Origin of the sequence: Kitasatospora sp. NPDC089509, from assembly GCF_044749365.1 — a bacterium.
Lineage (GTDB): Bacteria > Actinomycetota > Actinomycetes > Streptomycetales > Streptomycetaceae > Kitasatospora.
Genome location: NZ_JBIVHS010000037.1, coordinates 1 through 57,671 on the forward strand (window position 1 = coordinate 1; position 57,671 = coordinate 57,671).

Sequence of the window (57,671 nt, forward strand, 5' to 3'; positions counted from 1 at the left end):
GTCGGCGAACTCCCCAAGACCCGCTCCGGCAAGATCATGCGCCGCCTCCTGCGCGACATCGCCGAAGGCCGCGAAGTCGGCGACACCACCACCCTGACGGATGCCGCCGTGATGGCCTCCATCCAGGCGCAGTTGACCGACGGTCCGACCGCGGGCTGATTCCGTCCCGTCCGCGCCACGGGCCGCCCACCGGTTCCTTCCGGTCGGCGGCCCGTGCGCGTACGCCCTCCACCACCAGCGAACTCCCCTGAGGACCGACCGAGTTGTCGTACCGGCCCGCCCGCGTCGCCGCCAAGGCCACCGCCGCGCTCGCCCTGCTCCCCTGCCTGCTGACCGCCGCCTGCCAGGACGACCGGGTCGGGACGGACCGCTCCCACCCGCAGCCCGTCCCCGCGACGCTCAGCGGGCTCGGAACCCTGACGGCCGGGCCGTCCGGGCTACGGATGACGGCGTTCGGCACGGACGCCTCGCACGCCCCCGACGGGGCAGCGGTGACGGCCATGCCGGCGACCGCCGAGGAGGGTCAGGAATGGCTCGTCCGGCCCACCGCCGGCCCCGAACTCGTGCTCCAGTCCCCGCTGTTGAGCAGCGGTGAGGACCGGACCGGCCCGCTGGTGCTCACCGCGGACCCGGACGGCTCGGTCTACCTCGCCGCCGAACGGCCCGGCAGCGCGCCGGAGGCCGCCGCCCCGGACCAGTCCTGGACCTTCGAGGACCTCGCCGTCGCCCCGACCCGGTGGACCGCCCCGGACGGGCGGTCCGCCACCCGGCTGAGGATCCACGCCCACGGCGGCGGCTGCCTGGTCGACCGCGGCTACGGCGAGCGCCTCGCCCTCGGCGGCTGCGAGGACCCCGCGGCCTGGTGGACCGCCGAGGGCCTGTCAGGACCGGGAGGAGACGACAGGCCGACGCTGTGACGAAACGGTCATCTTCCGGGAGAGGCGAGCTGATACCGGCTTCCTAACGTGGCGGCTCCTTGATGTCGTTCTGAGGAGTTGTGGTGGTCACCGAACCGGTGGTGGAGCGGGAGTCGCGGCGTCGACGCACGGAGCGCGAGCGGGCCCGGACAGGGTCCGGGGGGCGACTGACAGCGATCGACGTGCTGCGGGCGCTGGCGATCCTCGGGATGGTGTGGATGCACTTCGTGCCGACGGGCTGGCTGGAGCCGACGCCGCGGGGCCATGCCTGGCCCGGGGTGCTGGAGTGGCTGAACGGGTTCCTGGACACCCGGGCCCGCAGTGTGTTCTTCCTGTTGGCGGGGGTTTCGGTCGCGCTGATGACCGGCGGCTGCCGGCCGTACGCCGGGCCCTCGATGCGCGGGGCCCGGGGTCGGATCGCCGTCCGGGCCGGGGTGCTCCTGCTGCTGGGACTCTGTCTTGAGCAGGTGTCGGGCGTGGGGAACATCATCACCGCCTACACCGGGTGGCTGCTGTTCCTGCTGCCGTGGACGCGGGTGCGGGCGAGGTGGCTGTTCGCGGCGGCCGGAGTGTTCGCGGTGGCGGCACCGGTGTTCCAGATCCTCCGCGCGAACCGGGGCCAGGACTGGTCCTTCCTGCCACCGGTCGGGCCGGGTGCGCCCGAACTGCCGCAGGGCCTGGCGGTATTGGTGCAGCCCGGGGACTGGCTCGCGGTGTTCCAGTCGTACGTGTTCAACGTGGACACGTTCTACGCGCTGCCGCTGCTGCTGGCGGGTCTGGCGATCGGCCGTCTGGACCTGGGCGACCGACTGGTGCGGGTGCGCATGACGATCACGGGCGCGGGCGTCGCGGTCGGCGGCTGGCTGGCGTCCTGGCTGCTGCTCGGCCCGCTCGGGACCGGCGCGGCGATCGACCGCTTCCAGGCGGCGCTGATGGCCCCGCCTCCGCCCCCGCCGGTGCCGGCCGCGGCGGACGGCGTGCTGCCGGACGCACCCCCGGTGATGCCCGAGCTGCCGCCGATGCCGAAGGTGCCGTGGGCCGAGCTGTGGGCGATGTCCAAGCCGGGTCCGGCCATCGCGGAGTACAGCACGCTGCAGGTCCTCTGGATGGTCGGCGTGTCGCTGGCCCTGCTCGGCGGCCTCCTCCTGCTGACCGAACGGGCCCACTGGGAGCGGGCACTGCGGCCGCTAGCGGCGATGGGCTCGATGGCGATGACCTGGTACTTCGTCCAGGACGTGATCACCAACCACTTCCTCGGCCAGGACCCGGGCGGCTTCGGCCGCGCACCGCAGTCCCTGGTCCCGTACGCGCTGTTCGCCGCGGCCGCCCTGACCGGCTCGGCACTGTGGCGGCGGTTCTTCCGCCGCGGGCCGCTGGAGGCCCTGGTCCACCGCACGACGACGGCCGTGGCACCCCGCCGCCGGGGGTGACCCGCCCACCGGGCGGGCCCGGCACGCCGATCACGGCGCGCCGGGCCCGCCCGTGCCGCTACGGCGAGCCTCGGTGCACCACGGGCCGGGCGGCCGTCAGGCGTCCGGCTTGTGGTGGCGCTGGTAGTGGCGCGCGGAGCGGGCGCGACTGCCGCAGCTCACCGAGCACCACTCGCGGCGCGGGTGCTGCTTGATGAAGTACAGGACGCAGCCCGGCGCCAGGCAGCCGCGGAGCAGGTGCCTGGTCTCCTGACTGAACAGCGCGATGGACTCCTCGGCGATGGCGGAGACGACGGCGGAGGCCGCCTGCCCGCCGGTGCGGGCGTGGCGCGCGGGGTCCTCGCCGGGCGTCCAGGACAGCGCGGACCAGCAGGGCGTGTCACCGGCCGCCCGGTTGAGCACGGCCACGGCCTCCTGCAGTTCACGGATGTCGGACGCGGCCGCCGGGCGCGGCTCCCCGGTGGCCTCGGCGGCGAGGCGGCGCAGGGCGTCGCGCAGGCCGATCAGCCGGTCGCCGAGCCCGGTCAGTTCCGGGACGGCGAGCGCGTCGAGGTCCGCGGGAGTCAGCAGGTCCGTCCGGGCGGAGACGGCCCGCAGCCAGGCCCGGGTTCCGTCGGGGTCCCGCAGGGCGTCGTGGGCGCCGTCCCGGTCCGCCCAGATGGTGTTCATCAGCTCCACGGGCAGGGGCTCGCCGAGAAGGGGCGCTTGGGTGTCCATGCCGCCGAGGCTATCGCACTTCTGACGCTTACAGGAGCCTCTTTCCGTTGACACGGGACACCCGCGGTGCCATGGTGGTTCTAACGGTTACTGGCGCATCGAAGCGTCAGAACCGGCGATCGAAGGAGTGCAGCTCCCATGACCGGTTTCGCCCCCGTCGAGCCCGCCACCGCCACCGGACCGGCCGCCGAGCTGCTGGCGCAGGTCCAGCGGACGCTCGGCGCCACGCCGAACATGACCAAGGCGATGGCCAACAGCCCCGCACTGCTCCACGGCTACCTGGCGCTGTCGGGAGCCCTGGCCGGCGGCGAACTGCCCGTGGCGGTCCGCGAACGCCTCGCGCTGGCCACGGCCGAGTACAACGGCTGCGAGTACTGCCTCTCGGCCCACACGTACCTCGGCGCGAACGTCGCCAAGATCGACGCCGCGGAGCTGGACGCCGCCCGCGACGCCAAGTCCACCGACGCGCACCCCCAGGCACTGCTCACGCTGTCGGACGCCATCGCCCGCGGCCGCGGCCGGGTCGACTCCGGCGCATTGCAGGCCGCGCGCGACGCCGGTGCCACCGACGCCGAGATCGGCGAGGTCGTCGGCCACCTGGCGCTGAACGTCCTGACCAACTACTTCAACATCCTCGCCGAGGTCGACAACGACTTCCCGCCGGTCGTCCCGCATTCCGTCGTCTGACCCGCACCCCCGCGCCCCGCCGGCCCGGCCCCCTCCCCCGACCGGGGCCGGGCCGGCGGCCCCGCCGACCACCCGGGGAAGGAAGAACGATGAACACTCCGGCACACAGCACCCCGACCGGCTTCCACGAGGGCGAGTTGGCCGTCCAGCGCCTGGCGGGCGTCGTCGACGACGCGGCCCGGCTCTCCGGCATGGTGGCCCCCGCCCGGCTGAGCGTCGGCCCGGTCCGCTTCCTGGGCGACCGGACCTTCGCCGCGCTCACCGCCCGCGACCCGGCGGGCACCCTGTGGATCTCCCCGGTCACCGGCCCGCCCGGCTTCCTGCACGCGACCTCCCCGAGCATCCTCGACGTCCGGACGCTGCCCGCCGAGGGCGACCCGCTGCACCACCTGCCGGCACCCCAGCCGATCGGGCTGATCGCCGTGGAGTTCGCCGCCCGCAGACGTCTGCGGGTCAACGGGAGGCTGAGCGGGACCGGCCGGGACGGCCTGCGGATCGAGGTCGAGCAGGTGTACGGCAACTGCCCCCAGTACATTCAGGGCCGACGGCTCCACCCGACGCGCGCGGACGCCCCCGCAGCCGAGCCGCCCCGCCGATCCGACACCCTGACCGACGGCGACCTGGCCTTCATCCGCCGGGCCGACACCCTCCTGATCGGCACCACCCACCCCACCCGCGGCAACGACGCCTCGCACCGCGGCGGCCCGCCCGGGTTCGTCCGGGTCGAGGACGGAAGGCTGTGGTGGCCCGACTACCCGGGCAACAACCTGTTCAACACCCTCGGCAACCTCCAGGCCGACCCCACCGCCGCCCTGCTCTTCTGCGACTTCGCCACCGGGCGCACCCTGCACCTGTCCGGCCACGCCGAGGTCGAGTGGATCCGGCCGGGAATCCCCGGCGACGACGGCCGCACCGGCCGCCGGGTCCACTTCACCCCCCGCCACCTGGTGGCGGGCCGGCTGCTCCCGCTCCGGGCGGACACGGTCGCGGCTGCCCCGGGCAACCCACCGCTGACCGACCGCACCACCGACCACGCCTGATCGGAGCCGTCGACAGGGCAGACCACCGCCCGCATGGCGAAAATCGCACGTTCACCATTCGTTCATATGGACGTCACTCGCTAGAGTCATATGAATGCCTGACTATCGCACTCTGCTCGGCACCGTCGCCGCCACACTGCGCGAGGCGGGCCTCCCCCTCGCCGATGACGCCGCAGGCACGGGCGGCGCGAAGGTCGCCTGTCGACCCAATGGCGTCACGGTCTCCTGGCAGCCCGGCTCCGGAGACGTCGCGGTCGAACAGCCCGACACCGGATCCGCGGGCTCCACCCGCACCCACGGCGCGGCCGCCGTGCACTCGTCGCGCTTCCAGTTCACCCTCCGCGTCGCGGCGCTGCTGGCCGACATCGGCTACCTCAGCGAGCACCTCGGGGACCGGGTCCTGATCAGCGGCCACGACGTCCGCTGAGAAACCTCAGGCCTTCGGCCAGTTGCGCAGCAGGGCGTCGAGGGCGTCCAGGATCCGCGCCCAGGTCTGTTCCGTGGTCCGCGGGGTGTGCTGGAAGCCGCCTCCCCGCTCCAGGGCCACGTAGCCGTGGAAGGTGCTGCCGAGCAGCCTGACGGCGTCGGTCTCGTCGGGTTCGGTGAGGTCGTAGCCGCGCAGGATGGCCCGGGTCATCTGCGAGTGCCGGACGGCGGCACTGCCCAGCGCCGTCTCGTAGTCCAGTTCCAGCTGCGCGGCGGCGTAACGGCCGGGGTGCTCCCGGGCGTAGTCGCGGTAGGCGTTGGCGAAGGCGGCCAGGGCGTCCTTGCCGGCCCGCCCGGCCAGGGCGGCGGCGACCCGGTCGGCGAGCTCCTCCAGGGCGAGCAGGGCGATCCTGGTCTTGAGGTCCTGGGAGTTCTTGACGTGCGAGTACAGGCTCGCGTCCTTGACGCCGAAGCGCCGGGCCAGCGCCGAAACGGTGACCTTGTCGAAGCCGACCTCGTCGGCCAGCTCCGCACCCGCCCGGGTGAGTCGTTCCGTGTTCAGTCCTACGCGCGCCATGCCCTGCCCTTCGGTCGTCTGGGGCAACTATACATTTGCCTAATGCTCCTAGGTATTTTACGTTGCTCCCTATGAAGCCACTGACCGAACCCCAGATCCGCGCCGCCTTCGTGAACTGCAGCAAGGGCGAGGCCAAGCGCCTGCACATCCCCCGCGACCTCGCCGAACAGCCCTGGGACGACCTGGACTTCCTCGGCTGGCGGGACCCTCAGGCCCCCGACCGCGGCTACCTCGCCGCCGAGCTGGACGGCCGCACGGTGGCGGTCGCCCTGCGTTCCTCCGGCGCCGCCTCCTGGCAGGCCCGGCGCAGCATCTGCTCGCTCTGCGTCACCACCCACACCGGGGGCGTCTCGCTGCTGGTCGCCCCGCTCGCCGGGAAGGCGGGCAAGCAGGGCAACTCCGTCGGCGCGTACATGTGCGCCGACCTCGCCTGCTCGCTCTACGTGCGCGGCAAGCGCGAGGTCGGCACCCGGCTGCACGAGTCGCTGACCGTCGAGGAGAAGATCCGGCGCACGGTGGCCAACCTGACCGCCTTCGTCGCCAAGGTCACCGCGTGACGCCCCCGCCGGGCCCCGAGGCCGCGCGCCGCCTGCCGAACACCTGAGGCCGGGTGTCCGGCAGGCATCGGGCCGCATCGACCGACGGTCGCGCCGGAGCAGCCGCCGGACCCTATCCCGGTCGACCTGCGGTCAGCCGACCCCCCGCAGGACGCAGAGGGTCCCCTGTGGGGCGTGAAAGGCCTGCCGCACCTCCCAGGTGCCGCTCTGCCCCGGCTTGACATCGACGGCGGTCTCGCCGACGGCGAGCACCGTGGCCGAGTGCGAGGTGAAGTGGATGGCGATCCGGTACTTCGCGTCCTGACCACCGGGGTTGAGCGCGGTGCCGGCGGCCCGCCAGCCGTCCTTGGTCGCCTCACAGGCGGTGATGGTGACCTGCTTGCGCTTCTCCGTGTCGTTGGCGACGGACGAGGGCGGCGGAAGCGTCGGCTGCTCGGCCGGGACGAACTCATCGGCGCCCGCCGTGGCCGTCGCGCCCTTGTCGGGCGCGGCCGCGGTGTGCTGCTGGTCCTGACTACCGCCCCCGGCACCACTGCAGGCGGGCAGCGGGGCGAGGGTGAGCAGAGCGATTCCGAGAGCGGCAACCGCTCGGGCCCTGTGCTTCGTTTCGCGCATCTCTTCTTCTTCCTTCAGCTGTGGGCGGCGCGGAGACCGTCACTCCGGCGACGCCGCGGCGGAACGGGCCTGTCGTACCGTGTCGACCCGGTACTCGCGGCCCGGCCGTCCCCGTGGTGGCCGAGGTTCACCCGTTCGGCCGCCGACTTCCGCACCGTCCGCCGCCGGTCGGGCCCAGCGGAGGCATCGGCGAGCGGGCGACGAAAGGCGGCGGTCCCCGGAGCTCGGGCTCCGGGGACCGCCGCCGGTCAAGCGCTCGTGCTAGCCGCGTCGACGGATCCGACGCGTCATGAGCGCCAGCCCGCCGCCCAGGAGCAGGAGGCCCCCGGCCAGGCCGGCGAGCCGGGTGTCGGCCCCGGTGCTCGGCAGATGCCCGTGCGCCTTCTTCGCCGTCACCGTGGCGCTGGACGGCGGGGAGGTCACCGGCGGACCGGACGGCGGAGTACCCGTCGCCGTCGCCGTGTTCGTGACCTTCCCGCTGTTCAGATCACCCTGGGTGACCTTGTAGTCGGCCGTGCAGGTGACCGACCCGCCCGGGGCGAGCGAAGCCGCACCCGCCGGACACATCACCACCGGTGCGGTACCGGTGCCCGAGAACGCCGTCTCGGTCACCGTCACGTTCGTCAACGTCACGTTCCCGGTGTTCGTCACCAGGAAGCTGTAGTCGACGGTCTGGCCGACAGCGGTGACCGTCGTCGGCGAGGCCGACTTCTCCACGGTGAGCGCAGGGGCCGGGGTCTTCGGGACGGTGGTCGAGGAGGGCGGGGAGGTCACCGGCGGACCGGACGGCGGAGTACCCGTCGCCGTCGCCGTGTTGGTGACCTTCCCGCTGTCGATGTCCGCCTGGGTGACCGTGTAACTCGCCGTGCACATCACCGACGCACCCGGCGCCAACGAGGCCGCACCCGCCGGGCAGGAGACGACCGGCGCGGTACCGGTACCGGAGAACGCGGTGTCGTTGATCGTGACATTGGTGAGGGTGACGTTCCCGGTGTTCGTCACCAGCAACGAATAGTGCAGCACCTGGCCCGCCGCCGTCAGCTCCGTCGCGTCCACCGACTTCACGACGGTGAGCGCCGGTGCCGGCGTGGCCGTCACGGTCGTGCTGGACGGCGGGGAGGTGACCGGCGGACCGGACGGCGGAGTACCCGTCGCCGTCGCCGTGTTGGTGATGCTCCCGGTGTTGATGTCGGCCTGGGTGACGGTGTACGTGGCCGTGCAGGTGACCGACGCCCCCGGCGCGAGTGAAGCCGCACCGGCCGGACAGGAGATCGCCGGCGGGGTCCCGGTACCCGAGAACGCCGTCTCGGTCACCGTGATGTTGGTGAGGGTGACGTTCCCGGTGTTGGTTGCCAAGTAGCTGTAGGTCACCACCTGCCCGACCGCCGAAACCGTCGTCGGGGAAGCCGACTTCACGATCGTCAGTGCCGGCTCGGGCGTGTTCGGAACACTGGTCGAGGACGGCGGGGAGGTCACCGGCGGACCGGACGGCGGAGTACCCGTCGCCGTCGCCGTATTGGTGACCTTCCCGCTGTCGATGTCCGCCTGGGTGACCGTGTAACTCGCCGTGCACATCACCGACGCACCAGGCACCATCGAGGCCGCACCCGCCGGGCAGGAGACGACCGGCGCGGTACCGGTGCCCGAGAACGCCGTCTCGGTCACCGTCACATTGGTCAACGTCACGTTCCCGGTGTTGGTCACCAGGAACGAATAGTGCAGCACCTGGCCCACTGCCGTCAGTTCCGTCGCGTCCACCGACTTCACCAGGGTGAGAGCCGGTGCCGGCGTGGCGGTCACGGTGGCGCTCGACGGCGGGGAGGTCACCGGCGGACCCGACGGCGGAGTACCCGTCGCCGTCGCCGTGTTCGTGATACTCCCCGCGTTGATATCCGCCTGCGTCACGGTGTAACTCGCCGTGCAGGTCACCGACGCCCCAGGCGCCAACGAGGCCGCACCGGCCGGACAGGAGATGACCGGCGCAGTGCCGGTGCCTGAGAACGCCGTCTCGGTCACCGTGATGTTGGTGAGGGTGACATTCCCCGTGTTGGTCACCAGGTAGCCGTAGTCGACCGTCTGCCCGACCGCCGAAACCGTCGTCGGAGAAGCCGACTTCACGATCGTCAATGCCGGATTGGCCGTCGCCGTCACGGTGGCACTCGACGGCGGAGACGTGACCGGCGGACCGGACGGCGGAGTACCCGTCGCCGTCGCCGTGTTCGTGATACTCCCCGCGTTGATATCCGCCTGCGTCACGGTGTAACTCGCCGTGCAGGTCACCGATGCACCAGGCGCGAGCGAAGCCGCACCGGCCGGACAGGAGATGACCGGCGCAGTACCGGTGCCCGAGAACGCCGTCTCCGTCACCGTGACGTCGGTGAGGGTGACATTCCCGGTGTTCGTCACCAGGAAGCCGTAGTCAACCGTCTGCCCCACAGCCGAAACCGTCGTCGGAGAAGCCGACTTCACGATCGTGATCGCCGGATTCGCCGTCGCCGTCACGGTGGCACTCGACGGCGGAGAGGTCACCGGCGGACCGGACGGCGGAGTACCTGTCGCCGTCGCCGTGTTGGTGATGCTCCCGGCGTTGATGTCCGCCTGGGTGACGGTGTAGGTGGCCGTGCAGGTGACCGACGCCCCCGGCGCGAGCGAAGCCGCACCGGCAGGGCAGGAAACGGCCGGCGGCGTGCCGGTGCCTGAGAACGCCGTCTCGGTCACCGTGACGTTGGTGAGGGTGACGTTCCCCGTGTTGGTCACCAGGTAGCCGTAGTCGACCGTCTGCCCGACCGCCGAAACCGTCGTCGGAGAAGCCGACTTCACAATCGTCAATGCCGGATTGGCCGTCGCCGTCACAGTGGCACTCGACGGCGGCGAGGTCACCGGCGGACCCGACGGCGGAGTACCCGTCGCCGTCGCCGTATTGGTGAGCGCGCCGGAGTCAATGTCCGCCTGCGTCACCGCGTACGTAGCCGTACAGGTCACCGACGCACCAGGTGCCAACGAAGCCGCACCGGCCGGACAGGAAACGGCCGGCGGGGTCCCGGTGCCCGAGAACGCCGTCTCGTTCACCGTCACGTTCGTCAACGTCACATTCCCCGTGTTCGTCACCAGGAACGAATAGTCAACCGTCTGCCCCGAAGCCGAAACCGTCGTCGGGGAAGCCGACTTCAGAATCGTCAATGCCGGATTCGCCGTCGCCGTCACGGTGGCGCTCGACGGCGGAGACGTGACCGGCGGACCGGACGGCGGAGTACCCGTCGCCGTCGCCGTGTTGGTGATGCTCCCCGCGTTGATGTCCGCCTGCGTCACGGTGTAGCTCGCCGTGCAGGTGACCGACGCCCCAGGCGCGAGCGAAGCCGCACCGGCCGGACAGGAAATGACCGGCGCAGTACCGGTACCCGAGAACGCCGTCTCCGTCACCGTGATGTTGGTGAGGGTGACATTCCCCGTGTTGGTCACCAGGTAGCCGTAGTCGACCGTCTGCCCGACCGCCGAAACCGTCGTCGGAGAAGCCGACTTCACAATCGTCAATGCCGGATTCGCCGTAGCGGTCACGGTGGCACTGGACGGCGGAGAGGTCACCGGCGGACCCGACGGCGGAGTACCCGTCGCCGTCGCCGTGTTCGTGATGCTCCCCGCGTTGATGTCCGCCTGGGTGACAGTGTAGGTGGCCGTACAGGTCACCGACGCACCAGGCGCCAACGAGGCCGCACCCGCCGGACATGTCACCACCGGCGCACTACCGGTACCCGAGAACGCCGTCTCGGCCACCGTGACGTTGGTGAGGGTGACATTCCCGGTGTTCGTCACCAGGAAGCCGTAGTCAACCGTCTGCCCGACCGCCGAAACCGTCGTCGGGGAAGCCGACTTCACAATCGTGATCGCCGGATTCGCCGTCGCCGTCACGGTGGCACTGGAGGGCGGAGACGTCACCGGCGGACCCGACGGCGGAGTACCCGTCGCCGTCGCCGTATTGGTGAGCGCGCCGGAGTCAATGTCCGCCTGCGTCACCGCGTACGTAGCCGTACAGGTCACCGACGCACCAGGTGCCAACGAAGCCGCACCGGCCGGACAGGAAACGGCCGGCGGGGTCCCGGTGCCCGAGAACGCCGTCTCGTTCACCGTCACGTTCGTCAACGTCACATTCCCCGTGTTCGTCACCAGGAACGAATAGTCAACCGTCTGCCCCGAAGCCGAAACCGTCGTCGGAGAAGCCGACTTCAGAATCGTGATCGCCGGATTCGCCGTAGCGGTCACGGTGGCACTGGAGGGCGGAGACGTGACCGGCGGACCGGACGGCGGAGTACCCGTCGCCGTCGCCGTGTTCGTGATACTCCCCGCGTTGATGTCCGCCTGCGTCACTGCGTACGTAGCCGTACAGGTCACCGACGCCCCCGGCGCCAACGAGGCCGCACCCGCCGGACACGTCACCACCGGCGCAGTACCGGTGCCCGAGAACGCCGTCTCCGTCACCGTGACGTTGGTGAGGGTGACATTCCCCGTGTTCGTCACCAGGAAGCCGTAGTCAACCGTCTGCCCAACCGCCGAAACCGTCGTCGGAGACGCCGACTTCACAATCGTGATCGCCGGATTCGCCGTCGCCGTCACGGTGGCACTGGACGGCGGAGACGTCACCGGCGGACCCGACGGCGGAGTACCCGTCGCCGTCGCCGTGTTCGTGATACTCCCCGCGTTGATATCCGCCTGCGTCACCGCGTACGTAGCCGTACAGGTCACCGACGCCCCCGGCGCCAACGAAGCCGCACCCGCCGGACACGTCACCACCGGCGCAGTACCGGTACCCGAGAACGCCGTCTCGTTCACCGCCACATTGGTCAACGTCACGTTCCCGGTATTCGTCACCAAGAACGAGTAGTCGACCGTCTGCCCGACCGCCGAAACCGTCGTCGGAGAAGCCGACTTCAGAATCGTCAACGCGGGCGTGGCGGGGATCGGGGTGTTCGTGAAGGTGCAGAGCACCATCGGGCTGTTCTTGTCCTCCACCGTCGGCGGGAAGGGAAGGTTGAAGGTGTTCACCCCGCTGCCCGAGGCGACCGGAGCGTTGCCGTTGGCCGTGTCGACGCAGTCGTAGGTGGTGGTGTAGTTGGAGAGGCTGCCGGAGGCCGCCGTCTCGGTGAGGGTGTAGGTGGTGTTGGACAGTGCGATGACCGGGCCGGCCGGGGGCGACTGGACGCCCGTGCTGGTGCCGGTGGTGGTGGCGGTGTTGCCCTGGGTGATGCCGCCGCCGGTGATCGCCAGGGTGAACTGGTCGTTGGACGAGGTGGACTGGGCGAACCGGCCGACGATGTTCTTCTGCAGGGTCAGGGTCGGGTTGGTGGAGCAGGCGCCGAGGTCCACGGAGAGGAAGGCGTTGTTGGAGTACGGCGTGGGACCGGCCGTGACCGCTCCGGTGTTCGGGTTGAGCTGCTCCAGGTAGGTGGTGCTCCCCGAGGCGAACTCGATGTAGAGGTTGCCGGCGTTGTCGAAGGCGGCGCCGTTGAAGGAGTTGCCCCCGGGGTTGGACAGGGTGCTCAGCTGCGTACTGGTCAGGGGCACGCCGGTGGCCGATCCCGTGGTGGGGATCGGCCCGGCGATGCGGCCGATGGCGGCACCGGTACCGACGGAGGAGAGGGTGTAGAGGTTGCCGGCCGCGTCGAAGGTGATGTCGCCGTTGGGGCCGCCGGCTGCGACGACCGGCAGGTTGTAGGTGGCGATCACGCCGGGGATCGCGGTGTTGGTGGTGGTGTTGAACCCGTAGAGAGTGGCCACGCCGGCCGTGGTCGCGGTACCGCCGGCGAAGCTGGCGTAGTAGAAGATGCCGTTGGCCGGGTCGACCGCGCCGGCGACGAAGGAGTCACTGGTGGAGCCGGCCGATCCGGTGTAGACGGTCCAGTTGCCGGTGGCCGCGTTGTACCCGTACACGTTGACGGAACCGTTCACCGTCGGCGTCTGGTCGACCACGTACGCAGCGGTGCCACCGTCCGTGACGCCGAGGGCGTTGGCGAAGCCGGACCCGGCGGGGAGCGTGCTCACCGTGGTGGCGGTCACGGTGGAGCCGCCGACGGTGCCGCTGGCCAGGGCGAGCAGAGTGCCGGTGCCGGCGCGCGAGGATCCGCGCTGGATGGCGTAGATGATGTTGCCGCTGCAGTCCAGCAGACCGGGCGCCCGGCGGGCCGGTGCCGTGGCTGACGGGGACGCGGGGCTGCTCGTGGCAGACGGCACGGCAGCCGGGGACGGTGCGGCAGTCGGGGACGGGGCCTGCGAGGCGTTGTTCTGCTCGGGGGCGGCCTTCGCGGGGGCGGCGTCCGGGGTCTGCCATTCCAGCACCACGAGGCCGTTGCCGCCGTCGCGTCCGTCCCGGTCGCCGGGCTTCCGGACGTCGGCGGTGCGGCCCGTGCCGCTCGCTTCGCCCGGGTTGACCGAGGGGGCGGCGTGGGCGGCGCTGCCGTCACCGGGGAGCCCGGCGGACGTCGTGGACGGCGCGAGGCCACCGAAGCCGGCCCCGGCGACGTACTGGCGCTCGGTCACATGGGACGCGAGGCCGGTCGGCGCGTCGCTGCCGGATCCGACGGCCGCGCCGGTCGCGCTCGGGGAGCTGCCGCCGTCGGCCGTCAGGAGGGTGTGGGCGGAGGCGTGCGGATCGTCGGACAGCACGCTGGAGGCTTCGCCGTTGCGGGCCGCACGCGCCGCCGGGGAGAGCGGGTCGTCGGACCGGGCCCGCCCGCCGTGGCCCGGGGCCACGGTCAGCCGCTGTCCCGGTGTGACGTCCAGCAGTGCGGTGGCGAAGGCGCCGGCGGCGCCCGGCCGGCCCCGGTGGTCGCCGCCGGCCGCGTCCGAGGGGCCGTCGGCTTCGGCGGCCGCACCCGCGCCCCAGGCCTTCGCCCGGAGGGAGGAGACGCCGGGCGGAACGGTGAAGTCCTGGTTGCCGCCGGTGTAGGTGAAGGAGAGGCAGTCGGTGAAGCCCTGGTCCGGCGGGCAGGCCTGCGCGGCGTGCGCGGCGGGGGCGGCCATCAGCGGAACGAGCGGCAGCGGTGCCAGCAGCAGCACGGCCGACAGCACTCCGGACCAGCCACGCCGCTTCGGAGCGGCGTTGTTCGACGGTCGGGCCGGGGCGGTACTGCCCCGTGGTCCGAAGGCCGGGGTCCAGCCCCGGCGACGTCGGGCTTCAGGCATCGAGGACTCTCCAGGGTGTGCACAGGACTCTGGATGACGGCGTAAATACGCCATAGGGTGATGAACTGACTATGGTGTCTCCGCCATCCGGGTCGGCCCGGCACGCTGGTGATGTCATCCCTGTGGCCCAGACGAACGGGCTGACCACCCCACAGGTCGCGCAACGCCCCCGGGCGCAGAAGGAGCGCCGCCCGGCGTGGCCCCGTCGACCCGGGGCGGGCCCGGTCAGCGCTGGGCGCGGCGGAAGTCGCCCGGGGTGCCGCCGGTCTCCCGGGCGAAGAACTTGCCGAAGTTGGTGGCCTCGGTGAAGCCGAGCGCCCGGCCTACGGCGGCGACGGGCAGGTCGGTGTGGGCGAGCAGCCGCTGCGCCTGGAGCGCGACCCGGGCGTCGACGAGCTGCTTGGCGCTGCGGCCGGTGGCGGCCTGGCAGGCCCGGGTCAGGGTACGCGCGGAGTACCCGAGCCGGGCGGCGTACTCCTCCACCGCGCGGGTGGTGGCGAAGGAGCGTTCCAGCTCCCGCCGGAAGGCCGGGTACACGCCGGTGCCCGGGGCCGCCGCGCCGGGTCGCCCGGTGGAGTCCGGCAGCCGGGCCGTGCGGATGAGCAGCGCACCCAGGAGCTGGCGCAGCAGCGTGCCGGTCAGGTCGACGTCCGGACCGACCGCGTCCCGGGGCCGCGCGTCCCGCAGCGCCCGGTACTCCACCTCCAGCTCCGTCACCGCCCGCTCGAAGGCGTCGAGTTCGGACGGTGACAACCGCCAGGCGACGGGGCCGAAGCCGTCCAGCACCTCACGCGTCGCGGGCAACGGCGGCGGGTAGTCGGCGGTGAACAGCAGCAGGACGGCGTCGAGGTCCGCCGGGCGGCCGTCCGGGCCGAACGGGAGCCGCTGCACCTGGCCGGGGCTCAGGTGCAGCAGGGTGCCGCGGGCGCAGGGGTGAAGGACGAAATCGACCATCGCGGTACCGGTGCCGCCGCGGACCAGCAGCAGCTGGTGGAAGTCGAGACGGCTCGGGCGCCGGGCGACCGAGCGCTTCAACCGCGACTTCAGCACCTCGAAGGGCAGCACCTCCAGGCCGGTGTGCCGCGCGTCGGGGTTGTCGTAGGCGATGTCGATGACGTCGGGCTGTCCAGTTTCGACCATGTCGGGTCGAGACCCTACCTCGTCTTGGGGGCGGCCCCCGGGGGATCGTGGAGCCACGGCCGAGCGGCGCTCCGGAGAACCCGGCGTCACGTCGGAAGGCCGTCAACTCCGTTACCGAAGTGAGGATCCCTGCCCATGTCCCCCGTCGTCACCGACCCCGCCGAGCTGCCGATGCTGTTCCAGGACGCCCTGAATTCCGGCGACGTCGACGCACTGCTGGCCCTGTTCGCCCCCGGCGCGGGCATGCGGACCGTGTCCGGCGCGCACCTCACCGGGCCGGACGCCCTCCGCGCCGAACTCGCCGGAACGGTGGCCGCCCACGGCAGGCTCACCAACCGTTCGCGCCACGCCCTGGTCGCCGCGGACACCGCCCTCCTGGTCACCGACTGGACCCTGGAGGTCGACGCTCCCGACGGCACCCGGATCGCCCCGACCGGCACCACCGCCAACATCGCCCGCCGGCTGCCCGACGGCGGCTGGCGGTTCCTGCTCCTCAACCCCCTCGGCACCGCCTGAATCCACGGCAAGGCGGCCGGACACCTCCGGGCGTCCGGCCGCCTTGCCGTACCGGCCGTACCAGCCGGGCCGGTCGGTCAGCGGGTCGAGCGGCGGCGGGCGATCCGGGTGAGCGCCACGCCGGTCAGCAGCGCGGCGGCTCCCGCGGCTCCGACCAGGGCGACGACCCGGTCGTGGGAGCCGGTCGCCGCGAGTTCGGCCGCCGCCGTGCCCCCACCACTACCGGCACCGGCACCGCCGAAGCCCGCGGCCTCGCGGATCAGCTGGGCGACGACATCGGGGTGGGACATCATCGCCACGTGCGAGGAGTCGATCTCGACGGTGTGCGCCTTGGCGCGCTTGGCCTCGAAGCGTTCCAGCTCGGGGGCGATGGCCTTGTCCTGCCGGGAGACCAGGAACCAGGACGGGATGTCGTGCCAGGCCGCGGCGGTGAGCTTCTCGCCGAACCCGGCCTGGGCGAGCGGGCGTTGCTCGGCGGCCATCGTCCGGGTCTGCGCCTCGGGCAGGTCGGCGGCGAAGACGTCGCGGAACTTGTCGCTCTTGAGGTACAGATCCGTGCCGCTGCCGCCGTGCTCCGTGTAGGGAACCGGGTTGAGCGCGGTGCCGAGCTCGCTGCCGGCGAACTTCGCCGACAGCTCGGCCGGTGACTCGCCCACGTCGGGCATCAGCGCCGACAGGTAGACGAGCGACTTCACGTTCGCGATGCCGGCGGCGGCCTGGGAGATGACGGCTCCGCCGTAGGAGTGCCCGGCCAGCACGATCGGGCCGGTGATGCTCTTGAGCACGCTCGCCACGTACGCCGCGTCATTGGCCACGCCGCGCAGTTCGTTGGGCGGGGCGACGACCGGGTACCCGTCGGCCGTCAGGCGTTCGGCGACGTCGTTCCAGCCGGAGGCGTCGGCGAACGCCCCGTGGATCAGCACCACCGTCGGCTTCCCTCCCCCACCCGTCGGGCCGCCGGCCACTGCGGCGAGGGCGGGCGACGCCGTGGCGGCGACCGCACAGGCCGCGAGCGCCACCGTGACGGCGGAGGAGATCGGGCGACGGGACGGCGATATGCCCATGAGTGCTGCCTTTCAGCGGGGTGGGAGGGGGCTGGAACCACCTTGCGCACACAATCCACCCGACCGACGGATCACCCTGCGCACCCGAGTGAATGCGTACCGCTGTTCGAGTTCTCCGTACGACGACGGGCCGGGGCCGGGGCTACCGCTTCGTCCGTCGGCCCTCGGCGCAGGCGCACAGCACCGCGAAGGCGATCGCGAGGGCCAGCACCCAGCAGCCGGTGAGCGCCCAGGGCACGGGCGCCGCCGAGGCCCGCAGGCCGGCGGCCAGCAGGACCAGGGACAGCAGGGCGAGCCCCAGCACCGTACGGGGTCGGACGCCGCACATCGCGCCCCAGGCCCGGCCGCGCAGTCCGAACCCGAACCGGCGCAGCCGGGCGTCGAGTGCACGGTTCCGGCCCGATTCCCGTTCGGTTGACGGCAGTTCGTCCCGTTTCCGCCCGCCCATGCTGTCCGCCTCCTCGCGCGGCCGCCCCTCGGCCCCGGGGAGCGGGTGCCCCGTCGGGGCCGACCCAATCCCACTCGTTCGGATCCCGCCGGGCGCCGGTCCGGCAGCACCCGAGGGGCGGACGCGGGAAGGGGCCGGAGCCGGTGTCGCGTCAGGCCGTCGGCGGGTCCACCAGCCGGGTGCCGTCCATCAGCATGCCCGCCCGCTTGACCGAGCGCAGCTGCGGCACCACCTCGACGTGCTGCACCCCCTCCAGCGCGCCGATCTGCTCCGTCAGGTAGGTGTAGAGCGCGTCGTTGTCCCGGCAGATGGTGATCGCCACCAGGTTGGCCGAGCCGGTGATCGCCGCCGCGAACGGGACCTGCGGGTGGGTGGCCAGGGCCGCGCCCGCGGCGGCCAGGGCGGCCGGGGTGATGGTGATCATCAGGGTCGCCTGGGTCTCGAAGCCGAGCAGCCGGGGGTCGACCTCCACGTCCAGGTAGTAGGCGCCGAGCTCGCGCAGGTGGTCCAGCCGTCGGCGGGCGGTGGACTCGGAGAGCCCGGCGGCCCGGGCCAGCTCGGGGTAGCCGGCCCGGCCGTCCCGGGCCAGCACGGCGAACATCGCCTGCTCCGCCGCGTCCAGCCGGACCCGCTCGCCGTGCCGCTCGGGCACCGGATCGGCCAGCTCGGCGAGCTGGCGCGCGGTCAGCACGTCCAGCCCGCGCCAGTGCCGCGGGCCGCCGGTGAAGGAGCGCAGCACGCTGTGCGCGGTGATCGCGACGACCCGGCGGGTCCGCGGGAGCTGGCGCAGCAGCAGTTCGTCGTGCTCCTCCCGGGAGCGCGCCCGGGTGATGCACTGCACCTCGGTGCCGCCGGAGTTGAGGTTCACCCAGGAGATGTCCGGGCGGCGGGCCAGCGCGTCGGCGACCGAGAGTGCGGTGTCCGGCGGGCACTGCAGCCGCAGCCAGGACTCCACCAGCCCGACCCGGTGGCCGACCGGCCGGCCGATCACCCGGATCAGCCCCTCGCCGCGCAGCCGTCGATAGCGCCTGACCACCGTCTGGTCGGAGACCTCCAGCACCTCGGCGAGGCGGCTGAACGGCACCCGGCCGCTGAGCATCAGCGCCTGCACCAGTGCCTGGTCCAGGTCATCCAGAAGAGTGATGGGCATGGAATCCATCATGCCAGCGCTGCCGGTGATCGGTTTCCGCCACCCCGGGCACCCTGGTGGGGGTCCTCGGCGATCCGGATGGCACCGTCTTCCCGACTCGACAACGGAATCCAGAGAGATCCAGGAGAAGACGAAATGCGCAAGTGGCTGCCGTTGACCGCGGTGAGCCTGGGGGCGTTCATGTTGCTGGTGGACGTCACCATCGTGACCGTGGCGCTGCCCGACATGGCGACCGGGTTGCACACCAGCTTCACCGACCTGCAGTGGGTGCTGGACATCTACGCGCTGGCGCTGGCGGCCCTGCTGCTGGGCGCCGGCTCGCTGGCCGACCGGTTCGGCCGGCGGCGGACGTACCTGTGCGGGCTCGGCCTGTTCGCCGCGGCCTCGCTGGCCTGCGGACTGGCCGACACCGGGGGTCAGCTGATCCTCTTCCGCGGCCTGCAGGGAATAGGCGGCGCGGCGATGTTCGCCACCACCATGGCCCTGCTGAACACCTCCTACCAGGGCCGGGACCGGGGCATCGCGTTCGGTGTCTGGGGCGCGGTGAACGGCGCGGCCGCGGCCGCCGGGCCGATCGTCGGCGGACTGCTGACCGAGCACCTGGGCTGGCGGTGGATCTTCTTCATCAACCTGCCGATCAGCGTGCTGGCGGTGGTGGTGACGCTGCGCGCGGTGCGGGAGTCCCGCGACCCGCAGGCGCGCGGGCTGGACCTGCCCGGCCTGGTCAGCTTCACCGTGGCGGCCGGCGCGCTGACCTTCGCGCTGATCCGGGGCGCGGCGGACGGCTGGGGCTCCACCAGCACGCTGGGGCTGTTCGCGCTCAGCGCGGTCGCGCTGCTGGTGTTCGTGCTGGCCGAGCTCAAGGGCCGCAACCCGATGTTCGACCTGGGGCTGCTGCGCAACCCGGGCTTCACCGGTGTGCTCGCGGGCGGCATGCTGCTCTCCGTGGCCGCCTTCTCCTACCTGGTCTACACCTCGCTCTGGCTGCAGTCGGTGCGCGGGCTCGGGCCGGTGGCGGCCGGGCTCGCGCTGGTGCCGATGAGCGCGCTGGCCTTCGTGGTGGCGGCCGTGGCCGGGCGGCGGCTGCACGGGGCCTCGCCGAGGCTCACCATCGGCGGCGGCCTGCTGCTGATCGCGGTCGGCGCGCTGCTGCAGGCCCTGATCGGGGCGGATTCCAGCTGGCCGGTGCTGGCGCCGGGCCTGGCGGTGGCCGGGGCCGGAGTCGGACTCGCCACCCCGGCGATGGCGGCCGCGGCGATGGCCGCCGTGCCGCAGCGCCGCAGCGGGATGGCCGGCGGTGCGCTGAACACCGCCCGGCAGCTGGGCAACGCGCTCGGCATCGCGGTGCTCGGCGCGGTCTTCCAGGCCGGGGTGGAGGACCACCTGCGCGGCGGGGTGCTGCCGAACGCCAAGCAGGCCGCCGACGCGCTGACGTCGGGCCAGGCGGGCGCGGTGATCGGCCACGCCCCGCAGGGCCAGGTGGCGGCCGTGACGGAGCTGGTGCACCAGGCCTTCGCGGTCGGTCTGCGGGACTCGTTCCTGGTCTCCGGCGGGCTCGGGCTGCTCGGCGCGGTGCTGGTGTTCGTCCTGGTGGGCCGCCGGTCGGCGGAGGACGGGTGCCCCGCGGCACCGGTGGCGACCGGCTCGGCGGCGACCGCACCCGAGGCGACGCTGCCCGCGGCGGCCGCGGGCCGCTGACCCGGGTCCTCGTGGGGTTCGTCGCGCGGTGGGTGCTCCGGCGCCCGCCGCGCGACGGCGCACCGCACCTCGCCGCGCGACGGCGAGGAGGCGGCCCGCTCACTCACCCGGACGGCCGGTCCCGACGGGCCGTCCGTCCGACCCGCCCGAACCCTAGAGGGAAGGCGCGGTTTCGAGGAGGCGGACATGCTGCAGGGGTTCAAGAAGTTCATCATGCGCGGGAACGTGATCGATCTCGCCGTCGCGTTCGTCATGGGCGCGGCCTTCGTGGCGGTGGTCAACAGCCTGGTCAGCGACCTGCTGACGCCGCTGATCGCCGCGATCTTCGGCAAGCAGGACTTCTCCGCGCTGACCTTCACGCTGAACCACAGCACCTTCAAGTACGGCGCCTTCATCAACGCGCTGATCGCGTTCGTGCTGATCGCGGCCGCGCTCTACTTCGCCGTGGTGGCGCCGCTGAACCACCTGGCCGAGCGCAAGCGGCGCAAGGCCGGCCTGCCGCCGGTCGAGGAGCCGCTGACCGAGGTCGAGCTGCTCACCCAGATGCGCGACCTGATGCGCAACCCGCCGCCGAAGGCCTGACGGTCCGACGGTTCCCGGCCCGCCCCGTTCGCACGGGGCGGGCCGCGGTGGGTTGCGGAAGGATTCGGCCGGGTCAGCCGGTGCGGAGACCGTGCGCCCTGGCGGAGTCGTCGCCGAGCCGCACCCGGGTGGCGGGGACGACCACGTGCTCGACCGGGAAGACGTCGACCCCGAGCGGCTTGCGTGCCCGCACGAGCAGCGAGACCCCGGGCAGCGCCTTGACCGGCAGGTGGCGTTCGGCCGCGATGACCGCGCGGAGCACCCGGTTGACCAGCCGGGGCACGTCGTCCAGGTCACTGCCCGTGCTCCTGCGACGGCGCCAGGCGGCGGCCGGCCGGAGCAGCACGTTCCAGCTGTGCATCGACTCGATCACGCTGCCGCTGGCGGTCACCAGCTTCCGCAGGGTCTCCCGGCTGTACCGGCGCACATGGCCGACGGCTTCGTCATGGGCCGACCACAGTCTCATGTCGCAGGGCACGGCGATCAGGGCCAGCCCGCCGGGGCGCAGCACCCGGTAGATCTCGGCCATCGCCCGGTCGTCCTCGACGATGTGTTCCAGGACGTCGAAGGCGACCACCAGGTCGACGGTGCCGCTGCCGACCGGCAGTCGGCGGGCGTCGGAGCGGATCGTGGCCAGTCCGCGCTGCCGGGCGATCCGTGCGCCCTCGGGACCGTACTCGACGGCGACGCCCTTCCAGCCGTGGGCCCGGAGCACCCGGGTGTTGCCACCCGCGGCGGCGCCGATGTCCAGCGCCGTACCGGTCCGGCCGATGCCGGCCAGTTCCCGGGCGAGCAGGGCGCGCCGCTCCCGGTACCACCAGTGGTGGTCCTCCAGCGCTGCCAGCTTGCCGACCTCGGCGCCTTCCACGGCTTCTCCTTCCTCGGGGTGCCCTCGTCGCGATCGCCGCTGCCGGCACCGGGTGGGGCACCAGGGCAATGGAGCATTCCGGCGGCGTCCGTGCACTCCGGGCCGGTAGCGGCGCTCACGGTACGTTCCGGGCCCCGGTCGGGCGGCGGATCGGTCACCGAGTGTGCTGTGTCGGCGGGATTTTTCATCCTGATGCCGCAGGGTCGCCGATCCGCACGGACCGCTGTCCACCCCCCGGGTACGCGGACCTCCGCGCCTGCCCGCTAAGCAGGTACATGCCCTTAATGAACGGTTGTGTTCCCTATTCCCCGGGTCTACCGTCGGTACAGGTACAGGTGAACGAGTCCGCCCCCGGTCCTCGTCCACCCCCGGAACCCATTGGGGGACCTGCCATGGCCTCTTCGCGCGCCCTGGCCGAGGCTTCGCCCGCGACCGCCCGTCGGGGCCAGCACCCAGGGATAGCACTCACCGTCATCGCGGCCACCCAGCTGATGGTGGTCCTCGACATCACGATCGTGAACATCGCCCTGCCGCACATCCAGCAGGCGCTGAAGTTCTCCACCACCGACCTGTCCTGGGTCATCAACGCCTACACCCTCACCTTCGGCGGCCTGCTGCTGCTCGGCGGGCGCGCCGGCGACATCCTCGGCCGCCGCCGGGTGTTCATCGTCGGCGTGCTGGTCTTCAGCCTGGCCTCGCTGCTCGGCGGGGTGGCGCAGTCCTCCGCCTGGCTGCTGGCGGCCCGGGCGCTGCAGGGGCTGGGCGGGGCGATCGCCTCGCCGACCGCGCTGGCGCTGATCGCCACCAACTTCAGGGAGGGGCCGGAACGCAACCGGGCGTTCGGGGTGTACTCCGCCGTCGCCGGCGCGGGCGGCGCGGTGGGTCTGCTGCTCGGCGGCATGCTGACCTCCTGGCTGTCCTGGCGCTGGGTGCTGTTCGTCAATGTGCCGATCGGCATCGCGATCGCCCTGCTGGCGCCGCTCTACATCAACGAGTCCGAGCGCCACCCCGGCCGCTTCGACCTGACCGGCGCGTTCACCGCCACCGGCGGCATGGTCTCGCTGGTGTACGGCTTCATCCGGGCCTCCGACCACGGCTGGACGGACACCGTCACGCTGACCGCCTTCGGCCTGGCCGTCGTCCTGCTGGCGGCCTTCCTGGTGAACGAGCGGCGGGTGGCGCAGCCGATCACGCCGCTGCACCTGTTCCGCGAGCGCAACCGCTCCGGCGCGTACGGGCTGATGCTGTGCGTCTCGGCGACGATGTTCAGCATCTTCTTCTTCATCACCCTGTTCGTGCAGAACATCCTCGGCTTCAGCCCGTTGCGGGCCGGGTTCGCCTTCCTGCCGATCAGCGTGGCGATCATCGCCGCCGCCCAGTTCGCCGCCCGCAACCAACTGCGCTGGGGGCCCAAGCCGTTCCTGGTCTCGGGCTCGCTGCTGGTGCTGGGCGGGGTGATCTGGGCGACCCGGCTCGACATCCACAGCAGCTACGCGGGCGGCATCCTGGGGCCGACCCTGCTGTTCGGCCTCGGAATGGGCTCGATCTTCGTCCCGGCGCTGCTCACCGCGGTCTCCCGGGTGGCCCCGCACGAGACCGGCGCGGCCACCGGAATGCTCAACACCACCCAGCAGGTGGGCGGTTCGCTCGGACTGTCGATCCTGGTGACGGTGTACGGCACGGCGAGCCGCAACGAGGCCGGGCAGCAGGTCGCGGCGTTCCTCCGGCAGGCCACTCCGGCGCAGGCCGCCGAGTTCAGGGCGAGCGGGACGCTGCCGGCGCCGTACTCCTCGGAGGTGCTGGTGCACGGCATCGCGACCGCCTTCCAGATGGGTCTGGTGTTCACGTCGCTGGCGGTGCTGATCGCGGTGTTCGTCATCAAGGTGCGGCGGGTGCCGCAGGCCGCGCCGGTCAGCCCTTCGGGGGGCGGTACTTGACAGGGCGTCGGGGCGTCCAGGAGAGTCGCTTGTGCAAACGGTTTTCATCTTCGTTAGCCGTCCGTCAGTCATGCGTCGGCTCTTCGCCGGCCCCTCGGCTTCCCCGCCCGCGCACCCGTGAAAGAGGACCTCCATGTCGCTCGACGTCTCCCCCGCCCTGCTCGACCAGGCCCGCGACGGCCGCGTGGACGAGGCCGACTTCCTCGACACCGTCCGCGCCTCGCTCCCGTACGCCTACCAGGTCGTCGCCGGACTCAGCACCGAACTCGCCGACGGCGAAGCCGAGTTCACCACCGACAACACCACCCCCAGCGACGAGCAGCGCGCCCAGCTGCTGCGCGCGCTGGCCAGCAACGCGATCCGCGGCAGCCTGGAGGACCACTTCGGCGTCAAGCTCGCCTTCGTCAACTGCCACCGCGTCGGCGCCTTCCGGCCCGGCTCCGAGGACAGCGAGGCGTACCGCGAGTTCACCTCGCTGCACAACCAGATCCGCAACCAGAGCCCGGAGCTGCGCAGTTGCTGATCCGGCGGCCCGCTCGGCCCCGTCCGTCACGACGGGCGGGGCCGAGCCTCGCATCCGGCCCGGATGTTGCGCCGTGTTGCCGTGGATTGCCCCGCGTTGCGGCCCGTTTCACCGCCTTGTCCGGATCGCCCGCCGATCTTGTCGAACCGCCGGCGGCCTGCGTACGTTCGACGGGCACCACCCGTCCGGCCCCGCCCGGGGCCGCCAGCTGCCACGCGGAGCCGCCACCATGCCGCCCACCCCACGCCCGCTGCGGAAACTCGGCTTCCTCACCATCGGCCTCTTCGACGAGGCCGACCCGCGCCGGGGCCACGAGGACACCCTCGACCTGATCACCCTCGGCGAGCAGCTCGGCTTCGACAGCGCGTGGCTGCGCCACCGCCACCTCCAGTACGGGATCTCCTCCCCGCTCACCGTCCTGGCCGCCGCCGGTCAGCGCACCAGCCGGATCCAGCTCGGCACCGCCGTCACCCCGCTCGGCTGGGAGAACCCGCTGCGGCTCGCCGAGGACCTCGCCACCGTCGACCTGCTGTCCGGGGGCCGCCTCAACCCCGGCTTCAGCGTCGGCCCGCCCACCCACTACGAGCACGTGCGCGGCGCGCTCTACCCCGACACCGGCGACCGCGAGGACTTCGGTCAGGGGCGCGCCGAACGGCTGCTCGCCCTGGTCCGCGGCGAGGACGCCTCCGACTTCGCCGGCACCGAGGGCATCGAGGTGTACTCGCGCCGCGTCCAGCCGCACTCCCCCGGCCTGGCCGACCGGCTCTGGTACGGCGCCGGCAGCCTGCGCTCGGCCCGCTGGGCCGGCGAGCACGGGCTCAACCTGCTGACCAGCAGCGTGGTCAAGCCCGAACCGGCCGCTCCCGAACCGGCCACTCCCGCACCGGACTTCGCCGAGATCCAGGCCGAACAGATCCGCGCCTTCCGCGCCCACCACCCCGACGGCGAACGCGCCCGGGTCTCCCAGGGCCTGGTGGTCATCCCCACCGACAGCGCCACCCCCGAGCAGCGCGCCAAGTACCACGCCTACGCCCTCGCCCGCACCCCGCGCACCCTCGCCCCGCAGGGTCCGGCCGGACTGCTCTTCGCCCCCGACCTGGTCGGCAGCTCGGAGGAGCTCGCCGAGCGGCTGCACGCCCACGCGGGCTACCGGGAGGTGGACGAGGTGGCCTTCGCTCTCCCGTTCTCCTTCGACCCCGAGGACTACGTGCAGATCCTCACCGACCTCGCCACCCATCTCGGGCCCGCCCTCGGCTGGTCCCGCTCGGCCCCACCCGGCGCGGACCGCTGAGGACACCCGGGACTCGGGACCGGGAGCGAGGCCACGGGCCCGCCGGGACGCATCCCCGGCGGGCCTCCCGCCCCCCCGACCGCGGGTCACGCCGCAACCGGGCCGGGCCCGTGCGCGTCCCTGCGGGTACGACCGACCCGTCGACTTCATGGGGGGAACCATGACCGGACCGCACGACGCCGTACCCGCCTCCAAGCCCGGGCCCGTACCAACGCCCCGGCCGGCGGCACCGCCCCGGCCACCGGCACCACCCCGGCCGGCGGTGCCGTCGCTGCAGCCGTGTCCGACCTGCGGGCTCGCCGACCAGGTCCGCAGTGTGGCGGCCGAGTACCGCGCCGGGCTGACCGTCGAGACCGTCCGGACCCGCCGGGACGACCGGTGGCGCACCGAGACCCGCGAGGTGGCCAGCAACCTCGCCCGGGCCCTGGCACCCGCCCCGGAGCGGCACCCCGAGCGCATCCCGGGCGCACTCGGCGCCGTCGCCCTGTTCGGGGCGGGCTTCCTGTACTTCACCGCCGACTCCCAGCGCGACTTCGAGACCTCCCGCGACAGGCTCCTCGCGGGCAGCAGCCTCCTCGACCCGTCCGCCGCCTCCGAGGCCGACTCCCTCCAGCTGTACTCCGGCCTCGCCCTCCTCCTCGCGGTCGTGCTGCTCGCCACCGCCCTCCTGCTCCGCGTCTCCACCAACCGCGCACTGGCCGGACGCCCCCACGCCGAGCGCCTCTGGTCCACCGCCTGGTACTGCTCCCGTTGCGGCACCGCGCACTTCCCGCCCACCGCCGGCCAGGGGGCGGGCCCGCTCAGCCTCCAGGAGTTCCGGCACCGGGTCTGGACGGCGGGCGGCTACGGCCACCTCGCAGAGCGCCACCGGGCGTAGCGGGGGCGGCTCCGCGCTGCCCCGCCCCGGGTGCGTCAGGCGAAGTGCCGGACGGTCGCCGGGTCGCCCGGCGCGTACGGGTGCCAGTCGGGCACGGCGGGGCGGCCGGTGGCGGTGAAGGTGGCCGCCGCGTGGGAGAAGGCCCGGCCGAGCGCTCGGGCGGCGGCGGCGGGGGCGTCGCTGGAGATACCGAGCATGGGGCTGGCCGGGTAGGCGTCCAAGGTGTCGAAGAAGAAGGGGAGTTCGACGCAGTGCGCGGCCCCCAGGCGGGCGGGGTCGTCGGCCGGGGCGTAGTCGAACCGGTAGACGTAGACGGGGTTTCCGGCCGCGGCGTGGTGGTCGGCGATGGCGAGGGTGTCGTCGCGGAAAAGGAGCTCCGTGCTGAGTTCGGTCAGCACCTCGCTCGGTGCCGCGTCCGGGCGCCGGGCGGCGATGCGGTCGAACCGCGCCGCACCGTCGGCGAGTTGGCCGGCGGCGATGGCGCGGGCCCGGTCGGCGGTGACGGTGCGGATGCGCGGGTCGAAGGCGAAGAAGGCCGTCATCTCGTTCCGGGTGGTGCCGGTCAGCAGCTCCTTGCCGTCGAGGCGGCCGTCGGCCAGGGCCTGCTGCCAGGTCGTCGGCATGCCGCAGCCGCCGAGGACGGGGTACATCGGCGGAGCGACGTTGCCCGCGCGGGAGAGGTCCTGGGAGAGCCGGTCGTAGCCGGCCAGGAGGTGTTCGACCGGGAGGGCGCGCAGCGCGGCGGGCAGGTCCCGACGGCCGGTCAGCCCGAGCAGGTCGAGGTAGCGGCGGGTGTGCTCGGCGGCCTCGCCGGGGTCCTGCGGGGCGAGGCCGAACGGGCCGCTCTGGGTGATCAGGCGGCTGATCTGCGGGCCGGTGACCGGGGAGAGGGCGAGGTGGAGGGCGGAGAAGGCGCCGGCCGACTGGCCGCCGACGGTGAGCCGCCCGGGGTCGCCGCCGAAGGAGGCGATGTTGCGCCGCACCCAGGCCAGCGCCGTGGCCTGGTCCTGCACCCCGAGGTTCTCGATGCCGTGCTCCGGCAGGTGGAGGTAACCGAGCGGGCCCAGGCGGTAGTTGGCGGTGACCACGACGACCTCCCCGGCGGCGGCCAGCCTGCCGCCGTCGTACCAGTCCCAGCCGCCGGAGCCGCTGGTGAACCCGCCGCCGTGGAACCAGAGCAGGACCGGGAGGGCGCGCGGGGAGGCGTCGGCGGTGGGCAGGCGCGGGGTCCACACGTTGAGGGTCAGTGAGCCGTCCTCGTTCCAGTCCGGCGTGCGCGGGCCCATCACCGCTTCCAGCCGGGAGGGGCGCTGCGGGACCGCCGGGCCGGGGGCGGCCGCCTCGCGCGGCTCCGGCCAGGACGGGTGCGGCGCGGGCGCTGCGAAGCGCCGCTCCCCCACCGGCGAGGCCGCGTACGGGACACCGCGGAACGCGGCCACGCCGCCCAGGGCGGTGCCGCGGACGCGGCCGGACTCGGTGCTCACGACGGGGCGCTCGATCAGGTCCATGGGTATCGCCTTCCTTGTTCCTTGCCGGTTCCTGGCGAATCCGGTCTATCGTCGGACGGCGGAAAGCGGCGAGAATCGGCACATCGATGCGTGATATACGCCAGTGGTCATGAGATTCTGCTGGATGTGGGACAGCCGAGAACCGAACTGGACGACACCGACCGCCGGATCGCCGCCGTACTGATGGCGTCCCCGCGCGCCTCCTGGCGCACGGTCGCCGAGACCCTGGGCCTGTCCGAACGCACCGTCGTGCGCCGCGCGACGCCGCTGCTGCACGACGGCACGCTGCGGGCCACCGCCGTACGCAACCCCGACCGCTTCCCGCACCTGATCCCGATGGCTCTCCGGATCCGCTGCCGTCCCGGCCGGGTCAGAGCGATCGCCGCGGGGCTCGCCCGCCGGCCCGACACGGTGTGGATCGACGTCCTCGGCGGCGGTGACGAGATCAGCAGCGTGCTCTTCCTCGACGGCCCCCGGGCCCGCACCGCGCTGCTGCTGCGCGACCTGCCCGCCACCGCCGACGTCCGGTCCTGGGACGCCTACGACCTGATGAAGGTCTTCCCGGCCGGATTCGTCTGGAGCGCCGGGCTGTTGAGCACCGAGCAGTTCTCCTCGCTCACCCCGTTCCCGGACGAGCCCGCCGCCGCGCCCGCGATCCAGCCGCTGGACGAGGCGCTGATCGACCAGCTGATCGTGGACGCCCGCACCGGCTACGGTGAGTTGGCCGCCCGGCTGGGCACCTCGGCCTCGACCGTGCGCCGTCGCCTGGACCAGCTCACCGCCGGCCACATGCTGCGGCTGGCCTGCGAACTGGATCTGCGGCTGCTGGGCATCGACACCGAGGCGCTGCTCTGGATCGCCACCGGCCCCGGCAGCCTGGAGGCGGTCGGGCAGCGGCTGAGCCGCCATCCGCAGGTGCGGTTCGCGGCGGCCACGACCGGAGCGGCGAACCTGCTGGTCGCCGTCGCGGCCGAGGACCTCGGCGGGCTCTACGCCTTCCTGACCGGCACCGTCGGCGCGATCGACGACATCCGCGGCCTGGAGGTCACCCGGATCCTCAGCACGGTCAAGCGCACCGGCCGGATCCGCCCGCCCGAGGCGTGACGCCCGCCCGGCCGACGGGCCCGACCGCCGATGAGCGGTCAGTCCCCCTGGGACCAGGCGGCGACCGGGAGCGACAGGTAGATGCCGAAGTCGTCCAAGCCGGTCGCGGCGCGGAGGTTCGCGTGGAGGGTGTCCACCCGCTCCTGGCGGTCGGCCGCCCGGCTGGCGAACCACTTCGACTTGATCTCGATCACCAGCGGCAGGCCGCTGAGGTCCAGCGGGCCCAGCGGCCGGAAGCGGACCTCGACGTCCCCGGGCTGCAGGTCGCCGTCGTACGGCTCCTCGGGGCATTCCACGGCCAGGGAGACCAGATGGGGCAGCACGGCACCCAGTTCGCGGAGTAGGGCCTCGGGCACGGTGGGGGCATGGGTCACGTCGACGAGCGGCATACCCGACACTCTAGGGCGCCGAACGGATCCCCGTGCCGCAACAGCCGGGCCGGGATCAGGACTTCGCCCGCTACGACCAGTGCGGCCGGCCCGACTGGCGGAGGCGCCGGGGGGGGGGGGGGCCGGGGGGGGGGGGGGGGGCCCCCCCGGCGCGGGGGGGGGGGGGGCGCCGGGGGGGGGGGGCGGGGGCCCGCCCCCCGGGGGGCCCCCGCGGCCCCCCCCCCCCCCGCGCCGGGTCAGCGGGACAGCGGGCCGGGTCAGCGGGACAGCGGCCCGCTGAGGGCGGCGGGCCGGCCGGTCCGCTCGGCGATCTCGGCGAGGCGGGTGTGCACGGCGTCGCGCGGGACCACCAGGGTCGGCTCGTTGGACACCAGCCGGTGTTCGGCGGCCAGCCGGGCCCGGCCGCCGCCGGTGATGTTGAGCAGGACCGGCGCCGCGGGGTCGACGCGGCCGTCCCGTACGGCGGTCCGCAGGGTGGCCAGGGCGACGCCCGCCGGAGGCTCGATGTCGATGCCCTCCAGCTCCAGGAAGGTGGCCATCGCCGCGCGTGCCTCGCCGCCGTCGGCGGTGAACACCTCGCCCGCGCTCTCGCTCAGCGCCTCCCGCAGACCGCCCGGGACGTCGTACGGCGGCTTGCGGTTGGTGAGTTCGGGAGCGAAGGCGCTGCGCGCGGCCGCGCGGTCCTCGTCCGGGGCGGTGGTCTCCCAGGAGCGCCGACCGGTCCGCCAGGCCTCGAAGACGGGCGCGAAGCCGGCGTTCTGGGCCAGCATCAGGCGCGGCAGCGGACCGTCCCCGCCGACGCCGGCCCGGCGGAGCCGGACGGCGGCCTCGTGGGCGGCGATCGCGCCCGCCCCGCTGCCGATGGCCTGGACGTAGTACTGCGGGAGCCCGCCCATCGCCTCGGCCGCGGCGAGCATCACGGTGCCGAGCCCGTCCCGGCGGGCGACGTTCTTGGTGCCGCCCTCCGGGACGAAGCCCGGCAGCGCGGCCAGGGCGTCGCCGAGCGCGATGGCGTCCGCGTAGTCCGCCTGCTCGACGGCGACGATGCTGACCGCACCGGAGTGCTCGGCGTACGGCACCCGCGAGCGCAGGTGGCCCATCGCCTCCGCCGGGACGATGACGACCGCCGGCACCCCGTGGACGGAGCAGAGCTCGGCGAAGGCCGCCGCCGTGTTGCCGGCCGAGGTCACCACCAGGGTGCCCGCCCGCTCGGGCAGTCGGCCGAGCACGGCCGCCGCTTCGAGCTCCTTGAAGGAGCCGGTGGTCAGCCCGGCCCCGCGCTCCGGCCAGTAGCCGTTGAACGCGATCCACAGATTCCTCAGGCCCAGGAAGCCGCCCAGCCGCTCGCTCCGGTAGACGACCGTCCGGCCGGTGTCGGCGACGACCCGGCGGATCGGCAGCCAGTCGCGGTAGCGGTGGATCCCCGCCACCTCGCGGTCGGGCGCGAAGGGGCGGTCACCGTAGTCGCTTCTCAGCAGCGCGGGCCCGTGCGGCTCCGGGCAGGCCAGGGACACGCCGTCGTCCGGCGTGCGGAGAGCGCACGAGGAACAGACCAGGGAACAGTGGGAAGCGTCTTCGTCGCGAATCATGGAAAGGAGGTTCGCCTTACGCTCTCGTTAAAAACTTCGTCAAATATCGCGGGGAATTCCCGCCGACGCGGGGCGCGGATCGCGGTACACGCGCTGGATGCTGGTGCCGAGCCGACTTATATCGGCCCCGTACACGTGGATGGAGATCGCCGTCCGGTCACCCGAGTTCGATACCCGGTGGATATCTCCGGGCGGGGCGATTCCGCTCACCTGGCCGCGAGGATTAACGATTTCCTCATCCAATGCCAGGAGTTCGCCGTCACCGTCCGTGCGGGCGATCCGATAACGGCTTTCATGTTCTTCGCCCTCGTACACTCCGGTCACGCACCAGGCGATGTGATCGTGGATCGAGGTCGACTGACCGGGGTGCCACACCAGCGAGACCACGGAGAAGGAACCGTCCGGTTCCACGTGCAGGAGGTGCTGCCGGTAGTTCTCCGGGTCGCCCCGCCGTTGATCGGGCGTCAGGAGGTCGGGGTGGTCCAGGAAGGGCCGCAGCCGGGCCGCCACGGCGTCCGCCCGTTCGGCCGCCGAAGCGGTCTCCCGCACCGCCGCGCGGATCGCCTCGACCAGCGGTGCGAGGCGGGATCCGGGAGCGGAGCGGGGGTCTCCGACCGCCGCGACCCCGGCGACAGGGGCGCTGACCACGGCGTTTCCGCTCAGTTCCCGGCCCCGTCCATGGCGTCGACCAGGCTCTTCGGACGCATGTCGGTCCAGTTGGCCTCGATGTGGTCCACGCAGGACTGGCGGGCGGCGGGGCCGTGGACGGTGTTCCAGCCGGCCGGGACGTCGAGGTATTCGGGCCACAGCGAGTACTGGTTCTCGTCGTTGACCAGCACCAGGAACGTGCCGTCGGCGTCGTCGAAGGGGTTCGCCATCGGAGGTCTTCCTCTCAGGGGGATCAACCGGCTCGGACCGGTCGACCGGGTACACGTAGGGGGAGGGGTGGAAGGTTCAGCAAAGATAGCAGTTCATCTTGCGGCAATCTTGTGCTAATCTGCGCGGCCTGATTCGACGTCCCGGCTTCAAGGGATCTTCACCGCGGTTGACGACAGCGGTCCGACGCCGGGTTAAAGTCCTTACCGGTAACGAAATCGCGCGGTCGAAGCGCGATGGTCGTATGCCGTCCAAAGAATGCCGGGCCGGGACAGCTCTGTCCGTCCGCGCGCCGTGCGAAGCGATCGCGAGAAGCGGTTTCGCTCCTGGAGAACCGGAGTTCGGAAGAAGATGCTGGATATTCGCGATGAGCACTGGCCGCTGCTGTCCGGTCAGTCCGGCGTGTGGTTCGCGCAGCATCTGGCGCCGGAGAACCCCTCCTACCGGATCGCCGAATGCCTGGAGATCCACGGGCCGGTCGACCGGGCGGTCTTCGAGGCGGCCGTCCGCCGGGCCACCACCGAGGCGGAGACCCTGCGCCTGCGCTTCCGCCCGGACGGCGAGGAGGTCCGTCAGGTCCTCCTACCGGAGGCCGACTGGCAGCTCGCCGTCGTGGACGTCAGCACCGAGCCCGACGCCTGGGCCGCCGTCCAGGCCTGGATCCGGAACGACCTGGCCCGACCGATCGACGTCACGGGCGGACCGCTGACCACCTTCGCGCTCTTCCCGGCCGGTCCGGAGCGGTTCTTCTTCTACCAGCAGGGCCACCACCTGATCGTCGACGGCTACAGCGGCTTCCTGATCGCCGGCCGGGTCGCCCAGCTCTACACCGCCATGGTCGAGGGACGCCCCACCGACGAGGGCGCGTTGCCCTCCTTCCAGGGGCTGCTGGACGAGGACGCCGCCTACCGCGCCTCCGAGCAGTTCACCGCCGACCGCCACTACTGGACCGAGCGCTTCGCGGACCAGCCGGACGCGGTCAGCCTGGCCGGCCGCTTCGCCCCGGCCTCGGACACCTTCCTCCGCCGGGTCACGACCATCGCCCCCGCGGCCGCCGACGCCCTGCGCGCCGCCGCCCGCCGCCACCGCACCGGCCTGTCCGCGCTGGTCATCGCCGCGACGGCGCTCTACACCCGGCGGATGACCGGCACCGACGGCGACGAAGTCGTCCTCGGCCTGCCCGTCGCCGGTCGCACCGGGCGGCTCCAGCGCACCGTCCCCGGCATGCTCTCCAACGAGGTGCCGCTGCGGCTGGCCGTCCCGGCGGACGCCACCTGGGCCGAGCTGGTGCGCGGCACCGGCACCGCCGTCCGCGAGGCGCTGCGCCACCAGCGGTACCGTGCCGAGGAGTTGGCGCGCGACCTGCGCCGGGTCGGCGCCGAGGGCGCGCTCTACGGCACCACGATCAACATCATGCAGTTCGGCGACGACCTGGACTTCGCCGGCGCCCCGGCCACCCTGCACAACTTCTCCAACGGCGCGGTGGAGAACCTCGCCTTCGTGCTGTACGACCGGCAGGGCGCCGAGGGCATGCGGCTGGTCGCGGACGCGAACCCGGCGCTCTACGACGCCGACCGGGTGGACGCCCATCTGCGGCGCTTCGCCCGGCTGTTGGAGACCCTGGCCACCGTCGAGCCCGAGGCCCGGATCGCCGACGTCGACCTGCTGAGCGCGGCCGAGCGGCACCAGGTGCTGGTGGACTGGAACGCGACCGAGGTCGAGGTCGAGGCCGCCACCCTGCCGGAGCTGTTCCGGGCGCAGGCCGCGCGCACGCCGGAGGCCGTCGCGCTCGTCGTCGAGGGCGAGCAGCTGAGCTACGCCGAACTGGATGCGCGGACCGACCGGTTGGCCCGGCTGCTCGTCCAGCGGGGCGTGCGGCCGGAGTCGCGGGTCGCGGTGCTGATGGAGCGGTCCGTCGAGCTGGTCGTGGCGCTGCTCGCGATCGTGAAGGCGGGCGGCGCCTACCTGCCGGTCGACCCCGAGTACCCGGCCGAGCGGATCGCCGACGTGCTGGCCGATGCCGCGCCCGAACTCGTCCTGACCGCCGGTGACTCGGGCCTGACGGAGCTGTCGGTTCCGACTGTCGCGCTCGACTCGGCAGCGGTGGCCGAGGTGCTCGCCGCGCTGCCCGGGCAGGGCTTCGCCTGCGAGGGGCTGCTGCCGCAGCACCCGGCGTACGTCATCTACACCTCGGGGTCGACCGGCCGCCCGAAGGGCGTGGCCGTCCCGCACGAGGGCATCGTCAACCGGCTGGCCTGGATGCAGGACGCGTACCGGCTCGATGGGGACGACCGGGTCTTGCAGAAGACGCCGTTCGGCTTCGACGTGTCGGTGTGGGAGTTCTTCTGGCCGCTGATCGAGGGCGCGACGCTCGTGGTCGCCCGGCCCGGCGGGCACCGGGACCCCGGCTACCTCGCGGAGCTCATCCAGCGCGAGGGCGTCACCGTCACCCACTTCGTGCCGTCCATGCTCCAGGCCTTCCTGGCCGAGCCGGGCGCCACGGCCTGCACCGGCCTGCGCGCCGTGCTCTGCTCCGGCGAGGCGTTGCCCGCCGAGCTGCGCGACCGGTTCCGGCGCCTGCTGGACGTCCCGCTGCACAACCTCTACGGCCCCACCGAGGCCTCCGTCGACGTCACCGCCTGGCCCTGCCACGAGGACGACCGTGCCACGGTGCCGATCGGACGCCCGATCTGGAACACCCGCACCTACGTCCTCGACGCCCACCTGCGACCGGTCCCGGCCGGTGCCGCCGGTGAGCTCTACCTGGCCGGCGTCCAGCTCGCCCGCGGCTACCTGAACCGGGCCCCGCTCACGGCGGAACGTTTCGTCGCCTGCCCGTTCGGCGCCCCCGGCGAGCGGATGTACCGCACCGGCGACCTCGCCCGCTGGAACACCGACGGCACCCTCGACTACCTCGGCCGCACCGACCACCAGGTCAAGCTCCGCGGCCAGCGCATCGAACTCGGCGAGATCGAGGCCGCGCTCACCGCACACCCGCAGGTCACCCAGGCCGTCGTGGTGGTCCGTGAGGACACCCCGGGCCGGCAGAGGCTGGTCGGGTACCTGGTCGCCGCGACGGATGTGGACACCGCTGACGTCCGCGCGCGGCTGGCGGCCCGGCTGCCCGAGTACATGGTGCCCACCGCCTTCGTCGTCCTCGACGCACTGCCGCTGACCGTCAACGGCAAGCTCGACCGCAAGGCCCTCCCCGCCCCCGACCCGACGGCGGCCCCGGCCGGACGCGCCCCGCGCACCCCGCGCGAGGAGGTGCTCTGCCGCCTGTTCGCCGAGGTGCTCGGCCTGGGCGGCGTGGGCATCGACGACAACTTCTTCCAGCTCGGCGGCCACTCGCTGCTCGCCACCCGGCTGGCCAGTCGGATTCGCTCAGTGCTCGGCGCGGAGCCGGCGATCCGCGACCTGTTCGAGGCACCCACCGTCGCCGCCCTCGCCGCCCGGCTCGACGCCGGAGGCCGAATCCGCCCGGCGCTGACCGCCGGTGAGCGCCCGGAGGAGCTGCCGCTCTCCTACGCCCAGCGCCGTCTCTGGTTCCTCGGCGAGCTGGAGGGCCCGAGCGCGACCTACAACGTCCCGATCGCGATACGCCTGAGCGGTTCGCTCGACATACCGGCCCTGGAAGCCGCCCTGGGTGACGTCGTCGCCCGGCACGAGGTGCTGCGCACGGTCGTTCCCGCCGTCGACGGCCGGCCCCGGCAGCGCGTCCTCGGCGTCGACGAACTCGGCCCGCTGCTGACCGTCGTCGACTCCGACGAGGACCGCCTCGCCGAGGACGTCGCCCGGGCGTACGCCCACACCTTCGACCTGTCCGGCGAACTCCCCTTGCGCGCCCGGCTGTTCACCCTGGCGGCCGAAGACCAGGTGCTCACCCTGGTGGTCCACCACATCGCCGCCGACGGCTGGTCGCTCGACCCGCTGACCCGGGACCTGTCCGCCGCCTACGCCGCCCGCACCGAGCGACGGACCCCCGAGTGGCGGCAACTGCCGGTCCAGTACGCCGACTACACCGTCTGGCAGCAGCGACTCCTCGGTGCCGAGGACGACCAGGACAGTCTGCTCACCGAGCAACTCTCCTACTGGCGGCGCGCGTTGGCCGACGCCCCCGAAGAGCTCGCACTCCCCTACGACCGGCCGCGCCCCGCCGTCGCCTCCCACCGGGGCGCCTCCACGCCCGTCGAGGTCCCGGCCGAGCTGCACGCCCAGCTGGCCGACCTGGCCCTCGCCCAGGGCGTGACCCCGCACATGGTGCTCCAGGCCACCCTCTCCGTGCTGCTCAGCCGTCTCGGCGCGGGTACCGACATCCCCGTCGGCACCCCGGTCGCCGGTCGGACCGACGAGGCCCTGGACGAGCTGGTCGGCTTCTTCGTCAACACCCTCGTGCTGCGCACCGACCTCTCCGGCGATCCCAGCTTCGCCGAACTCCTCGGCCGGGTCCGGGAAACCGACCTGGCGGCCTACGCCCACCAGGACGTCCCCTTCGAGCGCCTGGTCGAGGACCTGGCCCCGGCCCGGTCGATGGCTCGCCACCCGCTGTTCCAGGTCCTGCTGACCCTGCAGAACAACACCCGCGCCGCCCTGGACTTCGCCGGGCTCGACGGCGCCCTGCTGCCCCCGGCGCAGGCCCCGGCCAAGTTCGACCTCTCACTGACCCTCACCGAGACCTTCGGTCCGGACCGCGCCCCGGCCGGGTTGACCGGTGAACTCACCTACGCCACCGACCTGTTCGACGCCGCCACGGCCGAGGGCATCGCCCGGCGCTTCACCCGGGTCCTGGCCGCCGCCGTCGCCGAGCCCGACCGGCCGGTCACCCGGATCGAGCTCCTCGACGAGGAGGAGCGCCGGCAGGTTCTGACGGAGTGGAACGCGACGGAGGTCGCGGTGCCGGGCGGGACGCTGACCGGGCTGTTCGAGGCCCAGGTGGCCCGGACGCCGGAGGCCGTCGCCCTGGTGCACGCGGGCCGCGAACTGACCTATGCCGAGCTGAACGCGGACGCCAACCGGCTGGCCCGTCACCTGGTCGGCGCCGGGGTCGGACCGGAGTCGCGCGTCGCCGTCCTGATGGAGCGCTCGTCCGCGCTGATCACCGCACTGCTGGCCGTCCTCAAGACCGGTGCCGCCTACGTCCCGATCGACCCGGCCTACCCGGCCGACCGGATCGCCTATCTGATCGAGGACTCCGCGCCCGCTCTGCTGCTCACCGAGAGCGGCGTTTCGGCGCCCGCCGCGTCGACCGCGCGACTGCTCCTGGACTCCGTCGAACTCGGCTTCGAGCTGGCAGAGTTGTCGGATCAGGACATCGCCGACGGAGAGCGGGCCAAGCCGCTGCGTCCGGAGCACCCGGCGTACGTGATCTACACCTCGGGGTCGACGGGTCGTCCGAAGGGTGTGGTGATCGAGCACCGCAACCTGGTCAACTACGTGGCCCGGTGCTGGAGCGCCTACCCGGACGTCGCGGGGAGCACGCTGCTGCACGCCTCGATCTCCTTCGACGCCGGTGTCACTGCCCTGTACGGCGCGCTGACCAGCGGCGGACGGGTGCACCTCGCCGACCTGGACGAGGAGCTGCCCACCAGCCTGGGCAGTGACCGGCTGACCTTCCTCAAGGGCACCCCCGGGCACCTGACGATGATGGACGCCCTGCCCGGAGAATGCGCGCCCACCCGGCAGTTGATGATCGGCGGCGAGACCCTTCACACCGCCCAGCTCCAGCACTGGCGTGCCAGCCACCCCGACGTCCACATCGTCTGCCACTACGGCCCCACCGAAGCCACCGTCGGCTGCACCGACCACCACATAGCCCCCGGCCACGAACCCGCCGGCACGGTCGTCCCCATCGGCCGACCGATGTGGAACACCCACGCCTACGTCCTCGACCACAACCTCCAGCCCGTCCCCGTCGGCGTCGCCGGCGAGCTCTACATCGCAGGCGCCCAGCTCGCCCGCGGCTACCTCGGCCGCCACGCCCTCACCGCCGAACGCTTCATCGCCAACCCCCACGGCACGGCAGGCGAGCGCATGTACCGCACCGGCGACCTCGCCCGCTGGAACCACCACGGCGACCTCGAATTCATCGGCCGCGCCGACCACCAGGTCAAGATCCGCGGCTACCGCATCGAACCCGGCGAAATCGAAGCCGCCCTGACCGCTCATGCGCACATCGCCCACGCCACCGTCATCGTCCGCGAGGACACCCCCGGCGACAAGCGACTCGTGGGCTACCTGCTCACCACGACCGAGCTGGACGCCACCGAGGTACGCACCCACCTGTCGGCGCTGCTGCCCGACTACATGGTCCCCAGCGCGTTCGTCGTCCTGGACAAGCTGCCGCTGACCGTCAACGGCAAGCTCGACCGACGCGCCCTGCCCGCGCCCACGTACGCGAGCACCGCGACCAAGCGCGCGCCGCGCACCCCGCACGAAGAGGTCCTCTGCGAGCTGTTCGCCGAGATCCTCGGGCTGCCCGAGGTCGGCATCGACGACAACTTCTTCGAACTCGGCGGCCACTCCCTGCTCGCCGTCTCCCTGGTCGAACGCCTCCGCGCCCGGGGCATCCAGGTCGAGGTCCGCACCCTGTTCACGGCGCCCACCATCGCGGCGCTGGCCGCCGCGACCGGTGCCGACCCGCGAGAGGTGGCCGTCCCGGCGAACCTGATCCCGGCCGACGCCGTGGACATCACCCCCGAGATGCTCCCCCTGGTGGAGCTCACCAGCGAGGACCTCGCCCGGATCACCGCCTCCGTCGAGGGCGGCACCGCCAACATCGCGGACATCTACCCCCTCGCGCCGCTCCAGGAAGGCATCTTCTTCCACCACGTGATGGCCGCCGAGGGCGAGAGCGACGTCTACGTCCAGCCGACGGTGCTCGGCTTCGACAGCCACCAGCACCGGGACGCCTTCGTCCACGCCCTCCAACTGGTGATCGACCGCCACGACATCCTGCGCACCTCCTTCGTCTGGCGTGAGCTGCCCGAGCCGGTCCAGGTCGTCCAGCGCCGGGCCGTCCTGCCCGTACACGAGGTCGCCCTGGCCTCCGACGGCACGGACGCCACCACCGCCCTGCTCGCCGCCGCCGGCTCCACCATGGACATCGGCCGGGCCCCGCTGCTGCACGCGTACACCGCCACCGCCCCGGCCGACGGACGTCCGCTCCTGCTGCTCCAGCGCCACCACCTGGTCTCCGACCACACGACGCTGGACGTGCTGCTCGACGAGGTCCGCACCGTCCTCGACGGCCGAGCGGATCAGCTCGGTACGCCGGAGCCGTTCCGCACCTTCGTCGCCCAGGCCCGCCTGCGCGTCCCCCGCGAGGAACACCGGCGCCACTTCGGCGAGTTGCTCGCCGACATCACCGAACCCAGCGCCCCGTTCGGCCTGCTCGACGTCCGGGGCGACGGCACCGCCGTCGCCGAGGCCAAGGTGCCGCTCGGCCCCGAAGCGGCCGCCCGGCTGCGCGAACAGGCCCGCCGCCTGGGCGTGAGCGCCGCCGCGCTGTTCCACGTCGTGTGGGCCCGGGTGGTCGCCGCCACCGCCAACCAGCCCGACGCCGTGTTCGGCACCGTGCTGTTCGGCCGGATGAACGGCGGGGCGGGCGCCGACCGCACCCTCGGCCTGTTCATCAACACCCTGCCGGTCCGGCTGGCCACCACCACGCCGGTCGCCGAGGCCGTCACCGCCATGCAGACCCAGCTCGCCGACCTGCTGGAGCACGAGCACGCCCCGCTCGCCCTGGCCCAGCAGGCCAGCGGCGTCCCGGCGCAGACCCCGCTGTTCACCTCGATCCTCAACTACCGCCACAGCAGCGCCGATCTGGACACCGCACCGACCGGCCTGGCCGGCGTCGAGCTGCTGCACCTCCACACCCGCACCAACTACCCGCTCGCGCTGTCCGTGGACGACCTGGGCACCGGTTTCCGCCTCACCGTCCAGGCCGCCACCCCGCTCGACCCCGCGGCGCTCGCCGACCTGGTCCGCACCACCACCGACAACCTGCTCACCGCCCTCGAAGCCGACCCGTCGGCGCCGCTGGACCGGGTCGGGATCCTGGGCGCGGAGGAGCGGGCGCGTGTCCTGACGGAGTGGAACGCGACGGAGGTCGCGGTACCGGGCGGGACGCTGACCGGGCTGTTCGAGGCCCAGGTGGCCCGGACGCCGGAGGCCGTCGCCCTGGTCCACGCCGGTGTCGAGCTCAGCTACGCCGACCTGAACGCCGACGCCAACCGGCTGGCCCGCCACCTGGCCTCCGCCGGGGTCGGACCGGAGTCGCGCGTCGCCGTCCTGATGGAGCGCTCGTCCGCGCTGATCACCGCACTGCTGGCCGTCCTCAAGACCGGCGCCGCTTACGTGCCGATCGACCCGGCGTACCCGCTCGACCGCATCGGCTACATGGTGGCGGACTCGGCCCCGGCCCTGGTGCTCGCCGACGCCGCCTCCGCCGAGCGCCTGCCGCAGGACGCGGCCGGTTCGACGCTCGTGCTCGACGGTGCCGACACGGCGGCCGCCCTGGCGCAGCACGCGGACGGTGACCTGGACTCGGCCGCTTCGCTCCGGCCGGAGCACCCGGCGTACGTGATCTACACCTCGGGGTCGACGGGTCGGCCGAAGGGTGTGGTGATCGAGCACCGCAACCTGGTCAACTACGTGGCCCGGTGCTGGAGCGCCTACCCGGACGTCGCGGGGAGCACGCTGCTGCACGCCTCGATCTCCTTCGACGCCGGTGTCACCGCCCTGTACGGCGCGCTGACCAGCGGCGGACGGGTGCACCTCGCGAACCTCGACGAGGAGCTGACCGCGCACCTCGGCAACGACCGGCTGACCTTCCTCAAGGGCACCCCCGGGCACCTGACGATGATGGACGCTCTGCCCGAACAGTGCGCCCCCACCCGGCAGTTGATGATCGGCGGCGAGACCCTCCACACCGCCCAGCTCCAGCACTGGCGTGCCAGCCACCCCGACGTCCACATCGTCTGCCACTACGGCCCCACCGAAGCCACCGTCGGCTGCACCGACCACCACATAGCCCCGGGTCAGGAGCCCGCGAGCAGCGTGGTGCCGATCGGCCGCCCGATGTGGAACACCCACGCCTACGTCCTCGACCACAACCTCCAGCCCGTCCCCGTCGGCGTCACCGGCGAGCTCTACATCGCCGGCGCCCAGCTCGCCCGCGGCTACCTCGGCCGCCACGCCCTCACCGCCGAACGCTTCATCGCCAACCCCCACGGCACGGCAGGCGAGCGGATGTACCGCACCGGCGACCTCGCCCGCTGGAACCACCACGGCGACCTCGAATTCATCGGCCGCGCCGACCACCAGGTCAAGATCCGCGGCTACCGCATCGAACCCGGCGAAATCGAAGCCGCCCTGGCCACTCATGAGCACATCGCCCACGCCACCGTCATCGTCCGTGAGGACACCCCCGGCGACAAACGACTCGTGGGCTACCTGCTCACCACGACCGAGCTGGACACCGCCGAGGTCCGGCAGCACGCCGCCGAGCGGCTGCCCGAGTACATGGTGCCCTCGGCGCTGATCGTCCTGGACGAGCTGCCGCTGACCGTCAACGGCAAGCTCGACCGGCGCGCCCTGCCCGCACCGACCTACACCGCCGCCGCCGGCAGTCGCGCCCCGCGCACCCCGCACGAGGAAGTCCTCTGCGAGGTGTTCGCCCAGGTCCTCGGACTGCCCGAGGTCGGCATCGACGACAACTTCTTCGAACTCGGCGGCCACTCCCTGCTCGCCGTCTCCCTGGTCGAGCGCCTGCGCGCCCGGGGCATCGCCGTGGAGATCCGCACGCTGTTCACCTCGCCGACCGTCGCCGCCCTCGCGGCCGGTACGGGCGGGGCGCAGCGCGAGGTCGACGTCCCGGCGAACCTGATCCCGGCCGACGCGGCGGAGCTCACCCCCGAGATGCTCCCCCTGGTCGACCTCACCAGCGAGGACCTCGCCCGGATCACCGCCGCCGTCGACGGCGGCACCGGCAACATCGCGGACATCTACCCCCTCGCGCCGCTCCAGGAGGGCATCCTCTTCCACCACCTGATCGCGGGTGACGGCGCGCACGACGTGTACGTCCAGCCGTCCGTGCTGGCCTTCGAGAGCGAGGAGCGCCGGGAGGCCTTCCTCGGCGCGCTCCAGGTGGTGATCGACCGCCACGACATCCTGCGGACGGCCGTCCTGTGGCAGGACCTGTCCGAGCCGGTTCAGGTCGTCCAGCGCCGGGCCGCCCTGCCCGTCCACGAGGTTGCCCTGCCGTCCGACGTCGTGGACGCCACCGCAGCCCTGGTCGCGGCCGGCGGCTCCACCATGGACCTCACCCGGGCGCCGCTGCTGCGCGCCCACACGGCGACCGACCCGGCCGACGGGCGCGCCCTGCTGCTGCTCCTGCGCCACCACCTGGTCTCCGACCACACGACGCTGGACGTGCTGCTCGACGAGGTCCGCGCCATCCTCGACGGCCGGACCGCCGAGCTCGCCGAGCCGCTGCCGTTCCGCACCTTCGTCGCCCAGGCCCGCCTGCGCGTCCCCCGCGAGGAACACCGCCGCCACTTCGGCGAGTTGCTCGCCGACGTCACCGAACCCAGCGCGCCGTACGGCCTGCTGGACGTGCGCAGCGACGGCACCGCCATAGCCGAGGCCCGGACCCCGCTCGCACCCGAGCTGGCCGTCCGCCTGCGTGAGCAGGCCCGTCGGCTCGGGGTCGGCCCGGCCGCGCTGTTCCACGTCGCCTGGGCCCGGGTGGTCGCCGCCACCAGCGGCAACCCGGACGCGGTGTTCGGCACCGTACTCTTCGGCCGGATGAACGCCGGCAGCGGCGCCGACCGCGTCCCCGGGCTGTTCATCAACACCCTCCCCGTCCGGCTGGCCACCACCACGCCGGTCGCCGAGGCGGTCACCGCCATGCAGACCCAGCTCGCCGACCTGCTGGAGCACGAGCACGCCACGCTGGCCCTCGCCCAGCAGGCCAGCGGCGTCCCCGCGCGGACTCCGCTGTTCACCACCCTGCTCAACTACCGTCACACCAGTCCCGAGCACGGCCCGGCCCGGACCGGTCTGCCCGGCGTCGAGCTGCTCCACAACCACCAGCGCACCAACTTCCCGATCGCGCTCGCGGTGGACGACCTCGGCGCGGGCTTCGAGCTCAGCGTCCAGACCGTCACCCCGCTGGAGCCGGACGCACTGTGCGCCCTGGTCGGCAGCGCGACGGCCGAGCTGGTGGCGGCGCTGGAGACCGAGCCGGGCACCCGGCTCGCCGCCTTGGACGTCCTCGACGGCGCCGAGCGGTACCGCCTACTGGCCGCCTGGAACGACACCGTGAGTGCTCTGCCGGAAACGCCGCTGCCGGTCCGGTTCGCGGCGCAGGCCGCCCGGACGCCGGACGCCGTCGCGCTCGGCTGCGAGGGCGTGGAGCTGACGTACGCCGAGCTGGACGCCCGCGCGGAGCGGCTGGCCCGGCTGCTGGTCGCCCGGGGCGCCGGGCCGGAGAGCCGGGTCGCCCTGGTGCTGCCGCGCACTCCGGAGCTGGTGGTGGCGCTGCTCGCGGTACTCAAGTCCGGTGCGGCGTACGTGCCGGTGGACCCGGAGTACCCCGCGGAGCGCATCGCGTACGTGCTGGCGGACTCCGCCCCGGTGCTGGTGCTGGCCACCGCCGACACCACGGACCGGCTGCCGGCCGAACTCCCCTGCCCGGTGCTCCTGTTGGACGCGCCGCAGGAGGAGCCCGCCGCCGAGGTCATGCTCGCCGCGCCGCTGCCCGCGCACCCCGCGTACGTCATCTACACCTCCGGCTCCACCGGGAAGCCCAAGGGCGTGGTGCTCTCCCACGCCAACCTGGCCAACTTCCTTGCGGACATGGGTGGTCGCTTCCCGCTCACGGCCGAGGACCGCTGGCTCGCGGTGACCACGGTGTCCTTCGACATCGCCGCGCTGGAGCTGTACCTCCCGCTGGTCTCCGGCGCCCGGGTGGAACTCGTCCCGCGGGCAACGGTCATGGACCCGGCCGCACTGACCGACCTGATCGTCCGCTCCGGCGCCACGATCATGCAGGCCACCCCCTCGCTGTGGCGGGCGCTGGCCGAGCACGCCGCCGAACTCCCGCCGCTGCGCGTGCTGGTGGGCGGCGAGGCGCTGCCCGCGCCGCTGGCCGGGGAGCTGTGCCGGATCGGCGACGTCACCAACCTGTACGGGCCGACCGAGACCACCATCTGGTCCACGACCTCGCCCGTCACCCCGGACGCCGTCCCGACCATCGGCCGCCCGATCGCCAACACCCGCGTCTACGTGCTCGATTCACACCTCCAGCCGGTCCCGACCGACGTCGTCGGCGAGCTGTACATCGCCGGTGACGGCCTCGCCCGCGGCTACCACGAGCGCCCGGCCCTGACCGCCGAGCGCTTCACCGCCGACCCCCACGGGGCAGCGGGTGACCGGATGTACCGCACCGGCGACCTGGCCCGCTGGACCGCAGACGGCGAGCTGCTCTTCGCCGGCCGCGCCGACTCCCAGGTCAAGATTCGTGGCCACCGCATCGAACCCGGCGAGATCGAGGCGGCGCTGCTGGCCCACCCGGCCGTCACCGAGACCGTAGTGCTGGTACGGGAGGACCGGCCGGGCGATGTCCGCCTGGTCGGGTACCTGGTCCCGGCCTCGGGCACCGACCCGCTCGATCCCGCCGAGGTCCGCCGGCACGCCGCCGAGCGGCTGCCCGAGTCCATGGTGCCGAGCGCCCTCGTCGTGCTCGACGCCATGCCACTGACCCCAAACGGCAAGCTGGACCGCAAGGCGCTGCCCGCGCCGTCCGTCGAGACGGCCGCCGTCGGACGGGAGCCGCGCACCGAGCGCGAGCGCCTGCTGGCCGGGATCTTCGCCGAGGTGCTGGGCCTGGCGACGGTCGGCCTGGACGACGACTTCTTCGCCCTGGGCGGCCACTCGCTGCTCGCCACCCGGGTGGTCAACCGGATCCGGACCGGCCTGGGCCTGGAGCCGACCATCCGCGACCTGTTCGAGGCACCCACGGTGGCCGGACTGGGCGAGCGGCTCGCCCTCGCCGCCGGCCCGGCCCGCCCGGCCCTGTCGGCGGGCGCGCGCCCCGAGCGGGTGCCGGCCTCGCACGCCCAGCGCCGGGTCTGGTTCCCGCACCGGCTCGACCCGGCCGACGCGTCCTTCCACATGCCGATGGCCGTGCGCCTGACCGGCCCGGTGGACGAGGACGCGCTGCGGGCGGCCCTCGGCGATGTCGTCGAGCGCCACGAGAGCCTGCGGACCGTCTTCGGCGAGGACCGGGACGGCTCGGTGCACCAGCGGGTGCTGGCCGGAGTGGACCTCGCCGCGCTCTGGCGGTCCGGGCCGGCCACCGAGGCGGAGCTGCCGGGCGCGGTCGCCCGGGAGCTGGCCCGGCCGTTCGACCTCGCGGCCGAACCGCCCGTCCGCGCCGCACTGTTCACGCTCGGCGCCGAGCACCGCGTTCTGCTGCTGACGGTCCATCACATCGCCGCCGATGGCTGGTCGTTGGCCCCACTGGCCCGCGACCTTTCCACCGCCTACGCGGCTCGTCTCGACGGCGCCGCTCCCGGCTGGGAGGCGCTGCCGGTGCAGTACGCCGACTACGCCCTGTGGCAGCGCGAGCTGCTCGGCGACGCCGGCGACCCGGAGAGCCTGCTCTCCCGGCAGACCGCGTACTGGCGGGACGCGCTGGCCGGCCTGCCCGAGGAGCTGCCGCTCCCGTACGACCGGCCCCGCCCGGCCGTCGCCACCCACCGCGGGGAGCTGGTCCCGCTGACCTTCCCCGCACCGCTGCACCAGGAGCTGCGGGAGCTCGCCCGACAGCAGGGAGTCAGCCTGTTCATGGTCCTCCAGGCCGGCCTGGCCGTCCTGCTGTCCCGCCTCGGCGCGGGCGAGGACGTCCCGATCGGCACCCCCGTCGCCGGGCGCACCGACGAGGCGCTGGACGACCTGGTCGGCTTCTTCCTGAACAGCCTGGTGCTGCGCACGGACACCTCCGGCGACCCGTCGTTCACCCGGCTGCTCGCGCAGGTCCGGGAGGCCAACCTCGCCGCCCACGCCCACCAGGACGTCCCCTTCGACCACCTGGTGGAGGTGCTCAACCCGACCCGCTCGCTGGCCCGGCACCCGCTGTTCCAGGTGATGCTGATCCTGCAGAACAACACCACCCCCGAGCTGGCGCTGCCCGGCGCCCGGGCCACGGCCGAGTCCATCGCCGCCGACACGGCGAAGGTGGACCTGACCTTCACCCTGGAGGAGAAGGCCGACGGCCTGGGCGGCACCCTGCAGTACGCCACCGAGCTGTTCGACCGCGGCACCGTGCAGGCGCTGGCCGCGCGCTGGGTCCGGCTGCTCACCGACCTGGCCGCCGCGCCGGAGCTGCCGATCGGCCGGGCCGAGCTCCTCGGCGCGGAGGAGCGGCACCGGCTGCTGACGGAGTGGAACGACACCGCCGCCGAGGCACCGGCCGGCACCCTGCCGGAGCTGTTCCAGGCCCAGGCGGCCCGCACCCCCGAGGCCGTCGCGCTGGTGAGCGCGGGCGGCGAGCTGCCGTACGCGGAGCTGAACGCCCGCGCCAACCGGCTGGCCCGGCTGCTGATCGCCCGTGAGGTCGGTCCGGAGCAGGTCGTGGCGCTGGCGCTGCCCCGCACCGCCGAGGCGATCACCGCCCAGCTGGCCGTCGGGAAGGCGGGCGCGGCGTACCTCGCCGTGGACCCGCACCACCCGGCGGAGCGGATCGGCTACGTCCTGGACGACGCCCGGCCCGCCCTGCTGCTCACCACCACAGCGATCGCGGCCGGTCTGCCGGCCGCGCCGGACCTGCCGGTGGTGCTGCTGGACGATCCCGGGGTCGTCACGGCCCTGGCCGCGCTGCCCGACACCGACCCGGTCGACCGGGACCGGGTCCGCCCGCTGCTGCCCGCGCACCCCGCCTACGTGATCTACACCTCGGGCTCCACCGGCCGCCCCAAGGGCGTGACGGTCGAGCACCGGGCCACGGCCGGCTTCGCCGTCCACATCGCCGAGGCCTACGGCATCGAGCCGGGACAGCGGCTGCTCGGACTGGCCGCGTTCACCTTCGACGTCTCCGTCTTCGACCTGTTCGCCACCCTGCTCTCCGGGGCGACCCTGGTGCTGGCCGACGAGGAGGAGCGCGTCGACGCCGATCGGCTCCAGCGGCTCCTGGCCGAGCAGGCAATCACGGTCGCGGAGATCCCGCCCGCGATGATGCCGCTGCTCGACCCCAAGGCGCTGCCCGCGCTGCGGCTGGTCTCGGTGGGCGGCGAGGCGCCGGCCGGCCGACTGGTCGACGAATGGGCCACCGAGGACCGGGAGTTCTGGAACGGCTACGGCCCGACCGAGACCACCGTCGCCGTCACCCTGATGCGCTGCCTGCCGCCGTCCCACGACCGGACCCCGCCCATCGGCCGGCCGATGGCGAACACCCGGGCCTACGTCCTGGACCGACAGCTGCGTCCGGTCCCGGTCGGGGTGAGCGGCGAACTGTACATCGCGGGCGAGCAGTTGGCCCGCGGCTACCTGAACCGTCCGGCGCTGACCGCCGAGCGCTTCACCGCCGACCCGTACGGTCCGCCCGGTTCTCGGATGTACCGCACCGGCGACCTGGCCCGCTGGACCGGGGACGGCGTGCTCGAATACCTCGGCCGCACCGACGACCAGGTGAAGCTGCGCGGCTTCCGGATCGAACTCGGCGAGATCGAGGCCCAGTTGGCCGCCCTCCCCGAGGTGGCGCAGGCGGCCGTCGTGGTCCGCGAGGACCGGCCCGGCGACCGGATGCTGGTCGGCTACGTCGTACCGGCGGTTCAGGGCGCCGTGCTCGACCAGGCCGCGGTACGCCGGCAGCTGGCCGAGCGGCTGCCGGACTACATGGTCCCGGCCGCGGTGATGGCGCTGGACGCCCTGCCGCTGACCGCGAACCGGAAGCTCGACCGCCGAGCCCTGCCCGCGCCCGAGCTCACCGCCACCACGCCGCACCGCGCGCCGAGCACCCCGCAGGAACAGATCCTGTGCGGGCTGTTCGAGCAGGTCCTCGGCCGGGAGAAGGTCGGGGTCGACGACAACTTCTTCGACCTCGGCGGCCACTCACTGCTCGCCACCCGCCTGATCGGCGAGATCCGCTCGGCCCTCGGGGTCGAGCTGGGCATCCGTGCCCTGTTCGAAGCACCCACCGTCGCCGCACTGGCCCTGCGCTGCGGTACCACGAAGAAGAAGGCCAGGCCGGCCCTGCGGCCGATGCTGCGGAAGAGGGAGATCTGATGGATGCGGTGTCGTTTGCCCAGCGTCGGCTGTGGTTCCTGGGGGAGTTGGAGGGGCCGAACGCGAGCTACAACATCTCCATCGCGCTCCGGCTGACCGGCTCGCTCGACCGGCCGGCGCTGGAGGCCGCGCTGCTCGACCTGGTCGAGCGGCACGAGGTGCTGCGCACGGTCTTCCCCGCCGTCGACGGGGAGCCGCAGCAGGACATCCTCGACACCGGGACGCTCGGCCCGCTGCTCACCGTCGCCGCGACGGACGAGGAGCAGCTGGCCGAGGACGTCGCCCGGGCCCGCGCCCACGCCTTCGACCTGGCCACCGACGTGCCGCTGCGGGCCTCGCTGTTCCGGCTCGGCGAGCAGGACCACATGCTGGTCCTGGTGGTGCACCACATCGCCGCCGACGGCTGGTCGCTGGGCCCGCTGGCCCGCGACGTGTCCGCCGCCTACACGGCGCGCTGCGAGGGTCGGGCGCCCGAGTGGGAACCGCTGCCCGTCCAGTACGCCGACTACACCTACTGGCAGCACGACCTGCTCGGCACCGAGGACGACCCGGAGAGCCTGCTCTCGGAGCAACTCGCCTACTGGCGCACGGCCTTGGCCGACCTGCCGGAGGAACTGGCCCTCCCGTACGACCGGCCGCGCCCGGCCGTGGCGACCCACCGGGGCGCCGCCGTCCCGCTCGCCGTCCCGGCCGAGCTCTCCGCACGGCTGGCCGAGCTCGCCCGGGCGGAGGGGGTGAGCCCGTACATGGTGCTCCAGGCCTCGCTCGCGGTGCTGTTCTCCCGGATGGGCGCCGGTACCGACATCCCGGTCGGCAGCCCCGTCGCCGGTCGCACCGACGTCGCGCTGTACGACCTGGTCGGCTTCTTCGTCAACACCCTCGTCATGCGCACCGACCTGAGCGGCGCACCGAGCTTCGCGGAACTGCTGCGCCGGGTCCGGGAGAGCAGCCTGGAGGCCTTCGACCACCAGGACATCCCGTTCGAGCTGCTGGTCGAGGACCTCTCCCCCACCCGCTCGATGGCCCGGCACCCGATGTTCCAGGTCATGCTCGCCCTGCAGAACAACGCCGAGCCCCGGCTCGACCTGCCCGGCCTGCGCTGCGAGCCGCTGCCGTTCACCGCCCACACCGCCAAGTTCGACCTGCTCTTCTCGCTCTCGGAGCGGGACACCGGGCTCGCCGGGTCGGTGGAGTACGCCACCGACCTGTTCGACCGGGCCACCGTCGAGGACCTCGCGGAGCGGTGGGTACGGGTGCTGGCCGCCGTGGCCGCCGACCCGGGGCAGCCCGTCGACCGGATCGACGTCCTGGACGCGGCGGAGCGGCAGAAGGTCCTGACGGAGTGGAACGCCACGGCCGCCCCGGTGCTGGGGGCGACCGTGCCGGAGCTGCTCCAGGCGCAGGCCGCCCGCACGCCGGACGCCGACGCCGTGGTCTTCGGGGACACAGTCCTGACGTACACCGAACTCCACGGCCGTGCCAATCAGTTGGCCCACGCGCTGATCGGGCGCGGCATCGGGCCGGGGCAGGTCGTCGGCCTCGCGATGAACCGTTCCGAGGAGCTGATCGTCGCCGTCCTCGCCATCCTCAAGGCCGGCGCCGCCTACCTGCCGATCGATCCGGACTACCCGACCGACCGCATCGCCTTCACGCTCGCCGACGCCGCACCGGCCGTCCTGCTCACCTCCGCCCACCTTCCCGGGGTCGACTGCCCCCAGCTGTCCGTCACCGAGCTGACCTCCGGCAACACCTCCGACCCCACGAACAGGGACCGTACGGCCGCGCTGCTCCCGGACCACCCGGTCTACGTCATCTACACCTCCGGCTCCACCGGCCGTCCCAAGGGCGTCCTGATGCCCGGGCGTTCGATGGTCAACCTGGTGTCCTGGCACGAGCCGGCCTCGGAGCGCATCCGGGCCGCCCTGTACACCGCGCTCAGCTTCGACGTCTCCGCGCAGGAGATCCTCGCCACCCTGGGCCGGGGCGGCTGCCTCGTCGTCCCCGACGACGAGACCCGCCGCATCCCCGAGAAGTTCGTCCACTGGCTCGACCACCACCAGGTCACCGACCTCTACGCCCCCAACCTGGTCATCGACGCCGTCACCCAGGCCGCCACCGAAACCGGCCAGCCCCTCCCCGCCCTGCGCGAGATCATCCAGGCCGGCGAGGCACTCACCCCCACCGCCGCCCTGCACGACTTCCTCGCGGCGCGGAGCGGACGGCAGCTGCACAACCACTACGGGCCCACCGAGACCCATGTCGCCACCGCCCACACCGTGGCCGCCGGCGCTCGGCCGACCGCCGTCCCGATCGGCCGACCGGTCGGCAACACCCGGGCGTACGTGCTGGACGAGCGCCTGCAGCCGGTCCCGGTCGGCGCGGCCGGTGAGCTCTACCTCGCGGGCGACCAGCTCGCCCTCGGCTACCACAACCGTCCCGGTCTCACCGCCGAGCGCTTCCTCGCCGACCCGTACGGCCCGGCCGGCACCCGGATGTACCGCACCGGCGACCTCGCCCGCTGGAACCGCGACGGCGCACTCGAATACCTCGGCCGCGCCGACGACCAGGTCAAGGTGCGCGGCATCCGGATCGAGCTCGGCGAGATCGAGAACGCCCTCACCGCGCATCCGGCCGTCGCCCGCGCCGCCGTCCTGGTCCGCGAGGACCAGCCGGGCGACCAGCGCATCGTCGGCTACCTGGTCCCCGGCGGCGCCGAGGCGCCCGACACCGCCGCCGTCCGGCGGCACGTCGCGGACCTGCTGCCCGAGCACATGGTCCCGGCCGCGCTCGTCGTGGTCGACGCGCTGCCGCTGACCGTCAACGGCAAGCTCGACCGGCGTGCCCTGCCCGCGCCCACCTACGCTGCGGCCGCCGCCGGCCGGGAGCCGCGCACCCCGCGCGAGGAGGCCCTCTGCGGGCTGTTCGACCAGATCCTCGGCGTCGAGGGCGTCACCATCGACGACAGCTTCTTCGAGCTCGGCGGGCACTCCCTGCTCGCCACCCGCCTGGTCAGCCGGATCCGCGCCACGCTGGACGTCGAACTGCCCATCCGGGCAATCTTCGAGGCACCCACCGTCGCCGCGCTCGCCGAGCGCCTCGACCCGGGCCGGTCCACCCGCACCGCCCTGACCGCCGGCGAGCGCCCGTCCGTGCTGCCGCTGTCCTTCGCGCAGCGCCGCCTCTGGTTCCTCGGCCAGCTCGAAGGACCCAACGCCACCTACAACATCCCCATCGCCCTGCGCCTCACCGGGGCCCTCAACAGCGCCGCGCTGGACGGCGCCCTGCGCGACGTCGTCGCCCGGCACGAGGTCCTGCGGACGGTGTTCCCCGCCGTGGACGGCGAACCCGCCCAGCGGATTCTGGACACCGCCGAGGTCGGCTCCCTGCTGACGGTAGCCGACACCGACGCGACGCACCTCGGCGAGGACATCGCCCGCGCGGCCGCCCACGCCTTCGACCTTTCCAGCGAACTCCCTCTCCGTGCCTGGCAGTTCAGCCTCAGCCCGGACGAGCATGTGGTCGTCCTGGTCGTGCACCACATCGCCGCCGACGGCTGGTCCCTGAGCCCGCTGGCCCGCGACCTGTCCGCCGCCTACGCCGCCCGCATCGGGGGTCGCACGCCCGAGTGGCGTCAACTGCCCGTCCAGTACGCCGACTACACGCTCTGGCAGCACGACCTGCTCGGCACCGAAGGCGACACCGAGAGTCTTCTCTCGCAGCAAGTGGCCTATTGGCACGAGGCGTTGGCCGACCTGCCCGAGGAGCTCGCGCTCCCCTACGACCGGCCGCGTCCCGCCGTCTCCAGCCATCGTGGTGCGACCATCCCGCTCGCCGTCCCCGCCGAACTCCACCGGCGGCTGGCCGACCTCGCGCAGGCCGAAGGCGTCAGCCTGTTCATGCTGCTCCAGGCCTCGCTGGCGGCGCTGCTCTCCCGCCTCGGCGCGGGCGAGGACGTCCCCGTCGGCACGCCCGTCGCCGGTCGCACCGACGAGGCGCTGGACGACCTGATCGGCTTCTTCGTCAACACCCTTGTGCTGCGGACCGACCTGAGCGGCACGCCCACCTTCGCCGAGCTGCTCCAGCGCGTCCGGGAGACCGACCTCGCCGCCCACGCGCACCAGGACGTCCCCTTCGAGCACCTGGTGGAGGCCGTCTCCCCCACCCGCTCGATGGCCCGGCACCCGATGTTCCAGGTCATGCTCGTCCTCCAGAACAACGCGACGCCCCGGCTCGACCTGCCTGGTCTGGAGTGCGCGCCGGAGCCGATCGCGGCCGGGACCGCGAAGTTCGACCTGCTCCTCGGCCTCGCCGAGCGGGCCGACGGCCTGGTGGGGCACCTTGAGTACGCCACCGACCTGTTCGACCGCGCCACCGTCGAGCAGCTCGCGGACCGCTGGCTCGGGCTCCTCGCCACCGTGGCCGCCGACCCCCACCAGCCGGTCCACGGCATCGAGCTGCTCGAAGAGGCCGAGCGGCACCGCGTGCTCACCGAGTGGAACGCCACGGCCGCCCCGGTCCTGGGCGCGACCGTGCCGGAGCTACTCCAGGCGCAGGCCGCCCGCACGCCGGACGCGGAGGCGGTGGTCTTCGGGGACGCAGTCCTGACGTACGCCGAACTCCACGCCAGGGCCAACCGCTTGGCCCACGCGCTGATCGGGCGCGGCATCGGGCCGGGGCAGGTCGTCGGGCTCGCCATGAACCGCTCCGACGAGCTGATCGTCGCCGTCCTCGCCATCCTCAAGGCCGGCGCCGCCTACCTGCCGATCGATCCGGACTACCCGGCCGACCGGATCGCCTTCATGCTCACCGACGCCTCGCCGATTCTGCTGCTCACCTCTGACCGGATCCCCGGGGTCGACTGCCCCCAGCTCTCCGTCACCGAGCTGACCTCCGGCAACGCCTCCGACCCCACAGACGGGGACCGTACGGCCGCGCTGCTCCCGGACCACCCGGTGTACGTCATCTACACCTCCGGCTCCACCGGCCGTCCCAAGGGCGTCCTGATGCCCGGGCGTTCGATGGTCAACCTGGTGTCCTGGCACGAGCCCGCCTCGGAGGGCGTCCGCGCCGCGCTCTACACCGCACTCAGCTTCGACGTCTCCGCCCAGGAGATCCTCGCCACCCTCGGCCGGGGCGGCTGCCTCGTCGTCCCCGACGACGAGACCCGCCGCATCCCCGAGAAGTTCGTCCACTGGCTCGACCAGCACCAGGTCACCGACCTTTACGCCCCCAACCTGGTCATCGACGCCGTCACCCAGGCCGCCACCGAAACCGGCCACCCCCTCCCCGCCCTGCGCGAGATCATCCAGGCCGGCGAGGCCCTGACGGTCTCCGAGGCGCTCGACACCTTCCTCCGTGCGGACACCGACCGGCAGTTGCACAACCACTACGGTCCGACCGAGACCCACGTCGTCACCGCCCACACCGTGGCGGCCGACGGGCGGCCGGCCCGGGTCCCGATCGGACGGCCGGTGGCCAACACCCGGGTCTACCTGCTGGACGCCGGACTCCGCCCGGTCCCGCAGGGCGTCACCGGTGAGCTCTACGCCGCCGGCGACCAGCTCGCCCTGGGTTACCACAACCGTCCCGGCCTGACCGCCGAGCGCTTCCTCGCCGACCCGTACGGCCCGGCCGGCACCCGGATGTACCGCACCGGCGACCTCGCCCGCTGGAACCGCCACGGCGAGCTGGAGTACCTCGGCCGTGCCGACCAGCAGATCAAGCTGCGCGGCATCCGCATCGAGCTCGGCGAGATCGAAGCCGCGCTGACCACCCACCCCGACATCGCCCAGGCGGCCGTGCTCGTCCGTGAGGACCAGCCCGGCGACCAGCGCCTGGTGGGCTACCTGGTGCCCGGGGCCGGCTCGCCGGACCTCACCGTCCTCCGCCGGTACGTCGCCGAGCGGCTGCCCGAGCACATGGTCCCGGCCGCGTTCGTCGTCCTCGACGCGCTGCCGCTGACCGTCAACGGCAAGCTCGACCGGCGCGCCCTGCCCGCGCCCACCTACACCGGCACCTCCACGGGCCGCGCGCCGCGCACCCCGCGCGAGGAGATCCTCTGCGAGCTGTTCGCCCAGGTCCTCGGGGTGGCCGGGGTCGGCATCGACGACGGCTTCTTCGAGCTCGGCGGGCACTCCCTGCTCGCCACCCGGCTGGTCAGCCGGATCCGTTCGGTGCTCGGCGTCGAACTGCCCATCCGGGCCCTGTTCGAGGCACCCACCGTCGCCGCGCTCGCCGAGCGCCTCGACCCCGGCCTGTCGACCCGGACCGTCCTGACCGCCGGCGACCGCCCGTCGACTCTGCCGCTCTCCTTCGCCCAGCGCCGCCTCTGGTTCCTCGACGAGCTGGAGGGCCCCAGCGCCACCTACAACATCCCGATCGCCCTGCGCCTCACCGGGCACCTGGACCGCCAGGCCCTCGACGCCGCCCTGCGCGACGTCGTCACCCGGCACGAGGTGCTCCGAACGGTCTTCCCCGCCGTCGACGGCGAACCCGCCCAGCGGATCCTGGACATCGCCGAGGTCGGCTCCCTGCTGACCGTCGTGGACACCGACGAGGCGCGCCTCGCCCAGGACGTCGCCCGCGCGGCCGCCCACGCCTTCGACCTCGGCGTCCGGATACCTCTGCACGCCTGGCTGTTCGAGCTGAGCCCGGTCGAGCACGTGGTCACCCTGGTGGTGCACCACATCGCGTCCGACGGCTGGTCGATGGGCCCGCTGGCCCGGGACCTGTCGCTCGCCTACGCCGCCCGCTTCGAGGGCCAGACGCCCGAGTGGCGCCACCTCCCCGTCCAGTACGCCGACTACACCCTCTGGCAGCAGCGGCTCCTCGGCACCGCCGACGACGCCGAGAGCACGCTCTCCGAGCAACTCTCCTACTGGCGGCAGGCCTTGGCGCACCTCCCCGAGGAGCTCCAGCTCCCCTACAACCGCCCCCGCCCCGCCGTCGCCAGCCACGCCGGCGGCACCGTTGAGCTGAGCGTTCCGGCCGAACTCCACGAGCAGCTGGTCGAGTTGACCCGCGCCGAGGGCCTGACCACCTTCATGGTGCTGCAGGCCGCCCTCGCCGTCCTGCTCTCCCGCCTCGGCGGCGGCCAGTCCATCCCCATCGGCACACCGATCGCCGGACGCACCGACGAAGCCCTCGACGACCTCGTCGGCTTCTTCGTCAACACCCTCGTCCTGCGCACCGACCTCACCGGCGACCCCACCCTCCGCGAACTGCTCACCCGCGTCCGCGAAACCGGCCTCAACGCCTTCGCCCACCAGGACATCCCCTTCGAGCGCCTCGTCGAAGAGCTGGCACCTGCTCGCTCGATGGCCCGCCACCCCCTCTTCCAGGTCATGCTCGTCCTCCAGAACACCGGCGAGGCGACGCTCGACCTCCCCGGACTCCGGGCGACGGCGCTGTCCCCGGGCCAGGACCCGGCCAAGGTCGACCTCGCGCTCACCCTCGCCGAGACCTTCTCCCCGGAGGACGGCACCCCGGGCGGCCTGCGCGGGACGCTGACCTACGCCACTGACCTGTTCGACGCCGCCACCGCCGAGAGCCTCGCCCGGCGCTTCACCCGGGTCCTGGCCACCGCGCTCGCGGCACCCGACCGCCCGGTAACCTCGATCGAGATCCTCGACGCGGAGGAGCGCGAGCTGCTCCTCGCGGACTGGAACGCGACCGAGGTCAAGGTCGAGCCAGCCACCCTGCCCGGGTTGCTCCGGGACCAGGCCGCGCACACGCCCGACGCCCTCGCGCTCGTCTTCGAGGGCGAGCGGCTGAGCTACGCCGAACTGGACGCGCGGTCCAACCGCCTGGCCCGGCACCTGGTCCAGCTCGGCGTCGGCCCGGAGTCCCGGGTCGCCGTGCTGATGGAGCGCTCCGTCGAGCTGGTCGTGGCGCTGCACGCGATCGTGAAGGCCGGCGGCGCCTACCTGCCCGTCGACCCCGAGTACCCGGCCGACCGGATCGCCTACGTCCTCCAGGACGCGGCGCCCCAACTCGCCCTCACCACCACGGCGGTGGGCGCCGAGGCGCTGCCGGTCCGCACGGTGGTCGTGGACGACGCCTCGACGGCGCAGGCCGTCGCCGCGCTGCCCGGGCACGGCTTCGTCTGCGAGGGGCTGCTGCCGCAGCACCCGGCGTACGTCATCTACACCTCCGGCTCCACCGGCCGCCCGAAGGGCGTCGCCGTTCCGCACGAGGGCATCGTCAACCGGCTAGCCTGGATGCAGGACGCGTACCGGCTCACCGCCGAGGACCGCGTCCTGCAGAAGACGCCGTTCGGCTTCGACGTCTCGGTGTGGGAGTTCTTCTGGCCGCTGATCGAGGGCGCCGCCCTCGTGGTCGCCCGGCCCGGCGGACACCGCGACCCCGGCTACCTCGCGGAGCTCATCCAGCGCGAGGGCGTCACCGTCACCCACTTCGTGCCGTCCATGCTCCAGGCCTTCCTGGCCGAGCCGGGCGCCACGGCATGCACCGGCCTGCGCGCCGTGCTCTGCTCCGGCGAGGCACTGTCCGCCGAGCTGCGCAACCGGTTCCGCAGCCACCTCTCCGGTGTCGAGCTGCACAACCTCTACGGCCCCACCGAGGCCTCCGTCGACGTCACCGCCTGGCCCTGCCACGACGACGACCGCGCCACCGTCCCCATCGGACGACCGATCTGGAACACCCGCACCTACGTCCTCGACGCCCACCTGCGACCCGTGCCCGCCGGAGTCCCCGGCGAGCTCTACCTCGCCGGCGTCCAGCTCGCCCGCGGCTACCTCGACCGGTCCGCCCTCACCGCCGAACGCTTCATCGCCGACCCCCACGGCGCCCCCGGTGACCGCATGTACCGCACCGGCGACCTCGCCCGCTGGAACGCCGACGGCACCCTCGACTACCTCGGCCGCACCGACCACCAGGTCAAGCTCCGCGGCCAGCGCATCGAACTCGGCGAGATCGAAGCCGCCCTAACCGGCCACGAGCAGATCGCCCACGCCACCGTCCTGCTCCGCGAGGACACCCCCGGCAACCAGCACCTCGTCGGCTACCTGCTCGGCGACGGCGAGCCGGGCACCGTCGAACTGGACACCGCCGAGCTGCGCAGCCGGCTGGCGACCCAGCTCCCCGAGCACATGGTCCCGACCGCCTTCGTCGTCCTCGACGCGCTGCCGCTCACCGCCAACGGCAAGCTCGACCGGCGCGCCCTGCCCGCCCCCGACCACACCGCCGGGAGTACCCACCGCGCCCCCGCCGGCCTGCGGGAGGAGCTGCTCTGCGAACTGTTCGCCGACGTCCTCGGACGGCCCGGCATCGGCGTGCACGACGGCTTCTTCGAGCTCGGCGGGCACTCCCTGCTCGCCACCCGCCTGGTCAGCCGGATCCGCACCGTCCTCGGCGTGGAGCTGCCGATCCGCGACCTGTTCGAGGCGCCCACCGTCGCCACCCTGGCGGCCCGCCTCGACGCCGGACGGCGCACCCGCCCCGCGCTGACCGCCGGCGACCGCCCTGAGGCCCTGCCGCTCTCCTTCGCCCAGCGCCGCCTCTGGTTCCTCGACGAGCTGGAGGGCCCCAGCGCCACCTACAACATCCCGATCGCCCTGCGCCTCACCGGGCACCTGGACCGCGAAGCCCTCGACGCCGCCCTGCGCGACGTCGTCACCCGGCACGAGGTGCTGCGCACGGTCTTCCCGACCGTCGACGGACAGCC

General features: G+C 73.1%; 30 protein-coding genes (1 of these 30 running past the window's edge). 16 read left to right on the plus strand and 14 right to left on the minus strand.

Annotation, left to right across the window (positions count from 1 at the left end):
* Window positions 1–263: 263 nt before the first annotated feature.
* Both ACIP4P_RS41865 and ACIP4P_RS41870 read left to right on the plus strand, forming a co-directional pair.
* Window positions 264–917, plus strand: a complete 654-nt coding sequence (locus ACIP4P_RS41865; RefSeq protein WP_400928704.1) for a hypothetical protein — start codon at window positions 264–266, stop codon at window positions 915–917.
* A gap of 83 nt (window positions 918–1,000) precedes the next feature.
* Entirely contained in the window at window positions 1,001–2,347 is a 1,347-nt protein-coding gene (locus ACIP4P_RS41870; protein ID WP_400928707.1) for a DUF418 domain-containing protein, read from the plus strand.
* 96 nt (window positions 2,348–2,443) lie between these two features.
* Here the strand turns inward: ACIP4P_RS41870 and ACIP4P_RS41875 are convergent, their stop codons facing one another.
* On the minus strand, window positions 2,444–3,064 hold the full coding sequence (locus ACIP4P_RS41875) for a CGNR zinc finger domain-containing protein (RefSeq protein WP_400928710.1): 621 nt from the start codon (window positions 3,062–3,064) through the stop codon (window positions 2,444–2,446).
* A 138-nt stretch (window positions 3,065–3,202) separates the two neighbouring features.
* On the opposite strand from ACIP4P_RS41875, the gene ACIP4P_RS41880 reads away from it, so the two are divergent.
* From ACIP4P_RS41880 to ACIP4P_RS41890, 3 genes are all read left to right on the plus strand, one after another.
* Window positions 3,203–3,751: a carboxymuconolactone decarboxylase family protein gene (locus tag ACIP4P_RS41880; RefSeq protein ID WP_400928713.1), complete on the plus strand. Its 549-nt coding sequence runs from the start codon at window positions 3,203–3,205 to the stop codon at window positions 3,749–3,751.
* Between the two features lie 89 nt (window positions 3,752–3,840).
* Window positions 3,841–4,791, plus strand: coding sequence for a pyridoxamine 5'-phosphate oxidase family protein (locus tag ACIP4P_RS41885; protein WP_400928716.1), 951 nt, complete (start codon window positions 3,841–3,843; stop codon window positions 4,789–4,791).
* A gap of 94 nt (window positions 4,792–4,885) precedes the next feature.
* Window positions 4,886–5,218, plus strand: coding sequence for a hypothetical protein (locus ACIP4P_RS41890; protein ID WP_400928719.1), 333 nt, complete (start codon window positions 4,886–4,888; stop codon window positions 5,216–5,218).
* 6 nt (window positions 5,219–5,224) lie between these two features.
* Here ACIP4P_RS41890 and ACIP4P_RS41895 read toward each other — a convergent pair whose 3' ends face one another.
* A complete protein-coding gene (locus tag ACIP4P_RS41895) occupies window positions 5,225–5,794 on the minus strand; it encodes a TetR/AcrR family transcriptional regulator (protein WP_400928722.1) in 570 nt (189 codons plus the stop codon).
* A 71-nt stretch (window positions 5,795–5,865) separates the two neighbouring features.
* Here ACIP4P_RS41895 and ACIP4P_RS41900 point away from each other — a divergent pair, with 71 nt between their 5' ends.
* Window positions 5,866–6,351, plus strand: coding sequence for an FBP domain-containing protein (locus ACIP4P_RS41900; protein ID WP_400928725.1), 486 nt, complete (start codon window positions 5,866–5,868; stop codon window positions 6,349–6,351).
* 132 nt (window positions 6,352–6,483) lie between these two features.
* On the opposite strand, the gene ACIP4P_RS41905 is transcribed toward ACIP4P_RS41900, so the two are convergent.
* The 3 genes from ACIP4P_RS41905 to ACIP4P_RS41915 all read right to left on the minus strand — a co-directional run bounded on the left by ACIP4P_RS41905 (window position 6,484) and on the right by ACIP4P_RS41915 (window position 15,279).
* Window positions 6,484–6,966: a hypothetical protein gene (locus ACIP4P_RS41905; protein ID WP_400928728.1), complete on the minus strand. Its 483-nt coding sequence runs from the start codon at window positions 6,964–6,966 to the stop codon at window positions 6,484–6,486.
* Window positions 6,967–7,227: 261 nt separating this feature from the next.
* Entirely contained in the window at window positions 7,228–14,139 is a 6,912-nt protein-coding gene (locus ACIP4P_RS41910; RefSeq protein ID WP_400928731.1) for an LPXTG cell wall anchor domain-containing protein, read from the minus strand.
* A gap of 225 nt (window positions 14,140–14,364) precedes the next feature.
* On the minus strand, window positions 14,365–15,279 hold the full coding sequence (locus ACIP4P_RS41915) for a helix-turn-helix domain-containing protein (RefSeq protein WP_400928734.1): 915 nt from the start codon (window positions 15,277–15,279) through the stop codon (window positions 14,365–14,367).
* A 135-nt stretch (window positions 15,280–15,414) separates the two neighbouring features.
* Between ACIP4P_RS41915 and ACIP4P_RS41920 the strand changes: the two genes are divergently transcribed.
* Window positions 15,415–15,795 carry a nuclear transport factor 2 family protein gene (locus tag ACIP4P_RS41920; RefSeq protein ID WP_350515928.1) on the plus strand — a complete coding sequence of 127 codons (381 nt, stop codon included), beginning with the start codon at window positions 15,415–15,417 and terminating at the stop codon, window positions 15,793–15,795.
* A 77-nt stretch (window positions 15,796–15,872) separates the two neighbouring features.
* Here the strand turns inward: ACIP4P_RS41920 and ACIP4P_RS41925 are convergent, their stop codons facing one another.
* From ACIP4P_RS41925 to ACIP4P_RS41935, 3 genes are all read right to left on the minus strand, one after another.
* The gene (locus tag ACIP4P_RS41925) at window positions 15,873–16,859 is read right to left on the minus strand and encodes an alpha/beta fold hydrolase (RefSeq protein ID WP_400928739.1); all 987 of its coding nucleotides are present in this window, start codon (window positions 16,857–16,859) and stop codon (window positions 15,873–15,875) included.
* A gap of 142 nt (window positions 16,860–17,001) precedes the next feature.
* Complete coding sequence (locus tag ACIP4P_RS41930; RefSeq protein WP_400928742.1) at window positions 17,002–17,307, minus strand: hypothetical protein; 306 nt, start codon at window positions 17,305–17,307, stop codon at window positions 17,002–17,004.
* A 151-nt stretch (window positions 17,308–17,458) separates the two neighbouring features.
* The gene (locus ACIP4P_RS41935) at window positions 17,459–18,457 is read right to left on the minus strand and encodes an Lrp/AsnC family transcriptional regulator (RefSeq protein ID WP_400928745.1); all 999 of its coding nucleotides are present in this window, start codon (window positions 18,455–18,457) and stop codon (window positions 17,459–17,461) included.
* Window positions 18,458–18,592: 135 nt separating this feature from the next.
* Between ACIP4P_RS41935 and ACIP4P_RS41940 the strand changes: the two genes are divergently transcribed.
* Both ACIP4P_RS41940 and mscL read left to right on the plus strand, forming a co-directional pair.
* The gene (locus tag ACIP4P_RS41940) at window positions 18,593–20,155 is read left to right on the plus strand and encodes a DHA2 family efflux MFS transporter permease subunit (protein WP_400928748.1); all 1,563 of its coding nucleotides are present in this window, start codon (window positions 18,593–18,595) and stop codon (window positions 20,153–20,155) included.
* Window positions 20,156–20,341: 186 nt separating this feature from the next.
* On the plus strand, window positions 20,342–20,737 hold the full coding sequence (gene mscL, locus ACIP4P_RS41945; RefSeq protein WP_350515933.1) for a large conductance mechanosensitive channel protein MscL: 396 nt from the start codon (window positions 20,342–20,344) through the stop codon (window positions 20,735–20,737).
* Window positions 20,738–20,810: 73 nt separating this feature from the next.
* On the opposite strand, the gene ACIP4P_RS41950 is transcribed toward mscL, so the two are convergent.
* Entirely contained in the window at window positions 20,811–21,605 is a 795-nt protein-coding gene (locus ACIP4P_RS41950) for a class I SAM-dependent methyltransferase (RefSeq protein ID WP_350515934.1), read from the minus strand.
* A 392-nt stretch (window positions 21,606–21,997) separates the two neighbouring features.
* Here ACIP4P_RS41950 and ACIP4P_RS41955 point away from each other — a divergent pair, with 392 nt between their 5' ends.
* The 4 genes from ACIP4P_RS41955 to ACIP4P_RS41970 all read left to right on the plus strand — a co-directional run bounded on the left by ACIP4P_RS41955 (window position 21,998) and on the right by ACIP4P_RS41970 (window position 26,233).
* The gene (locus ACIP4P_RS41955) at window positions 21,998–23,542 is read left to right on the plus strand and encodes an MFS transporter (protein ID WP_400928753.1); all 1,545 of its coding nucleotides are present in this window, start codon (window positions 21,998–22,000) and stop codon (window positions 23,540–23,542) included.
* Window positions 23,543–23,675: 133 nt separating this feature from the next.
* Entirely contained in the window at window positions 23,676–24,065 is a 390-nt protein-coding gene (locus ACIP4P_RS41960) for an SCO5389 family protein (RefSeq protein WP_400928756.1), read from the plus strand.
* Between the two features lie 229 nt (window positions 24,066–24,294).
* Entirely contained in the window at window positions 24,295–25,356 is a 1,062-nt protein-coding gene (locus ACIP4P_RS41965) for an LLM class flavin-dependent oxidoreductase (RefSeq protein ID WP_400928759.1), read from the plus strand.
* A gap of 262 nt (window positions 25,357–25,618) precedes the next feature.
* Window positions 25,619–26,233 (plus strand): hypothetical protein, encoded by a 615-nt coding sequence (locus ACIP4P_RS41970; RefSeq protein WP_400928762.1) that lies wholly within the window; start codon window positions 25,619–25,621, stop codon window positions 26,231–26,233.
* 35 nt (window positions 26,234–26,268) lie between these two features.
* On the opposite strand, the gene ACIP4P_RS41975 is transcribed toward ACIP4P_RS41970, so the two are convergent.
* A complete protein-coding gene (locus tag ACIP4P_RS41975; RefSeq protein WP_400928765.1) occupies window positions 26,269–27,741 on the minus strand; it encodes a carboxylesterase/lipase family protein in 1,473 nt (490 codons plus the stop codon).
* Between the two features lie 126 nt (window positions 27,742–27,867).
* On the opposite strand from ACIP4P_RS41975, the gene ACIP4P_RS41980 reads away from it, so the two are divergent.
* Window positions 27,868–28,845, plus strand: coding sequence for an Lrp/AsnC family transcriptional regulator (locus ACIP4P_RS41980; RefSeq protein WP_400928768.1), 978 nt, complete (start codon window positions 27,868–27,870; stop codon window positions 28,843–28,845).
* A 38-nt stretch (window positions 28,846–28,883) separates the two neighbouring features.
* On the opposite strand, the gene ACIP4P_RS41985 is transcribed toward ACIP4P_RS41980, so the two are convergent.
* The 4 genes from ACIP4P_RS41985 to ACIP4P_RS42000 form a co-directional block, all read right to left on the minus strand.
* Window positions 28,884–29,234 (minus strand): hypothetical protein, encoded by a 351-nt coding sequence (locus ACIP4P_RS41985; protein ID WP_400928771.1) that lies wholly within the window; start codon window positions 29,232–29,234, stop codon window positions 28,884–28,886.
* 257 nt (window positions 29,235–29,491) lie between these two features.
* Complete coding sequence (locus ACIP4P_RS41990) at window positions 29,492–30,823, minus strand: cysteate synthase (protein WP_400928774.1); 1,332 nt, start codon at window positions 30,821–30,823, stop codon at window positions 29,492–29,494.
* A 39-nt stretch (window positions 30,824–30,862) separates the two neighbouring features.
* On the minus strand, window positions 30,863–31,471 hold the full coding sequence (locus tag ACIP4P_RS41995) for a cysteine dioxygenase (RefSeq protein WP_400928777.1): 609 nt from the start codon (window positions 31,469–31,471) through the stop codon (window positions 30,863–30,865).
* A gap of 11 nt (window positions 31,472–31,482) precedes the next feature.
* On the minus strand, window positions 31,483–31,701 hold the full coding sequence (locus ACIP4P_RS42000) for an MbtH family protein (protein WP_400928780.1): 219 nt from the start codon (window positions 31,699–31,701) through the stop codon (window positions 31,483–31,485).
* A 349-nt stretch (window positions 31,702–32,050) separates the two neighbouring features.
* On the opposite strand from ACIP4P_RS42000, the gene ACIP4P_RS42005 reads away from it, so the two are divergent.
* Window positions 32,051–47,986 carry an amino acid adenylation domain-containing protein gene (locus tag ACIP4P_RS42005; protein ID WP_400928783.1) on the plus strand — a complete coding sequence of 5,312 codons (15,936 nt, stop codon included), beginning with the start codon at window positions 32,051–32,053 and terminating at the stop codon, window positions 47,984–47,986.
* Window positions 47,986–57,671: the 5' portion of an amino acid adenylation domain-containing protein gene (locus tag ACIP4P_RS42010; protein WP_400928785.1), read on the plus strand. It continues 3,691 nt past the right edge of the window; only the first 9,686 of its 13,377 coding nucleotides appear in the window; it begins with the start codon at window positions 47,986–47,988; its stop codon lies off the right edge, out of view. The genes ACIP4P_RS42005 and ACIP4P_RS42010 overlap by 1 nt, the downstream gene beginning before the upstream one ends.

Coding starts and splice junctions, on each gene's coding strand:
- ACIP4P_RS41875 (WP_400928710.1), bottom strand. CDS start 3,064: ATGGACACCCAAGCGCCCCTTCTCGGCGAGCCCCTGCCCGTGGAGCTG.
- ACIP4P_RS41880 (WP_400928713.1), top strand. CDS start 3,203: ATGACCGGTTTCGCCCCCGTCGAGCCCGCCACCGCCACCGGACCGGCC.
- ACIP4P_RS41885 (WP_400928716.1), top strand. CDS start 3,841: ATGAACACTCCGGCACACAGCACCCCGACCGGCTTCCACGAGGGCGAG.
- ACIP4P_RS41890 (WP_400928719.1), top strand. CDS start 4,886: ATGCCTGACTATCGCACTCTGCTCGGCACCGTCGCCGCCACACTGCGC.
- ACIP4P_RS41895 (WP_400928722.1), bottom strand. CDS start 5,794: ATGGCGCGCGTAGGACTGAACACGGAACGACTCACCCGGGCGGGTGCG.
- ACIP4P_RS41900 (WP_400928725.1), top strand. CDS start 5,866: ATGAAGCCACTGACCGAACCCCAGATCCGCGCCGCCTTCGTGAACTGC.
- ACIP4P_RS41905 (WP_400928728.1), bottom strand. CDS start 6,966: ATGCGCGAAACGAAGCACAGGGCCCGAGCGGTTGCCGCTCTCGGAATC.
- ACIP4P_RS41910 (WP_400928731.1), bottom strand. CDS start 14,139: ATGCCTGAAGCCCGACGTCGCCGGGGCTGGACCCCGGCCTTCGGACCA.
- ACIP4P_RS41915 (WP_400928734.1), bottom strand. CDS start 15,279: ATGGTCGAAACTGGACAGCCCGACGTCATCGACATCGCCTACGACAAC.
- ACIP4P_RS41920 (WP_350515928.1), top strand. CDS start 15,415: ATGTCCCCCGTCGTCACCGACCCCGCCGAGCTGCCGATGCTGTTCCAG.
- ACIP4P_RS41925 (WP_400928739.1), bottom strand. CDS start 16,859: ATGGGCATATCGCCGTCCCGTCGCCCGATCTCCTCCGCCGTCACGGTG.
- ACIP4P_RS41930 (WP_400928742.1), bottom strand. CDS start 17,307: ATGGGCGGGCGGAAACGGGACGAACTGCCGTCAACCGAACGGGAATCG.
- ACIP4P_RS41935 (WP_400928745.1), bottom strand. CDS start 18,457: ATGCCCATCACTCTTCTGGATGACCTGGACCAGGCACTGGTGCAGGCG.
- ACIP4P_RS41940 (WP_400928748.1), top strand. CDS start 18,593: ATGCGCAAGTGGCTGCCGTTGACCGCGGTGAGCCTGGGGGCGTTCATG.
- mscL (WP_350515933.1), top strand. CDS start 20,342: ATGCTGCAGGGGTTCAAGAAGTTCATCATGCGCGGGAACGTGATCGAT.
- ACIP4P_RS41955 (WP_400928753.1), top strand. CDS start 21,998: ATGGCCTCTTCGCGCGCCCTGGCCGAGGCTTCGCCCGCGACCGCCCGT.
- ACIP4P_RS41960 (WP_400928756.1), top strand. CDS start 23,676: ATGTCGCTCGACGTCTCCCCCGCCCTGCTCGACCAGGCCCGCGACGGC.
- ACIP4P_RS41965 (WP_400928759.1), top strand. CDS start 24,295: ATGCCGCCCACCCCACGCCCGCTGCGGAAACTCGGCTTCCTCACCATC.
- ACIP4P_RS41975 (WP_400928765.1), bottom strand. CDS start 27,741: ATGGACCTGATCGAGCGCCCCGTCGTGAGCACCGAGTCCGGCCGCGTC.
- ACIP4P_RS41985 (WP_400928771.1), bottom strand. CDS start 29,234: ATGCCGCTCGTCGACGTGACCCATGCCCCCACCGTGCCCGAGGCCCTA.
- ACIP4P_RS41990 (WP_400928774.1), bottom strand. CDS start 30,823: ATGATTCGCGACGAAGACGCTTCCCACTGTTCCCTGGTCTGTTCCTCG.
- ACIP4P_RS42000 (WP_400928780.1), bottom strand. CDS start 31,701: ATGGCGAACCCCTTCGACGACGCCGACGGCACGTTCCTGGTGCTGGTC.
- ACIP4P_RS42005 (WP_400928783.1), top strand. CDS start 32,051: ATGCTGGATATTCGCGATGAGCACTGGCCGCTGCTGTCCGGTCAGTCC.